We start from the raw sequence: 57,671 nt of genomic DNA on the forward strand, positions 1-57,671 counted from the left end.
CAGAAGGAGACCCGTGCTCTTTATTTGTGTATGAAAAACGTTAACTTTCGCTACTTCGACCGCCGTTTGGATTTCAACATGATTTTTGCGGCTTAAAATGGACTTTACCAACAGTCTGAAAAACTCCACTTATTTTCTTCTAAAATCACCGAATGTGGGGAAATGGAGAGAATTTACTTTACTTTTTCCATCTAATCACTAAAAAATCGGTGAAATTCGCAAATTAGGTTTCCTTTTTCCACTTCATTCAATTTCGCAGTTCATTTCGTAAGCGATTGCCCTGAAGGCGCTGGGCATTTTATAGTACTTGGAAGCGCTGCATGATATAATCATTCCGATTGCTCCACTAAATATGAAAAAGAAACCGTGAACCGGAGGATGTATATGCTTACTTTTGAACAGAAATTGGCGATTCTCGATTCTTACCCCCAGCTTGAACGGAAAAATGTATCGCTCGGACGGGTAAACTACCACTTTGAACAAAGCCGTCACGAGAAGAAAACCGTTGCTTTCCATCTGCATCCGAGCGGCAATGGTTTTGTATATGCAGGGCTACTGCGGGGCTATGAGACGGATGACAAGGGGATGGTGAACATCCGGGACTACGGGGAAGCTGAGCTGCGGAGCCTTCTGGACGCTTCCATCACCTCCCTGTCCATGTTTATCCCGGAGCCTCCAACTCCGAGCAAACGCAAGAAAAAAAAGGCGGCCGGAAAGGATACGCTGTGGACCAATGAAGAGGGGCATAGCTTAAGCCTGAAGCTGGAGGATGACCTGTGGTACCTCTATGCCGGACTTCATCTGGAGATGGCCTTCGAAACGCTTGAAGAAGCCCATGAGTATTTGGCGGAGGAGGGTTTTGCTCCCTCGCAGGACATTACCTGATTGCATAGCACCCGTTATTGCCGGAGCGGGCCACATCCCTATGAGTCGGCAGATAAGCTATCCGGCGCTCATCCTTCAGGGAAAGAAGCGTGAACCTGCATGAGTTTTGAAATCGTAGAGGCTACCATTTCCGAGATTCAGTCAGCAATGGAAACCGGCACAATGACGTCAAGACAATTAGTCCTCATGTATCTGGAACGCATCGCTGAGCATGACAAAAACGGGCTGACGATTAACTCCGTCCTGGAGATTAACCCGGATGCCCTGTTCATTGCCGAATCTCTCGATGTGGAGCACTCCCGGCAGGGTGCACGCGGGCCGCTGCACGGCATACCGGTCTTGCTGAAGGACAATATCAACACCGGGGATAAAATGCACACCAGTGCGGGATCACTGGCCTTGGCGAATTCTTTTGCCGGGGAGGATGCCTTCCTTGTCACCAAGCTGCGCGAAGCCGGGGCGGTCATTATGGGAAAAGCCAACATGACGGAATTCGCGAATTTCATGACGAACGGCATGCCGTCCGGCTACAGCTCGCGCGGGGGACAGGTGCTTAACCCCTACAACATCTCAACACCTACGGGCGGCTCCAGCGCCGGCTCCGCAGTAGCCGTAGCCTGCAGCTTCTGCACCGTGTCTGTCGGCACGGAAACCTCCGGCTCGATTCTCAATCCCGGCAACCTTGGCTCGGTTATCGGCATCAAGCCAACAGTCGGCATGATCAGCCGCTCCGGCATTCTGCCGCTCTCGAACACACAGGATACGGCCGGCCCTATGGCGCGGACTGTCCGCGATGCGGTGCTGCTGCTGAACGCGATGCTGGGCATGGATTATAGCGATGCCGCTATGGGGACAGGCGCAGGCAGGGTGCACAAGGACTACACTGTCTTCCTTGACCCGAACGGATTGCAGGGCGCACGGATCGGCATTCCCCGGGATTATTACTTTGAGGAGCTGACTGACGAGCAGCTTGCGCTTTTCAACGCCTCAGTGGAACGGATGCGCGAACTCGGGGCCGTCATTATTGATCCGGCAGACATCCGAACGGCGCGGGACATCAAGTATTCCTCCGTAGTGCTGAATGAATTCAAAACCTCACTGAACGCCTACCTCTCTCGACTTGGCCCGGGAGCGCCAATGCGCACGCTGAAGGATATTATCGACTTCAATCATGCCCATCCGATGGAGACGTTGAAATTCGGGCAGGCCACCCTGCTGGATGCTGAATATAGATCCTCCGGGACCCTCACCGAGCCGCAGTATTTACGCGACCGGGCAACAGATCTCAGGCTTTGCAAGGAGCTTGGCATTGACGCCACGATGAGGGAGCATCAGCTTGACGCGCTGCTATTCCCGGCCGATTTCGGTGCACGAATTACGTCAAGGGCAGGTTATCCGTCCATCGTCGTGCCCTCCGGCTACACCTCCGCCGGGGTTCCCTTCGGCGTAACCTTTGCGGCACAAGCGTACCAGGAGCCGGTACTGATCCGGCTGGCCTACGCCTACGAGCAGAATTACAAGGTTCGCAGAGCGCCTTCACTACAGAGCTTCATTAAGTAAACAAGAGGGCCGTCCTTCAACAAGGAACGGCCCTCTCTTATTCCGCCTTCGCGGATATGCCCATGTGCCGGTTGCCCGCATGCGACAGGCTCCAGGTGCGCAGCTCATAGCTGCGGATGCCCGATAGAATATATGGATCACGTTCAGCAATCTGCTGAGCCTCTTCACGGGATTCCGCACGAATGATCACCATGCCGCCCGGGCAGTCGTCGAAAGGACCGCACATCACAAGCTGGCCGCTGCGCTCCAGCTCCTGCAAATGCTTGACATGCGCCCGGATGATATCCATATCTCTGCGGTCCTGCGCTGTTGGACTCAGCAAAATAACATAACAAATATCCTCTTCTACACTATCGGAATTCATAGGTACAACCTCCTCATTCATAGCCGCGCTGGCTCTCTTCATCTGCAATATTCTGAATTTCCTCGGCATGTATCAGATGGAGGCTGTAATCACCCTCCGCATGCAGCTTCAGCGCCCGCTCCTTGAAGAACTTCGAGCTTCCCTCGGCAGCGTCCTCATCATAGAAGAGGAGAATGCCATCGCTTTTACGGAACAGCAGATCATCTCTGGCCCGGAACTGCCAGCTTCCGTCATACGGAGTATTGCTTACCGCCCCATAGTAATCCGCTCCGGCAACAATCCGCCGGTATTCGTTCTGCTTCTCTTCCTTCCACTTCTCCTCAGGAGCAGCATGCGCTGTAATAATGCCCAGCTTCAGACCGGGATACTGCTGTTTCAGCTCCAGCACGACCTCGCACGCCCATAGGTCCACGCCGTATTGTCCGGGTGTAATAATCCAATCTACCCCCTCCTCTACAAGTGGAATCAGCCTGTTCGTCAGCGCTTTTTTAATATAGGGAATCCCTTGATGCTTGCTGTCAAAAATGCCGAGCTCATGCGCACGGTACCCTGTTACCAATAAGGTTGTCATGTGCTGCCTCTTTCCTGTGCTGCTAATATACTTTGATCGTGATTGCGTAACTTATATATTCTGCATTATATAACATTTCCCTCCGCGATTCCTTCGGACAACCATTCAGCGCGAAAAGAAGTAAATTCGAACAATTTTGGTCTTTTCAAAAATTCTTGTATTCTGTGGTGGCGCCGATGACCACACTTGTGTCGTGCTACGATGTACTGCGCTGGATCGTTTCGTTACTGAGCCTTGTGTTTAGTGTACGGAAGCTCTATCGTTTACTGCGTAGGAAACTTCGGAACAAGAGAAAACCCACCGCGTAATAGGTTGGCGCCTTAACGGTGGGTTTCGCTTGAGCTAGCTATTTTGTTCATGCGCGCCGTGGTGATCCACAGCCTTACTGGTCCTAAAAGAGACTTTGCCGCTCCAACGGTGGAGTCTCTTTTTTAGTATACGGAAACGTTAATCATCTTTATTCCCGCTATTTTAGCACTTGTCCATTGGACACGCAACGAAAAGCATTGATATTGATTTAATGCGAGCTTGCGCCTCAGACCTATACACCTGCAAACAACTTCTAATGTTGAACACACACCAGCCAGTCGAACGCCCGCCAGCCAATTGTATTTCCTGCAATTAAAAAGATGCAAAATCCCATTTTTTTAGTGATAGCTGCATTCTGTACAGTTAAAAATCGCGGAAAGCCGCCTTTTACGGAATAGCTGTAAATATAAGTGTACAGAGTGCAATTAGAGCAGTTGCCACGCAAAAATAGCACTTTTTAGTTGCACCAAATACAGTTAGGGCTTAGGCGCGAAGAAGGACATGAACTCCATCGGGTATCTACCCTCGACGCCATAAAAAGAACAATACCCCAGGCACCGAAGCCCGGAGTATCGCCCTCTCATATCACTGGTTATTGCCTTTTTACCATTTCAAACTGCTCTTATTGCTTATCCGACAAAATCAGAACTCCCCGGCCCGGAACAACGGCAGTGCTGCTGAATTTCTTGCCGGTCAGCAGATCGGTGCGTTCAGTAGAGCCGATATCCGCGCTAAGTTCGCCTTCTTTGTGGTTCAGCAGAAACAGGTAGGATACACCGTCCTTGACGCGTTGTACGGATTCGATGCCTTCCGGTGCGCTTACCAGCGGAGAAATCTCCTGCTCTGCACACAGGTTCGACAGGAAGCCTTGCAGGAACGCCGCATCCGGGCTGGTAGCCACGTAATAGGCTTTACCTTCACCAAAGCTGTTCACCGTCAACGCCGGCATGCCTTTATAGAAATCGGATCCGTACCGCGCCAGCACTTCTGCACCTTCAGCATGAATCAGATCGCACAGCAGATCGCATGGGTACGTGCGGTTCAGCGATCCCCATTCTTTGTTCATTACAATTTCATTGCTCATTCCCGGCAGCAGCGCGTCGATTTCCTCGGCCCAGATGCCAAGCACCTTGCGCAGTTCTCCAGGGTAGCCGCCTACGGTAACCAGATCATTTTCATTTACGATTCCGCTAAAATAAGTGGTAACGAACGTGCCGCCCGCCTTCACGAAGGCTTCAACCTTCTCGGCAAAGCCCGGCTTAATCATGTACAGCACTGGTGCAATGACGATTTTGTATTTGGACAGATCCTCTTCGACACCGATCATATCGGCTTCGATGTTCTGCTGATACAGCGCGTCATAATATTTGTGCACTTCGTTCACGTAATCCAGCGCTACTGAAGGTCCGCTTGAAAGATCAAGCGCCCAGCGGTTTTCCCAATCGTAAATGATCCCGATCTCTGCCTGGCTGCGCGCATCCAGCAGTTCGCCGCCAAGCTGCTCCAGCTCTTTGCCGAGCTCGGCGCATTCCCGGAATACCCGCGTGTGCTCATGTCCCACATGCTCGATCACCGCACCGTGGTACTTCTCGCAAGCACCGATGGAACGGCGGAGCTGGAAGAACAGCACCGTATCCGCACCACGCGCTACCGCCTGATAGCTCCACAGACGCATTACGCCCGGACGCTTCAGCGAGTTGTACGGCTGCCAGTTCTGCTGGCTTGGCGTCTGCTCCATCAGCATGAACGGCTGTCCATTTTTGAGGCCGCGCATCAGATCATGGGTCATTGCCGTATGGCTAACTGGTGTATCCAGCGACGGGTAGTTATCCCAAGAAACCATGTCCATGTGCTTGGCCCACTCGAAATAGTTCAGCTCCGGATAAAAACCCATCAGGTTGGTCGTAATCGGAACATTCGTGCTGTGCTCCTTGATGGCGTTGTATTCGATTTTGTAGCATTCCAGCAGACTGTGGGACATGAACCGGCGAAAATCGAGGGAGATCCCCTGGAAGTTGGTCCGGTTGCCGTTCCACTCCTCACTCAGCTCGCTCGGCAGGACAATTTCCTCCCAGTCATAGAAGGTATGGCCCCAGAAACGGGTATTCCAGGCTTTGTTAAGGGCATCCAGCGAACCGTAACGGTCCTTCAGCCAGACGCGGAAAGCCGCTTCGGATTGCTCGGAGTAATCGTAGCCGCCATATTCATTAGAGATATGCCAGGCCACCAGCCCCGGATGGTCCTTGTAGCGCTCGGCGAGCTTGCCTGCAAGCTTGGCGGCGAACTTACGGTACACCGGACTGTTCGGATTGGAGTTGTGGCGTCCGCCGAATTTGCGTTTTCTTCCCTGCACATCCACCCTGGTAACTTCGGGATAGCGGTGTGCCATCCAGGCCGGATGAGCGCCGGTGCTTGTCGCCAGGCAGACGTAGGTACCATTTTTATATAGGCGGTCCATTAATTCATCAAGTCCTGAGAAATCATATGTGTCTTCAGACGGCTGAATGAGCGCCCATGAAAATACATTAATCGTCGCAACATCAATACCCGCCAGCTTGAACATCCGTTCATCCTCTGCCCATACCGGGGCGTCCCACTGCTCAGGATTGTAATCTCCACCGTACCAAATTTTCGGCAATTTATCGTTGATCACGTATCGCACATCCTTTATAGTATAAGTATATCCTTATTGTAAACGTTTGCCGTATCGCTTTAAATATAATAATACCGCCACACCATATAATAATATGGAACTCAACAGGAGATGAATGTCTTGCTTGTGACAGCTCCCCGCAGGATTGTGTTTGCCCAGGAAGGCGGACACCAGTTGCCGATTACTCTGGACAGTATGGGGTACAATCCCGATCAGGAAAAAGTATCCCGCCCGGACGGCTACCATGCCTACCACTGGCTCCAGACTTCACAGGGCGAAGGCGTGATCCATTGCGAGAACAAACAGCTTACGCTCGCCGAAGGCAGCGGTGTGCTTCTCTTTCCGGGTACTCCCCACCGTTATGAGGCTCTCTCCGCTGAGCCTTGGTGCACGTATTATCTGACCTTTGAAGGAAGCTCTGCCCGGCAGATTCTTGATTCACTCGGCATGAGCGCCAATTCGTTCTACCGCTGGGAGAGTGAAGCTCCGCTGCCTCTGATGCTCAAGGAAATGCTCGACCGCCATGATGCCGCTGAGGACATGTTCAGCCTCGGCGCTTCTACGGATGCTTACCGCTTCCTGATTACCCTGAGCAAGTACGGGCAGCTTCACAACAATACCCCCATTTCCCGCAATGTGGACAAGCTGCAGCCGCTGCTCAAATGGATGGACAGCCACTATGGCGATCCCGATATCGGACTGCATGATCTGGCGTCACAGCTGGATGTGTCCGGGCGTTATCTCAACAGCCTGTTCATGCAGACCTTCGGCCTCTCCCCTTATGCCTACTTCGTCCGCCTGCGTATCCGCAAGAGCAAGGAGCTGCTGGTCAGCCAGCCCGATCTCACGGTAAAAGCCATCTCGCAGCGGGTCGGCTTCCGCGATGTCAGCCACTTCGTGGCCACCTTCCGCAAGCAGTCGGCGATTACGCCGGAGCAGTTTAGGCGGCTGCACTAAAGGGCACGGAGGTGTTAGGGTTTTGAACATTTTGCGTGCTGCAGAGGGGAGGAGGAGAATTTCCGTCACTGCGGGAAATGTTTGGACTTTCGGCCGCTGTTGTTCTCGGATTCCCTGATTTGAACCGCTAGGCGGTTGGAATCCGAGAATAGCATATGCTTCCGATGCGAGCTTTCCTTCGGAAAGCTTTCAGGCGGACGCTACCGCTCCTACAGTTCCAAAATTTCTCTCCGTTCCTCCCCTCTCCTCCTGGGCTTGCACCCAAAACCATTCAAACCCTAAAGCTCCGCGGCTGATTAGAACACAGCGCGGAAAGCAGGTAAAGATGCGCGCGGCTGTTTAGCACAGCGCGCAACATAACAATCTAACCTCGGCTGCTATGGGCAGCGAGTAAATGACCCAGAGTGCAAGCTTGACGCGAATAAGCTCTCCGCAGCGCAAATTAATGCTCAACACTGAAGCCCCTCAGTTGCTTAGATCACATACCTTGGTTTATAGCCAACCGGAATCCCACTGGGAATTTATCAGTATTTACGCACTTATTTCACGAAAAATGGGTTTTATAGTTAAAAAAACCTATATATATTATTCTTTATTCACATATAAAATATTTTAGATAATGCTATAATTAATTTCATAATTTACTTTTTATTGAATTTATGGAGGTGTTATATTTCGATCAAAAAAAATAGGATTTATATTTTAATTGCATCTTTGATTCTAGCATTATTTTATTTGTTAAATGGAGATTTCTTTAATACTAATGATCCTATTAGTCAGTCAAAGATTAACTCAGTTAATTTCGATGCCGAACAGATCATTCCATGGGGCGTTTCTTATCAATCTCAAAATGTTAAAAAAAAAATCCACACCGTAAAAGTGGCTGTATTGGACAGTGGGGTTGATAAACTCCATAAGGACTTAAAAGGAAAAATTATGAAAGAATATAACACAATTAACCACAACCAACCTACTTTGGATGAATTCGGTCATGGAACTGCAATAGCTGGAATAATTGCATCAAACGATAATAATATAGGCATAGTTGGGGTGGCTCCATCGGTGGAATTATACTCAGTTAAAGTTCTTGGCAAGGATGGTAAGGGGGAAATTGATAATTTTATTGAAGGTATTGAGTGGTGTACCAGAAATAAAATAGATATTATCAACATTAGTGTTGGCATAAAAAAAGGAAATGAAAAATTAAAAGAAGTTATAACAGCGGCAATCGATCAAGGAATAATTATAGTTGCAGCTGCAGGAAATAATTATAGAAATGAAGTAGACTATCCGGCTGCTTATGAAGATGTCATTTCAGTTACTGCTATCGACCATTCTGAAAGAGTCTTTAATTTAGCCGCTACAGGGAAAATAGATTTTAGTGCTCCAGGTGTGCAAATATTAACTCTATCACCTAACAACGGATATAGTATATATGAAGGAACTTCTTTTGCCACACCTCATGTAACCGGAATTATTGCAAACATGCTGGCTTCTTCATTTTATCCATCAAATGTTTCAAGGATCAAGATCATTAAAGATAAACTTATAGGTATGTCTAAAGATTTAGGAAACAAAGGGTACGATGAAATATACGGTTATGGTTCATTGTCAAAATAAATATAAGAAAGCGAGATGAAATGTGAAAATGAAAATCCCTTCATTTATTAAGAAAGTTCTAGCTGTAGTTCTCTCCTTTGCTTTACTTTTTGGATTTTCTAAACTGAGCGTATTTGCTGATGAACAAAAACTTGAAACCTTCTCATCAAATTATAAGGTTCTAGAAAACAATGATGAAACACTAAGTATATCTACCAGATATGTACAAAGTTCTAATGTAATATTTAGATTAGCTAAAAATGATGATATAGAAGGAATTATGACTCTTGACAAAACAACACATGATATAACACTTAAAACAAATGAAAAATCAAAAATTTCTGATAAACAGGAACGAATTTATAACGTTGTAATTAATGATCTTACTGGTGAGAATGGTGATCTCATTAATGCAACATTTACTGATGTTGAGACTAATGAAACTTATCAAATCGATCAATCTAAGACAACAGCATCAATACCAGTTTTAATACCCTTAGGTGCTATTATTGGCGAATGGTTACTAGCACAATTAATTGCTGCTGGCACAGCAATAACAATTGGCGGGATAACATATGCAATATGGGACTCAGTTGCAACATCATTAAGAAATAAAAAGGAATATGCACATTATCAAGCAAAAATAATAACAGGACAAGTAGGAATCGGTAATCCAATATCACTAGTTCAAGCTAGTGCAAGATTACAAAGCAGTGACATTTATAATAATAATGTTTGGTCTATCAACGCTGCTAACGCCGCACTTGTTGCTCAAGTAGCAGGTGGAGGTTTATTACCTGAAGGACCTGAGTTAGAAGTTGATCCAAAAATTGGTTTTGTTTATCATACTCATTATCACATTTGGAATAGAACTGGCGGACACTCCTTCTTCTAAATCTATAGATTTCCGACACACAATTCATTCATTTTACTGTAGAAACTGATGCATCTAAAAAGACAACGTTCATTCTATGATTTACGAATGTAGCGTTGTCTTTTTAGATATTAATTTATTAATATGATCCCAACCACTAATTTTTTATAATACATTTGTTCAGGGTGTGTTGAGAAGTATTTCGTTAATTTTATCTATTAACTTGAATAACTCCTTTGTTCGATATGCATATATTACGTCTTCCGCTGATGAATACAGAATAGTATTGATCCCATCAGCACCCATCTCAACCACAATCAAACAGAATTCACCATTTATTTCTCCTTCGGGATACCATCCAACATCAATAATACGTTTACTGTACGGATTAGAAAGTAACAGAAGATTTTCTTTAAGAAATTTTACAGCACTAGTTGCGTTATTCAAATCTTCTAATAATTCATTGATATGAATCGTCCAGCCAGTAGGTACTTTCAAAGGTATCAAATTAGAAATTCCAATCCCCCCCAATTTAAATAGAATAGGATTCAACATCCCAAAATCATTATGAATTTATCCTTATATTATAAGAAATTACTTTTTAATCCGCAACATATCTATACTGAAATAGCACAGCGTTCACTAATCCACTGCCTTAATCTCGTCAAATCCAAGAATTGAGATCTTCTATTTTGACTCGCTTATTCAGTAGTAAAAATGCAAATCACCAATTTTTGTACCTCATTACGTTCAATTCCTTAACTATTAATTTTCTAGATCTTCAATGAAACGATTCGGTTAAACCTCCAGTTTGATAGTCCACAGAAACTCAGCGAAATTGATCCAATTCACATGCTACATGCTGAACGTGCTTTGCCTCTAGGTAATGCTTTCTTTACTCTTATTCAAAAAAAAGCTGTGGGGGTCCCGATAACGACCTGCAGGCCGTACTTATGGAACAGGTCGATCGCCTTGTCCAGCCAGCCGAACTGGAAATCTCCTTCCGAAGGCTCCAGGCCAGTTCTACCATTCGATTTTATCAAAAAAGACACCCCGCCTCACATCAATGATGAGAAGACGGGGCGTCCTTAGCAAATCCACTTTTTCCAAAAACAAGCTTGGTCCTTATTGGACCTCTCTGTATGTCTATATAAGTTGAACTTTAGTTGTTCATATTTGGGCTTAGTCGTTACTTCTTCAGCTTATCCCAAGCGGCCTGCATGTTCTTTTCCCAGCCGGCTTCATCCGATTTACCAGCGATCAGCTGCTGGATCACGCTGGCGAATTCTTGAGTAACGCCATCAGGGAATTTGGAGGATTGCAAACCGTATACTTTGTCTTGTTTTACATAGTTCCATACATCTGTACCCAGCCCACCAATAACATCAGGAGCGACTTCGAGGGTTTTCAGGGCAGGAATGAACTTCCATTTTTTGGTGATATATTCTTTACCCATGTCGGAAGTGACGAGCCAGTTCAGGAAGGTCTTAGCTTCTTCTTTGGATGCGGAATCTTTGTTGACTACCAGGTTGGCAGGGATACCTACAGTCATTTTGTCATTTTTAGCGGCATCATCACTGATCGGCATAGGGAACATACCAATGTTCATGCCAGGCTTAATGTTGTCTACCAACGTTTGTGCCCAGTTGCCTTCCTGCATCATGGCCGTTTCACCATTAGCGAACATAGCCAGGTGAGTGTTGGCGTCCGTAGTCAGAGGGTTTTTCTGGCCGTATTTCACAGTCAATTGAAGCAGGTTGCTCCAGTCCTTGAACACCGGATTGCCTATGATGGAAGCAGTGCCTCCGTTGAGGCCTTTGATGAATTCATCTACATTATCCTGTTGTGCAAAAGCTACGCTGATGCCCTGGTTGCCCAGCAGCCACCATTCCTGATAAGCGTTGCCGAAAGGAATTACATTGATGGCCTGCAGCTTTTTAGCAGCTTCCTCAAGCTCAGTGATTGTTTTTGGAGTTTCAGTAATACCGGCTTTGGCGAACAGGTCTTTGTTGTACACATAACCGATACCCTCAAGGTTCATTGGCATCCCGTAGGTTTTGCCGTCCTTGGTCATTGGCTCTGCGGCCATAGGAATCAGATCCTTAACCCAAGGCTGATCGGACAGGTCTTCCAGCTTGTCTTTCCACAGGTCCATTTCGGCGTATCCGCCATTGGAGAAAATATCAGGCGCATCGCCGGAAGCAAATTTCGTTTTCAGGGCTGCCGCATAGTCTGCGCCGCCGCCAACGGTTTGAATGTCCAGCTTGATGTTCGGATGTTCCTTTTCAAATTCAACCTTCAGCTCATTCAGGCCTTCAACAATTTCGGTTTTGAACTGAAAGATTTTAACTGTTTTCACTGCACCGGAAGTATTGCCAGCGCTTCCATTTGATGCATTAGAAGCAGCTTTATTATTGGAATTCCCGCCACATGCCGCAAGCACGACTGTCATAAGCATTACGGAAGACAGCATCAGTGCAGAACGTTTCTTCATCATTCTTGTTTCCCCCTTGAATAATTTAACTGCTTAATTTTATTTGGAACGGGGGCCCGGTATTAACCCTTTACCGAGCCGGCCGCTATTCCCTCAACAATGTAACGCTGCATGAACAGATAGAAAATGACGATAGGAGCAACCCCAAGTGTCAGCGCCGGAAGCGCCATATCCCATTGCTTCGTGTATTGCCCGAAGAACGAGAAGGTTGCCAGCGGAATCGTACGCAGCTCAGGCGCCTGAAGAATCAGAGACGGGAGCAGGTAGTCATTCCAAATCCCAAGAGCATTAAGCACGATAATGGTCATAAGCATCGGCTTCAGCAAAGGAAGCACAATCCGGAAGAACGCCGAGATCGGATTGCAGCCGTCAACGGTTGCCGCCTCTTCAATTTCAAGAGGCACCGACTTGATGAAGCCGTGGAACAGGAAGATCGCCATTGGAACGCTCAGTCCCAAGTTGGTGGTGATCAGACCCACAAAGGAGTTATTGATCCCCAATACATTAACGACCTTCAGGATAGGAATCATAATAGTCTGGAACGGAACCACCATCGCCGCTACGAACAACAGCAGCAGCATCCGATTGAACCGTGTGTCGGCGCGAACCATCCGGTAGGCAGCCATTGCGCTGAACAGCGAGATCAGAATGACAGAGATGATGGTGATAATCAGCGAATTGCGGAAAGCTTCAGAGAAGCGGGCCAATTTCCAGGCGTTAGAATAGTTCGACCACATGATTTCATGCGGCCAGCTTGCCGCATTGCTCAGAATCTCACCGAAGGATTTCACCGAGTTCGCGATCAGGAAATAGAACGGCGAGAGAAACAGCAGGGCTAGAAGGATCATTAGCACTTCAATGCCGATATTCCATCTGCCTTTTGACTTTGCATTCATTAAGCCTCTACCTCCTTGCTCTTCGTAACACGGACCTGAATCACGGTGATAATCGCTACAATCAGGAAGAACAGCAGCGCTTTAGCCGTACCCAGACCGTAACGGTTGTTCAGGAAGGCTTCATTGTAAATGTTCATGGCTACGGATTCCGTTGATTTGAACGGTCCGCCTTTCGTCAGGGAAAGGTTCAGGTCGAACATTTTGAAGGACCAGGAAATCGCCAGGAACAAACCAATCGTTACCGCAGGCATAATCAAAGGAACGATAATACTGCGAAGCACCTGCATCCGGGAAGCCCCGTCGATCTCAGCCGCTTCCAGCACCTCTTTGGACACATTGCTGAGCGAAGCGATGTAGATAACCATCAGATAACCGGAGGACTGCCAGACGAACACCATAACAATTGCCCAGAAGCCGGTAGTCGCATCGCCAAGCCAAGGAAGATTAAAGAAGGACCAGCCAGTGATATCGCCCATCGTGGCGAACCCTTTGATGAAGATGAACTGCCATATAAAACCAAGCAACAATCCCCCGATAACATTCGGCATGAAAAAAATGGTCCGGAGCATATTGCGTGTTTTTAAAGGTTTGGTTAGCAGATAGGCCAGGAAGAAGCCTACTATATTGGTCAAAACCACCCCTAGCAAAGTAAATCTGACAGTGAACCAGAAGGATGACCAGAAATCCGGATCGTTTGTAAATATCGCTTTAAAGTTATCAATGCCTACCCAGCTTACATTTCCCGATACCCCGTTCCAGTCCGTGAAGGAATAATACATTCCCATCACAAATGGAATAATCGTAATCAGGGTAAAAAACAATACTGCCGGGCCAACGAAAAAAGTCTGTTGACCAAATTGGGACAACTTCGAACCGCGCATTCACCCGTCCCCCCTTTCTTTTACTCACTTACTTGTTTATGATCTAAACATATTATCTGTTTTTTGAAGTACCGCTTACACCTACTCAAGTGATCTTTCAGGTGTAAAATATTGATCGGATGTGACATGAATCGATGAAATGGAACAGTATTCGCACCAAGCTGATCGTTTTTTTACTCCTGCCGACCTTAATCTGTATTATGGCTACGATGTATATCAGCTACTCTTACACGACGAAATCTCTTAGAACCCGGGCCGTGGATGAGAATACAAATCTGCTGTACCAGGGCTACAAAAATATCAACAGCCTCATTCAGGAGGTCAACCGGCTGTCCCTCGTTTTCTACTCCGATTCAGACTCTTATAGGCTGCTGGAGGCCGGATACGACGATATGTCAGCCAATATCCAGATTTACTCCTCACTGAATTATATATTGACCTCTATGACAGACATCTCACAGGTCTATTTGTACGGCGTCAAGGACAGCAAGGCTACGCTCTTATCGCATAGCACCATGCCATCGCGCTGGCAGGGAATTCCGCCCTACAGCGAATCCCGGATCACCGGGGAGAATCCTGTATCTGTTCAGAGCACCCACATCAGCAACAGCTATGGGCTGAATACACCCAATACGCCGATGACTCCGGAACCGGTATTTACGCTGCACAGGCGGATTGAGCAAATCCCGTCCACCACTGCGCTTGGTTATCTGTCGATTGATGTGAATCTGACCGCCTTAACTGATATCATGAATCAGCTCTACGAGCAGGGAAAAGAGAATATTTATCTGGTGGACGGCAAAGGTATGCTGGTGTACAGCCATGACGAGGCGGACCTGGGCAAACCGCTGAATGCCTCCTGGTATGACAAGCAAATTGCCGCTAGCGGACAGCCCCACGGTTATTTTGAAGAGGATGGAGCAGTGTTTATCTATCAGAAGATTGAAAGTCCGGGCCTGGACTGGACGCTGGTGAAGCAAATTCCGGTCTCCTATCTGTACCGTGAAGCGAAGGAAGCCGCCGGAATCAATATGCTGCTGCTGGTGCTGCTAATGATCATGATCATCGCGCTGACGATTCTGATCTCCTTCCGGATCACCGCCCCGATCAAGCAACTGGCAAGATACATGAATCAGGTCCAGACCGGTAATCTGGAAATTGATATCCGGCCTGCGGGCAAGGATGAAATCGGGCTGGTGACCGAGCGCTTCCGCAGCATGATGGATACGATCAACAACCTGATTTTGCGGGAATACCGGCTGGAGCTGTCGAATAAAACCAATGAGCTGCGGGCGCTGCAGGCACAGATCAATCCGCATTTTCTGAATAACACGCTGCAGATTATCGGCACGCTGGCCCTAGAGCTCAAGGTCCCGCAAATCTATGCCCTGCTCTCGGCACTCGCCAAGATGATGCGCTACAGCATGTACAATCATGAGAAGATTGTTACGATACAGGACGAGCTGGACCACGTGAAAGCTTATATCGAGCTGCAGAAGGAACGTTTTGAAAATAAGTTCACTTTCCGCTACGATATGGAAGAATCACTGCTGAACGCGCTCATGCCCAAGATGATCCTCCAGCCGATTGTGGAAAATTACTTCAAGCACGGCTTCAATCTGGCCCGCACGGACGGGCTGGTTGAAATTATGGCAGCCCGGCTGCCTTCCGGCCGAATGGAGATCATTATCCGCAATAACGGCAGCTCCATTCCCGCTTCCAGGCTGGAAGCCTTGCAGCAGGAGCTTCAGCACCCCGTCCGGGTGGATATCGACCCCTTAAAGGACATAGACAGCAAGCGCGACGCCCCGGGCGCACGGATCGGCCTGCCGAATGTGCTGGCCCGGCTGCGGCTCGTCTGCGGGGACAGCGCCACGCTGACTGTGGATAATCTGAAGGCAGGCGGCGTAATGGTCAGCCTGCAATTTGAAATTGTAGTGGAGAGTGAAGCTATATGAAGGCACTGATTGTAGATGACGAAGCCAGGGTCCGCAAGGCAGTCAGACTCCTCGTCGACTGGGACGCCCATCAAATCGGGGACATTCTGGAGGCCGGAAACGGCAATGAAGCCATCGAGCTGATCCGCAAGGAGAAACCCGCGCTGGTCATCATGGACATGATGATGGAATCGGGCAATGGAATAGAGCTGATGACCTGGGTCAATGAATTCGCCGGCAACACCAAGTTTATTGTGGTCAGCGGCCATAATGATTTTGATTTCGTCCGCCAGACAGTCCGTCATGGCGGGATTGACTATATTCTTAAGCCGATCGAGGCGGAAATGATCAATGGCGCCGTGTCCAAGGCCGTCGCTGCCTGGCGGTCCGAGGAAGAGGAGCGCAGCCACCGGCAGCGGCAAAGCATCCGGCTGAACGAAATTAAGCCGATCTATGGGGAGAAGCTGCTGTCGGCGCTGATCGACGACCCGATCAATGCCGAAGCTTCGCTGCGCAGGCTGCTCGATGAAGGAGTCATCCCGCAAAGCGCCGACAGCTCCAGGCTGATTCTGGTGCAGACTGACCCCGGCAATAATCCGCTGATCAAGCGGTTCGGCGGAGACAGCGAACTGCTGTATTACGCCATCGTCAATATCTGCAATGAGTTCCTGCAGCAGCAGCGCAAGGGTATTGCCTTCCGGTATTGGGGAGGACCGCCGGAAATCGCGATGATCCTGTGGGATGTTCAGGAATCTGTAGTTGAACTAATCAACCGGATCAATCAGGGGATATTTTTGACGCTGCAGTTCCGGATGCATTTTGGCATAAGCTCCATAGGAGCCTTGCCCGGAGGACTGCCGGCAGAACGTGCAGAAGCCGCCGAAGCGCTACTCCGGCGGAACCTGTTAAGACATGAGGACTATTGCCATTTCCACCCTCCTGCTGAACCCGTTAATACAGAGGCCGAACTGCCGATTCTATTTGCCGATGTGCAGGAGGAATGGCGGCTGGCCGTGATCAGCGGCAGTCCCGAGGTGCTGGCCGCGGCAGCGCAGCACTGGACCCAAGAGCTTGGACGGCGGGGCATCATCACACCGGAGATGCTGAATTCCTGGAAGGCAGATGCCCTGCTGTTCCGTTCCCGGCTGGTGCGGGAAGTCCTGGGTGCTCAAGCGGACAGCGCCCTGGCAGAGCTGGAGCGCACGGACCTGCTGAATCCGTCACCGCTTCCCGGCGGCTATTCCTTCTCATTGTTCGCCTGGCGTGACTGGTCCTTTGGACTGATGCAGCGCCTGTCACGGGAGCTTACGGACAGAGCGGCGAAGGAGCGGAACCCGATTACGGACATCGTTAAATATATCGAGCAGAATTACCAATCCGACCTGTCGCTGCAGGAGGTGGCCGGCAAATTCTACGTAAGCCGCGAGTACATTTCACGCAAATTCAAGCAGGAGTACGGCATCAATTTCTCCGATTACATCGGCAGCGTCCGCATCGACAAAGCCAAGCTGCTGCTGCAGAATCCTAACCTGAAGCTGTCGCAAATTTCGGAAATGGTCGGCTTCCACGATGTCAAATATTTCAGCAAGGTGTTCAAGAAGCAGGTTGGCAGCTCTCCTAAGGATTACCGCAGCCAGATTACCCCGTGATGAATCGGCCATTCAAAAATGTACATCTGGTCAATCGTCCATACACAAATTGGGGAAAGTGCATATCATGGGTTTGTAAGATGATACTGCGAAGGAGGTAAGGCAATGAGCGGTTATGGAAATGTTGGAGGTCTTTTTACTTCCACTACTACAATCCTGGTGCTGTACATTCTGTTGGTGATTATTCTTAAAACATTCTAACCTTGATAAGCCGAAAAAAATGAGAGTCTACAGTCATGTAGGCTCTCATTTTATTGTTAAGTGTACAACAGAGTTATGACAACAGAGTTATAACAAGCAATTCGAATAGCACAAGAGTTAAAATAGCTTCATCGCTGGTAAATCCGAAAAAAGCGCGTTGTTCTCCATGATGCTGTACTCCCAAATACATTAAGCCTCTATCGCAGCCCACAATTCTCCCGACAACCACTTGGCCGTCCAATGTCTTTACTTGAACAATCTGATTCATATGTTGTCTACAGATGCTGTGCAAGTGATTTCTGACGGATTTCATATTTTGAACATAATTCCCATCCGCTTGATACAGCACTCTATGCTGCGTTCCCATTTGGAGTCCCACGCTAGGCACACTACCTTCCTGTTTAAAGTACTACATAGTATGCCTAGTGTGCTGTAGGTGTTCTAACCATCCAATCAAACTTATCCGCTTAGCCTTACTTAACAGGCTGCTCTCTATACCATGCCAAAAAAGCATCCGCCACCGCTTTGCCGGCGGTACCGTTCGGATGCGGGTCCTCGCTGTTACTCATATACTCCGCACGAACTCTATGGTCCGCCGGAGCCGGCATGGACAATACGGCCGCGATGTCAAATACGCGGTTGACCCCGGCAGGCGGAGCGGTGAGAATCTGCTGATTTACGCTGCGCCAGGCGGCTTCCCGTTCGTCTTGGAAATTAAACGTCGGCACCGTGCCCAGGATGATATTTATATCCGGGTTGGCCTCTTTGATCAGGGAAACGATATGTGAAAGGTCTTCAAGAAGCTCTTCAGCTGAGCGCTTGCCGATATCCAGATCGTTCACGCCCAGCACAATCAGCACTTCATCGCCCTGCTTGGCCTTATTCAGCCAAGGGCCGTCAGCGGCGGCATCATAAGCCCGGCCCCAGCCGGAGCCGATATTCCACAGTCCATACGATGTTCCAAGCCCTTCGGCGATCCGTGCTGCCCAGTAGGAATATTCATCCTTCCCGGTCCGCACACCCTGGGTGATGGAGTCTCCGAGGAATACCAGCTTTTTGTCCACTTTTTTCTTATAGCCAATATAGCTTGGCAGCACCAGCAGCTTACCCGATACGCTGAAGGAATCTGCCGATTCCTGCCCTGCGAGATGGCCCGGGCCATCATAAGCGGATACCAGAACGTCCTCCACGTTATAAGGGATCGTTTTGCCGGATGCAGCCGTTCTAATCGTCCAGGTAAAAGCCAGATAGTGTCCCTCCGGCAGCGCAAGCGCTGCTTCATCACTCCAGAAGCCTTCTCCGGGAGCTACCTGCTTCGACACCTCTCCCGCGAAGGTCACAGGAATCTGTGTGCCTGGCGCTACTGTGCCATCTGGTGCCAGACCTCCATCGGCAATATAAGCCGACTCAATGCTCCACTCCCCGCCCGGCTCACTCCCGGCGGCTTCCGCTCCCAGATCCCAGGTCGAATCCACCGCATTGCTGTGCCAGAACTTCAGGGTCAGATTCCCGGTCTCCCGCAGCCGGATATACGCCCGGTACGTATGGGTGAACGGCTCCGGCGAATTCATAATATAATTGGCGGCCGTCGACAGCGCCGTAGCCGAAGAATACTCAGACTGGCTGAACACTCCGGCTTGGTCTTTTTGACTATGCATAGATCAGTGCTCCTTCATACGAATCAAATCTGTAAACAACCAAAGTATACGGACAATAACGGCATAAAACTAATACGAAACCGCCGACATATAACACAATTCTGATCTTGGACCGCCCGGGCAGCTCCTCCGTCAGCTAAATCTTACCACCATTTCAGCGAAAAAACCTCTCCGAAAGCAAGGAGCCTTCGCAGCTCTGCCGTTCAGAGAGGTTGTTCATTCGGGAAGTCAGCAGAATTCCCGTTATTATTTCAGCGTAATCGTGAACGCAACCGATTTGGCTCCGGCGTTCACTTTCACCGTAGTTTCATCTACCAGTTCAGCGCCTTCTACAGAAGCGATAGCGCCCAGATCCTTCACAACCAGGGTGAGGGCTTTGCCGCTGCCTTCTGCAGCAACAGTTACGGTATTGCCTTTGCGTTCAGCCTTCACGGTCAGCTCAGGCGTTCCCTTGATGTCGCGGACCGTTGCGGCTGTATTCGCTCCATCTTCAAGCGAATAGAGGCCGAACTTCACGCCGTCAGCAAAGTCATAGTCCGGACGGTTATCCACGCTGCCTGTGGCAAGCAAGGAGTTCTGGCGCACGAACAGCGGCAGGCTGAAGAAATTATGCGTTTCTTTGCGCCATGATCCGCCCTGAACGGTTTCACCGGTAAGCAGGTGGGTCCAGCGGCCAGCCGGCAGATAGTATTTCACTTCACCGTTTTCCTGGAAGATTGGGGCTACCAGCAGGGAATCACCCAGCATGTATTGGCGATCCAATACTTCGCAAGTAGGATCTTCCGGGAATTCCATCACCATTGCCCGCATCGAAGCCCAGCCCTGCTCATGCGCCTGTCCGGCCACATCATACAGGTAAGGCATCAGGCTGCATTTGAGCTTGGTGAAGAAACGGGTAACATCCACAGCTTCGTCGTCGTAAGCCCAAGGCACACGGTACGAAGTGCTGCCGTGCAGACGGCTGTGGCTGGAGAGCAGGCCGAAGGCCAGCCAGCGTTTGAAGACATGCGCCGGAGCTGTATTTTCAAAGCCGCCGATATCATGGCTCCAGAAGCCGAAGCCGGACAGACCGAGGGACAGGCCGCCGCGCAGGCTTTCCGCCATTGACTCATAATCCGCGTAGCAGTCGCCGCCCCAGTGAACCGGGAACTGCTGTCCGCCAGCCGTTGCCGAACGTGCGAATACCGCTGCTTCATTTTTGCCAAGCTTCTCTTCCAGCACTTCAAAGACAACCTTGTTGTACATCTGAGTGTAGTAGTTGTGCATTTTCTGCGGGTCAGAGCCGTCGAAGTACACCACATCGGTTGGAATGCGTTCGCCGAAGTCGGTCTTGAAGCTGTCTACGCCCATATCGACCAGCTTCCGCAGGTAGCCGGCATACCATTCACAAGCCGCAGGGTTCGTGAAGTCCACGATTCCCATGCCCGCTTGCCATAGATCTGTTTGGTAGACGTCGCCGTTTGCTTTTTTGATCAGATAGCCGTTCTTCTTGCCTTCTTCAAACAGCGGTGAACGCTGTCCGATATAGGAGTTGATCCATACGCAGATTTTGAGGCCCTTTTCCTTCAGGCGTTTCAGCATGCCAACCGGGTCCGGGAATACGCGCTCATCCCACTGGAAATCCGTCCATTGGTATTCACGCATCCAGAAGCAGTCGAAGTGGAACACATGCAGCGGCAGATCGCGCTCAGCCATGCCTTCTACGAAGGAATTCACCGTTGCTTCATCGTAGTCGGTAGTGAACGAAGTGGTCAGCCACAGACCGAAGGTCCATGCCGGTGGAAGCGCAGGCTTGCCGGTAAGCGATGTGTATTTGCTGATAACCTCTTTGATCGTAGGTCCTTCAATTACGAAATATTCCAGGCTCTCTCCAGCTACGCTGAATTGGGCTTTTTTCACTTTTTCCGAAGCGATTTCATACGAAACCAGCTCAGGATGGTTCACGAATACGCCGTAGCCTTTGCTGGTTACATAGAACGGAATGTTCTTGTATGCCTGCTCAGAGCTTGTACCGCCGTCCTTATTCCAGATATCTACAACCTGTCCATTCTTCACAAAAGCGGTGAAGCGCTCGCCCAGACCATAGACGAATTCGCCTACGCCGATATCCAGCTCTTCACGCATGAACGTGTTGCCGTCCTGGTCGGTGATGTAAGCCATTGATTTGAAACCGCTGCCGGTAATGCGCTCGTTGCCGCGGTAGAAATCTACAGACCACTGGGTTCCTTTGTTGATGACTACACGGAGTCCGCCGCTGATCAGCACGGTTTGTGTTTCGTTTTCTTCAATTTGTACATGATCGCCAGTTCCCTTGGTCAATTCAAAAGCCGGGCCGCGCTCCTGCAAGCCGTCATGATGAGTAATCTTGATGCCAACCACGCCCGGAAGCGGGGAATGGAATTTCACAGTCAGCAGTGTCGAGTTCAGCGTTGCTGCACGACCTGTAATTGGAGTAGTCTGGGTAACTGCTGTCAAACCTTCTGGAGTTTTTTCCACTACATAGTTTTGGACAGCGCCGTTAATGGTAATGCCGTCGCGAACCAGCCAAAGACCGTCAGTAAATTTCATGTTTGCACTTGCCACCCTTCAATTTGGTGTTTATAGTTGCATTATAACGATAACAAATAGACAAAACTAATATAATATAGCTTATTTATAACACTATTCTGATGTTTTGCCGAAAAGGAGGGCGAATATGGACCGCACATCACAGCGATTGCTCAAAGAAGATCGTGTACATGGCGATATTATGTTTCCACTGGCGGCCTACTGGGTCGAGCTCCCGGCAGGAACCCATGTCCTGGATACACACTGGCATGAGGAAGCCGAGTTCTTCCTGCTGCTGGAAGGCGAAATTCTATTTCAGGTGGACACCGATTATTTTCCGCTTCGGGCGGGGGAAGCTGTATTCATCGACTCCGGTGATATCCATGCCGCCTATGTACTGAAGGAAGGCCCGTGCCGGTTCTGCGCCCTGGTCTTTCACCCCGATCTCTTGGCCAGCGCCCAATATGACGCCATTCAGCAGATGGTGATTCTGCCGCTGCAGGAGAAGCGCCAGAGCTTCCCCAGACATCTGACGCCGGAAATTCCCTGGCAACTTGAGCTGCTGCATCATTTGGAGCGCTTGATGGAGGCATATGATCATAAGTTGCCCGGTTTCGAGGCCTTTATGAAAGGAACCTTGCTGATCATGCTCTCGCAAATCGCCATTGAAGGCCACGCGGTGAACCGCAGCCAGTCCGAGGGCGCCGATACCACCAAGATCAACCGGCTCAAAAAGGTCATTCTCTATATTCAGGATAACTATCAGGAGCCAATCCGCACCCGCGACCTGTCCGAGCTGATTCCGATGAGTGAAGGCCAGTTCTGCCGCTTCTTCAAGGCAATGACCCGCAAAACACCGGTCGATTACATCAACTCCTACCGCATCCGCCAGGCCGCTGACCTGCTGCAGCAGAGCGAACGCAAAATCTCGGACATCGCGCTGGAGGTCGGCTTCGACAACGTCAGCTATTTCATCAAGGTGTTCCGCAAGGCGATGAAATGCTCTCCCTCGGAGTTCCGCAAAGGGGCAGGATTAGGTGCTGGCCAGGCGCAGCTTTATCCATGAACGCCGAGCAGGGTTGGTCTGGCGCAGCTTTATCCATGAACGCCGAGCAGGGCGGTCAGGCGCAGCTTTATCCATGACGCCGAGCAGGGCGGTCAGGCGCAGCTTTATCCATGACGCCGAGCAGGGCAGGCCAGCCAGGCAGTTCACGTTGGCACACGGTGTCCGCAGCAGTCGCCGCGCCAGAATTAGGTGGAAAAAGGAAACCTAATTTCATCATATTCACCTTGTTAGGAGAAATAAGTGGAAAAAGGAAACCTAATTCTGCTCATAGGCCCGCTTCAGGGTAATATCAGCGGAAATAAGTGAACAAATTCCACCTAAAGCCTAATATGTTCACTTTGAAATATATTTTAAGTGTACAAATTCCACTAAATTATGTCCGCTGGACTTTGAGCATGTAGCAAACGGAGCGGCGGCCTAAAGTGGCAACCTGGAACAGCAACCTAGTGGTAACCTGAGACAGCAGTCTGAAGCAACAACCTTAGTGATAACCTGAGACAGCAGTCTGGAGCAACAACCTTAGCGGTAACCTGAGACAGCAGTCTGGAGCAACAACCTTAGTGGTAACCTGAGACAGCAGTCTGGAGCAGTAACCAGGAGCAGCGCTGCCTGCCTCCCCCGGCATCCTCGATGCCAGGGGCTTATCTGATTCAAGCCTATCTGCCAGACTCTCAGCTGGTCACGCTTCCTTGCGGATCACAATAAAACATGTGCTGTCCGGCAGCGGAACCTCCTGGCCTCTCTCGTCCATTATGACAACCCGGCCCTGCAGCGCCTCCGTATAGCCCTCCTGCAAATAGTGGCGCAAGACTTCAATCTTCGCCCGCTCGCCCAGGGTCTGCCGGATGAAATCTCCATACTGCGAGGGAGTGAAGTAACCAAACTGCTCCTGTACCTCATGAATATAGGCTTCTTCCCCCCATGTGTAGGTGTACAGAAACTCCATGGCATCGTTCACCGGCATGAGCACCTCCTGCTCAGCCACCCTCTCGTACTGAATTGCTCGCCCGGCAAAATCCTTGGCATAACGTTCCAGCGAAGCCATCCCTTCTGCCTCCAGAAAACGCACACGGCGCCGCTTTTCCAGCGGCTCGCTCATGATCCCGTCGCGGATAATAATAACCCCTCCGTCTGCCAGCACCTCAAAGCTGCTAACCAGCGCAGCAGCCACGGTCTCATAATTGAACTTCGCACCGTTCAGTGGCACATAGGAATACAGCTCGTGCAGAATGGAGGAGAAAATCACTGTATCCACCGTGCCCGCTTCAACAAAGTCCTTCAGGTTCAGCGCATCGCCCTGCAGCACCTCCCAGCGGCGGCCCTCCCGCTGCTTCTTCTGACGCAGCGCTTCCACAACATTGCTGGAAATATCAATGCCGACCGGAACCACTCCCGGCATGCGCTCTTCGATCAGATCCAGCAGCACGCCGCCGCCGGGGCCAATGTCCAGCACCTTCCGGCCAGTGACATACTCCAGAATGATCGATTTATAGTCTGCTGTCTCATTCATTTGGCTCAAATAGGTATCCTCATTATGGAACCGGTCAAAAGCATCCCGGCGCAGCTCGAACAAATCGAACAACAGCAGCACAGCCCGTTCATACAGCGCCGACTTTTCGGCCTCCATGCAGAACTCGATCAGCTTCTCAGCCGCCGGAGAGAATTCGAAATCCACAAACAACGTGTCAGGCAGATGCTCCTCCAACCGCAGCCGATGCATCAGATGCGGGTTACCGGAAGGCTCCACTCCGTTCAGGATATTTTCCCATGTCAGCCCGGACAAGTACTTTTCAATGATCCGTTTCTTGTACACATTGATCTTCTTCGCGCCTTTGTAGTCATAATAGATGCTGTTCATGACCGCCTCATAGCTGATGTGGTTCAGCGTAGACAGCTTGCCGCCGCAGGCCGCCAGAGTCATGATCTTAAGGAATTGCTCCAGCGAAAACGTCTGCAGTGCGGATTCCACATACCAGAAAGTAATATGCTGCATAGGCTCCAGTACAGCGGCGCTCCAGCCCGCCCGTTCCAGACTGTCCCACTCGGTATCGTAATCCTCGCCCCCGGCAATCGCTCCCGCACGCATTCTCCGCAGGCGCTCCTTCATCGGCACTCCAGCATGCTGCAGATCCCCGGAAGAGATTACGGCGATCAGCTTCATCACCTCGGTCCGTACCTCTTGCCACAGCTCAGGGGACACAGCAGAAATAATGCAGTGGTTCAGCGCGAACAGCAGCCGCTCCAGCTCATCGGCAGTCAGCAGCCCTTCCTCCACCATCGCTGACAGCGGACGATTAACGGATGGCGGCACCTCACCGCGAATTTGCTGTCCGATCAGGCCATGTGTTTCGATCAGCCGGTGCACAATCACTTTTCTCTCCGCTTCGGCTTCTCCCACTTCTATCACCCGGTCAGCCTGCAGCCGGTGTACCTCATCGCCAGTGAAGATCCCATCCGCGTGACGCCGATACAACTGGGCCGAACCAATATTATGGACAAAAATATTAATGCCCTCCGCCTCCCACAACCGCCGCTGGCGCCGTGTTCCGCCCTTTGCCGTTTCCGACCAGACCAGTGTCTCTTCAACCAGCTCTTTAATCCAATAGGACAGCGACAGACTGTCCAAGAGGCGCAGACTGCGCTCCACGTAATCCAGTACCGGATTTATGTACTCCAGCTCTTGGAGCGACTCTACGCGCTCAAGATTCACAATTGTTTCTTCGGCCTGAGCGATATATTGCAGCCAAAGACAGCTTTCTTCGTGTACGATTCCTGTTTTACGGTACGCTTCAATGGCTTGCAAGGATTTCAGCATGTCGTTTACCTCCTAAATTTTCCTGGTTCCATATCAGTTGAACTATAGATTTTCATATTGGGGTCTGGTCGTAACTGCGGGGAATGTTTGGACTTCCGGCCGCTGTTGTCTACAGATTTCTTGATTTATACCGCTCTTAGCGGTGGAAATCCGTAGACAAAGGCGGTCGCTACGCTCCTACAGTTCCAAACTTCCCCTCCGTCACTTCGCCCTTTTTATATTTTCATTAGTTCAACTGATATAGTGTAATATGCTTGTAAGTAATAAACGATTTAGAAAGAAAGAATATCTTCAACCAGTAATTATTGTCGAATATACTTTCTCTTGGATAATAACAATCTTTGCTGGAGGGTTAGCTCTGCCATGAGAAACGAAACATTGTTACTGAAAAACGGAACTTTGATTGATGGAACTGGACGACAGCCGATAACAAATGCAGCAATTGAAGTAATAAACGGCCGCTTCGGTACTATTACACAATATCGGGATAACCAAACAAAGAATGAAGAAGTACAGGAAATAGACCTGAACGGGCTTTTCATCCTGCCAGGATTTATTCATACGCATGCGCACACCAGCTTTAAATTTTTGCAGAATGAGCCTCTGCACGGGTACCATAAAGAGTATTTGGCTGCATGCCTTCGAGAGGGAATTACCACGATTCGCGACGAAGGAATGTCTACAAATGCAACAATTGACGATGTTATAGCACATACGAATGGACTGGATCGTTTGTCTTTTCCCAGAATGATCACGTCAGGTAAAGTATTTACGGCCCCCGGAGGATATGGAGGGCAAGAACCGATTGGTGTTGGAAGTGCGGAAGAAGCCAGGCTTAAGGTTCGTGAGGTATTAGAAAAAGGGGTTTACTTTATAAAGACAGCACTTGAAGACGGATATGACCCCAGCACCTACGGATTGCCTAAGCTTAATCAGGAGATTCTTGAAATCATTTGTCAGGAAGCCGGGAAAATGGGGACTTATGTGTCTGCCCATGTAACCAACGCCAAAAACCTTCAGATTCTTGTGAATTCGGGAATTAACGATGCTGCACATATGATCTATGACCGTTTGGACGATGACTTGATACAGCAGATGGTAGCTAAAAACGTTCGGATAGTACCAACACTCACGGTATTAAAGATGTTCCAAGACAAATTTGGAGCCCCGCTATTAGAACAAGGCCTGGATAATGTCCGGAGGTTTGTCCAGGCAGGCGGAGAAATCGGTTTGGGCGATGATTTTATTGAAGAAGAAAAACCGTGGTATAGGCTAGGAATGCCGTGGGAAGAAATTCACTTGTTAGGCGAAGCTGGGCTCACACCGATGCAAATTATCGTAGCGGCAACTTCCGTCGGGTCAAAGATATGTAATCTCTCTCACGAGATTGGAACGATCGAAACTGCCAAGAAGGCTGATCTGTTTGTCATTGAAGGAGACCCACTTGCCAATATAGACAATCTTCGGAGAGTTAAATTTGTCATGAAGGAAGGCCAGATTATATCCCGCTGACAGAATAATATAGTTCAACAAAACAGCGGCAATCCTGGACTATGCTCTCGTCCATGACTGCCGCTATTTCTAAATACCCTTATTACGTTCCAAACCGCTGTCTGTACCCGCATTTGCGGCACAGCTCCTCCACCGCTTCCTGGCTGCGCAGCGCGTGGCAGAAGCCTTTGCCGTCATCCTCCGGCTCGCTTAAGGACGGCCATCTGAACTCGTGGTCCTGGTTCAGATACACCCTTGGCACGATCTTCACCCCGCTGCCGGGTACAACCTTTCCTTCGATTTTAAAGTCCAAATTGTAGGCTTCCTCCAGCAGCACAGCCCGTTCATACAGTGCCGACTTTTCGGCCTCCATACAGAACTCGATCAACTTCTCTTCCGCTGGAGAGAATTCGAAATTGAAAAACAGCGTATCCGGCAAAATTTATACTATAAAAGTTTCATTGCATGAATAATCTCCCAGTGGTAGTGTAATATGGACAAAGGCCACCAGGGAGGATTTATGAAAAAACTATTGTGTATCATGTTAATCAGTATTTGCTGCTTGTCAATAACGGCAGGCGTATCAGCCAAGGAATACAAGGAATTCCCGGCACCGGTATGGACGACAGCTGCCCCTAATGGGGTGGATGACGTCCAGGTAATAAATAACCGGATTTATGCCTTGTCTTTTGACGACAATATTATATATAACGATACAACAGGTGAAAAAGCAGCAACCATAGCCTATCCATCTGCCTTGCATTCTTCTAGCTTTGAAGTACTACTTAGAGCGATAGACAAACAAGGTAATTTCTATTGGATTGTAACTACCATAGATAAAGCCACTCAGGAACATACTTTTTATTTAAAGGCCTATAGCGCTTCTGGTACCACACTTTGGACGAAGGCCTTCCCGGAAAAGGTACCCAGCCTGGATGTCCGTATCTTTACGCAAAGTGACGGAACCTTGCTCACTGTACTCAAAACAAACCATAACCAGTACATGACCTACAAGTTCAACCGGCAGGGCAAGCAGCTTCAGAAGAAGCAGATTAATGGTTATATCGACAGCTTCTACTTCAACACCTTGGCTACCCTCTCGCATCAGTCTTACACCGGAAAATTTCAAGCAACCCTGTCCATTTATGATGCGGCGCTTAACTTTAAATTCAAGCAGCAAATTACAGACGAGAAATTTTACTGCATGCTGCCGGATGGAACCCTAATCTTCATAAAAAATAACGATGATAACCCGGACAAAGTTACAGTAACCGCCCGGAATCAGAGCGGAAAAACGCTTTGGAGCAAATCGTTCGCCAGCGGTTTTATACGCTGGTTTAGTACCAGATCCTCACAGCCTTTCCCGTATGGCTTTCTCCTACAGACGAATCATGCACTATATCTGATGAACAGTAAAGGGCTCGTCAGCCAGAGGGCTATCAATCCAGGCAGCGATGTGCAAATCGGCAGCGACAGCAGCATCATGATTCAAGGGAAACGAAATCTGACCATCGTAAAAGGTTCAGACTTGAGCACCCTGCATACTGTCAGCAACCCGGATTCCGATTGGGGGTACAGGGAATTTTTGTATGGCGGGAAAGGAATTCTCTATCATTCCGCAGACAATCTGTTCTATAAGTACGATTTGAACTAACCGTATAGCGTCAAAACAGCAGGCCACCTAAAGGACACCTGCTGTTTCTTTTTGCTCAGCTGTTCTAAGAAATCTCAGAAAAACACTTCTTCAAGACACGAGAAATTCGTGCTCATAAATCGCTTTAATCCTTTCCAGCACATTCCGTGCTTGATCTTCAAATTTCAATTCCGCAACCTGACCCTTTATCAAAAACACGCCGTTCTCATTACGATGTTCCCCGAGAGCCCCCTCATACAGTTGGCTTGCGCCGTGGGTAGGGGGAGAGAAAAACAGCTTCATCAACGCATTAACCACTATGGGCAGACCGGATTTTTTTCCTTTTCTTAACGTATTGTTGCCACCCGGGTCCACACTGCGGACCTTGATGCCGTCGTTCGCAAGCTCCGGCGCGATGGCCTGAGTCCACAGCGAAAGCGCCAGCTTGGAGGTAGCATAAGGTCCAAGCAGCTTACGGAAGGTTTTGGGGCGCTCCAGGATTTCGATATTTAGCTCTTTAGTAAATTTAAGTGCAGAAGATGAGGTATTGATTACCGTTTTTAGACGGCTATTTTTTATGAGCTCCTTCAATTCCATAAGCATGATGTACGGCACGACCGTCATCAGCTCATAATGCTTCTCGCGCCCCTGCTTCGAATAGCTCAGCTCGTGAAAGCTCCCGCCGGCGTTATTGAACAAAATATCAATCCGCCGCTCCTTGTCCTTGATCGCTTCCAAAGTCTCTCTCAGGCTGGCATAATCGGCGAGATCCGCTATTTTATAAGTGCGAAGCCATCCGTTCTTAACGGCCTCCTGAATTGTCACATCGTCCTCCGGAAAGCCGGAACGGTTCACAGCAATCACCTGCCATCCCTCCGACAGCAATTTCCGGGTTAATTCCAGCCCGATTCCGGCGCTCGCCCCCGTAATAAGTGCGATATTTTCGCGTTGCTTCGTGTCCATCGTATCGTCTCCTCCAGATAATGTTTCTTTGATGCGCACATCTTATAACTTGGAGTCGGCTCCAAGTCAAGACGCGAAAACAAAACTATTTCTCATGGATAAGAGACTTGACTTGGAGCCAGCTCTAAGATATAAAATATGCAAAAAGCAATCCCGGGAGGGAATCGCATGAAGGCAGAGCAAACCTTTACGATAAAGCAAACCGCCGAGCAAACTGGAATTTCCCAGGACACGATCCGTTATTACGAAAAAATCTCGCTGCTGCAACGGGCGGACCGAAGAGATAACGGGCACCGCGTCTACCGGCAGGAGGACGTCGATAGAATCCAACTGATATCCTGTCTGAAAAAAACGGGGATGCCGCTGGAGGAAATGCGGCCATTTTTAGCTGTCTCCGCTGACACCGATCCTGCGGAATATCCCGAGCTGGTGGAGCTCTTAAGGAGCCACCGGGAAAATATCCTCAGCCAGATCGCCTCGCTGCAGCAGGTCGTCGATTTCATCGACATGAAGCTGGATGAGGGGAATTACCGCGGAGACTGCTCAAATGAACGCCAGGACAGCGTGTCAGATCAGACGATGGGAGAACCGAAACCAAAACCCATGTCATCTGTTGAGATGAGTTATTTTTCCGTATCTGCCAAAGCCGGCAAGTCACTGGCTCCCGAGAAACTATAGCTCAGGCAAAACAGCGGCAATCCTGGACTTAATGTTCTAGTCCATGACTGCCGCTGTTTCTATATACCCTTATTACGTTCCAAACCGCTGTCTGTACCCACATTTGCGGCACAGCTCCTCCACCGCTTCCCGGCGGGAGAAGCCGTAGAACAGATTGTTCGCGCGTTCGCCCTCGACAATCTCGGAGAACGGCTTCTCATGGATATTTCCGAGGTTAATTACGCCCTCGCCATCCAGACAGCACGGCACGACCGTGCCGTCCACCAGCACCGCCGCCTGGCTGCGCAGCGCGTGACAGAAGCCTTTGCCGTCATCCTCCGGCTCGCTTAAGGCCGGCCATCTGAACTCGTGATCCTGGTTCAGATACACCCTTGGTGCGATCTTCACCCCGCTGCCGGGCACGACCTTTTCTTCAATTTTGAAGTCCAAATTGAAGGCTTCCTCCAGCAGCGCCAGCGTCTCGCGGTTGCGCTGCTTCTCCAGATTCGTCCGGTTGTCCTCGGTCAGATTCCACAGCCGGAAGGAGATAATAACCCCCTGTGCAGAAGCCTCCCGCACAAAAGAAATAATCTCCGATACATAGCCCTCGCGGTTCTCCGAGCCGGCATGGCCGTCGAAGCTGTGCAGCGAGAAGTTCATCTGGCGCAGCGCCGGCTTGCCCAGCAGCTTCGGCCCAGCCTTGTGAATCAGCGTTCCGTTGGTCGTGATGTTGACCTTGAACCCTTTGGCGTGGGCGGCATCCAGCAGCTCCCCAAGCTTCGGATGCAGCAGCGGCTCGCCTTTGACATGCAAATAGATATGATTGCTGTGTGGCTTAATCTCGTCAAGAATCTTATTAAAGGTATCCAGCTTTATGAAGTTTTTCTGCCGTTCAGTTGGCGGACAGAAGCTGCAGGCCAGGTTGCAGACGCTTGTAATCTCGATGTACACCTTTTTAAAAGTTTTCAAGTTCCGCTCCCCATTTCAAATATTCATCAGAGAGGCTTCCGCTACAGATCCGAGGCATAGCGGAGGCCGATCTGTGCTCTGGCATCCTCCATCAGCTCGGCGACGGCCAGAGAATTGGCGTGGCTGTTAATACTGCTCTCGCGAAGTCCGCTTTGGATCAGGCTGATAAATTCCTCGACCTCATAATACATCGCCTCGAACACCTGCGGCACAGTAAGCTCTTCAACCGTACCGTCGCGGTACTGGATTTTGATCTGGTAAGGCTGGTTGATCTTGTCGATGACCATCGTGCCGTTCTCTCCCTGGATCTCGGCAGGCAGATAGGAATCGGAAATCTTGGAATGCATCACAACAGCATCCATATCCGCATAACGCATCATCATGCTGCCTTCGCCGTCCACCCCGGAAGCCAGCATCAATCCCACCGCCTGCACGGATTCCGGTTTGCCGAACAGCGCCACCATCGGGTACAGACAATAAATGCCGAGATCCATCAAGGAGCCGTTAGAGTAAATCGGATTGAAGGCGTTCAGCACCGTTCCCTGTCTGTAAGCATCGTATCTGGAAGAATATTGACAATAGCTGGCGAAATAGCGGCGCACCTGACCCAGCTTGTACAGATTATCCTTGACCACACCGAAATTGGGCATAAAGGTCGATTTCATCGCTTCCATAAAAACCACGTCATTCTTCCGGGCCGCTTCGATCATCGTCCGCAGTTCCGCGCTGTTGGAGGCCGCAGGCTTTTCACAGATGACATGCTTCCCGTGATTCATACAGACCAGTGCCTGCTCAGCATGCATGGAATTGGGGCTGGCAATATATACAGCATCGACCTCACCGCTGGAAACCATCTCCTCCAGGTCGGTATATATAGAAGCACCTGCGTATTTTGCGGCAAAATCGCGCCCTTTCTCCTCTGTGCGGGAGTATACGGCAGTAAGGATAAATTCCTCATTCTCAAGACCCGCCTGAATGAAGCGGTCTGTAATCCAGTTGGTGCCTACGACTCCGAAACGAATGGTCATCAAGATCCCGTCCTTTTTCTAATATCACACTGCCATGTTAATCTCTATCTGCTATTCTCTCATTCCGGGATAGGGATGTCCACTTTTCCGCCGTAAATTCCGACAAATTCCGCTACATTATATATGTGAAAAAAAGCACCTGCGAATCCATGCAAAAAAGCCGCTAAATTTAGCGGCTTTCAATGGGAATACTATTGGATTTGCTTCATGTATTCTTTGAATTCCTCGGCGATTTCTTTGAATTTCGTATGATGCAGGTAATGTGAGCCTTCCATCGGGATCATTTTGCCCTGTGCCGATTGTTTGACCTGCTCCTCATGCAGAGGAATCCACTGCTTGATGTCCTCGTTATTCGCTTGAACGAAGAGAAGCACCGGCAAATCATGAGGGTAGGTGAGCTGTTCAGCATTTTTGAAATTGGAACCAAGGTGCCGGAGCTCATTCATCATCGTTCTATTACTCGAGACCTGATTCGAAATCAAATTCATCTGTTCTTTGGTATGCTCATCGAATGCAAGCGACTTATATGGATCTCCGCTCACTTTTTTGAGCAATCTCATCAGACCTGATTCTTGAAGAAACTGCATGGATTTCAAAGGCAATTTGACATCCATGCCGGGTTGATTAGGAACGCTGCTATCAATGCCGACAAAAGCAAGAACTTCATCCGGGTAGGTGTTCACATAGGACACTCCGTAAAGTCCCGCGATGGAATGTCCCATCAGAACGTAACGGTCAATACCCAGTTGCTGCACAGCTTCGTGAACTTCGCTGACGATATTCTCTGTTGTTCTTTCTTTCCCGGTTTCGTCGCTGAGCCCATAACCGAAAGGCTCGATCGCTACGACTTTGTAATTCGGAGACAATTCATCAATCAACAATTTGAAATCAAGCGCAGGCGACGGGGTGCCTTGTCCCGGAAGGAGGACGATAGTCTGTTCGCCACTGCCCTGAATAAGCACATTCATTTTTTTTCCATCCACATTAACATACTGGCCATACGATTCGATTTTCTTTTTCTCAACCCCGTTACTGATTACATTGACGACAAATGTGATGCCCATGAATAGCACAAGCGCCCCGAAAATACCTCCAATTATTTTTAACCATAAGTGCCGTTTCTTGCGGTTTTTGGTCCCGGCTTTTTCTATTTCCACCGTTTTTGTCACGTTCATCTTCTCCTGTCCTTGTATCTGTAGAGCCGCCTTGGCGACATATGTAAAGTGTAATCAACCAAGATGTCCCCTTCGTGACGGCAATATGAACGGAATATGAACAAGCACAAAAACCCCGTCCTAGATCAGGACAGGGCCTTGCGCAGAAGGTTGTATTAAGGTGCCGGCAGGGGATGCCTGCAAGCGCTGCTTTGTAATGTTTTATCCGTAGAAGTCCTGCAACTGGCGTACGATCTCCGCCTTGTCATGCTCCACTACGGTCATAAATTGCGGCATGGAGAACAGGGCTGCTATCGGTGCCGGGAACTCCTGCTTGATGCCGGTCAGGGCAATCGCCTCGTCGAATTTTGCCGGATGGGCTGTCGCGAAGGTGATGGCCGTTTCATCCGGGCCGCTGAACGCTTCGTACGCTGCGATGCCGCAAGCTGTATGCGGGTCCAGCAGATAGCCGTATTCCCGCTCGTATTTGCTGATGGTATCAAGGCACATCTGATTCTTAACCCCCAGCGCGGCGAAATCCTGCTGTACCTGGGCAAAAGCTTCCCCGGCCACCGAAATTTTGCCCTCTGTCTGCAGCTCAGCCATATACGCGGACAGCTTCACCGCATCCTCGTCTACGAGGTAATAGAGATAACGCTCGAAGTTGCTCGCCACCTGGATATCCATCGACGGGCTGTAGGTTCCGGTGAAGCTGCCTGGCTTATATTCGCCGGTCAGCACGAACCGTTCGAGAATGTTATTTTCGTTGGTGGCAATGATCAGCTTGTTAATCGGCAGGCCCATCTTTTTAGCCAGATAACCCGAGAAAATATTGCCAAAGTTGCCCGAAGGCACACTGATGTTAATCTTCTTCTCCGCACTGTCTTTAATCTGCAGATAGGCATAGAAATAATAGACCGTCTGCGCCAAAATGCGCACGAAGTTGATCGAGTTGATCGCCCGCAGATGATACCGTCCCTTGAAGTCCAGATCGGCGAACAGCTCCTTAATTACCTTCTGACAATCGTCAAAGTTGCCCTCCACGGACAGGTTCAGCACATTGCTGTCGTCCACCGTTGTCATTTGCAGCTCCTGTACCTTGCTGACCTTGCCGTGCGGGTGAAGGATACAGATTTTGATGCCTTCCTTGCCGCGCACGCCCTGAATCGCCGCCGCTCCGGTATCGCCTGAGGTCGCTCCGAGGATATGGATAATTTCGCCCCGCACCTTGGCAATATAGGAATACAGCTCGCCCATGAACTGCAGCGCCACATCCTTGAAAGCGAACGTAGGCCCGTGGAACAGCTCCAGCACATATAAGGAGTCATTGACTTTGTGCAGAGGCGTCACTTCCGGTGTGCGGAAATTGCCGTAGCTGGTGGCGGCCATTTTTTTGAGATCATCATAGGGAATTTCGTCGTTAGTATAGTATGAGAAAATTTCAAGAAACAGCTCCTGGTAGCTAAGGCTCCGCCATTCCTCCAGCTTCTCGGGGGAGATTACCGGAATCTGAGCCGGCACCATCAGCCCGCCGTCATCCGCCAGCCCCATCAGAACCGTATCAATAAAGCCTTTAGCTTTTACCTTGCCTCTTGTGCTTATATACTCCATACCTCTCTCATCCTCCTGAACCCCTCTTTATTTAACCTGCTGGTACACGATGCTTAAGCTTAATCTACATAGTAACACGTTTAAGCGTTAAAGTCCGTTACTTCTGTGTCAACTTTTGCGGGAAAATATACGGCGCGTCTTTTTACGGGTAGAAGCCATCCATCCTCCAGCCGGGCGTACACTGACTTCAGACACCGCCGCGCATACTCGCTATTTGTTCTGCAGATCTTTCCAGACGGTTTTGTTGCTATATTTCTTCTCTACGCTGATATCCTTGCCGAACCATTCAGGGGCCGCGAAGCGCTCAGCTTCCTCCATAGAATCGAACTCAACCTCAAGCACCGTAAGCTCAAGCTGGGTATAGAGGTCAATCTCAATAGTAGTTCCGTTCCATAGGCCTGTAATGCGCGTCTTCACCAGCGGCACCGCCTTTACCGCCTCAATCATCTGATTGTACAAGCCCTCCGAGATGAAATATTCGATCTCCTTGCGGCTGATGCCTTTGCCATCCTTGAAGGTATGGGTATATGTAATCTCGCCCGAATCCAGATCGGTGATCTTGCGTACTCTCAGCTCCTGCCCGTCCTCAATCGCAAGATAGGTCTGGTCAATGCTGTGCCGGGTAAGCACCTTCACCTGACCTTCCGCAATCAGCCCCTCCGGGTATTCCGGCAGCAGGAATTTGCGTTCAATCTCCATGCCCATGCTGTGTCTCTCCTCTGTGTTTCAGTGATATAAGCCGAACTTAAGATTTTCATATTGGGGCTGGTCGTAATTACGGGGAATGTTTGGACTTCTCCCCTCCATTACTTCGCCCTTTTATTGATTTCATTTTAAAGTTCAGCTTATATAGTCTTTATATTATTTATCATCATAGGGGCGGGTCATACGCAAGTCAATCGGTAACCCGAAATCTTATGGGAACAGGCTCTCGATAGACTGCATGTCATAATGATTGATTATTTTAAAAAACCCGCTGCTGTATTTATCCTTTCTGTCATGGTCAAAGATGGAGATGTACTTTTGATCATCCAGTTCAATGCTGAATCTTAAGTATTTGTTTACATCAATTTGAATCAAGTATCTATTGGTATAATTGCGGGAAGGATCGGAGCTTCTTAATTTGACATCGGCAAAAGCGTCCATGATCTCTGCGATTTTCGCTTTATCGGTTACAGTGACTTTGACCCCATCCGCCGCTCCCTTCGCGGTTCGGGTAACTGCAATAGAGGTAATATCCTGCAACTGGATGCGCCCGGATACCCGGTCCTCAAAGGAGCTGAACATCTGCACGAGCGTCCCCACCCAGTACACAGCCATTCCAAGCAGAAAAATCGTCAGGAATATCTGCGTCAGCGTCGGCTTCCTCCACATTGCCGGATTACTCCACGACCCAAACCTCTTCCGTTCACCCGGATTTCCCTGACCACCCGGATTTTCACGACTTTCCGACTTCTCCGGCTTCTCAGTCTTCCCCGCCTGCTCTGCTTCGTTCCCCTGATCTAACATAGCCGCTCCGCCTCTCCTCCGAAATCAAGCAACACTTCCATTATATACAATTGGGCACAACATGGAATGTACAAAAAAACGCTTTGCCTGATCGGGAAAACCAAAGCATAAGCAGCATTCTCAGCTTCACCCCGTCATTGCGGCTGCTCCCTTTAGGATGATGTTCTTATTTCAGATGGCGGCGCATCCTATTGCATTTTCTACAACAGACTCCTCCTATATTCACCGAAAAACAGAATCTATTGCATTCTCCAGAATTCAGTGGAACGGGTGCTTTTGCTCCAAAATCCAGAAATCTATTGCACTCTATGCAGCAAAATGCGGTTTATCCGGGAACAATGGGCTTTCTATTGCAGAAAGTGCAATCAGGCTAGTTTGTATAGCAATCTAGATTCAGAAAACGGGATACCCCATGCTGGGATACCCCGTCTCCGGCCATACTCTGTTACACTATCTCATACTCCAAATGGGCTGCTATTCCCCAAGCGGAAATAGCAGCGGCACCACACGGCCCGCCCCGACATCAATCAGGCCGTGGTCTGTGATTTTGAGCGCCGGGCTGACCGGAAGGGAATGCGTGCTGATCGACATAATCGGGTTGTAATGATTGTAGCCCAGCGCTTCCATCGCTGTCCGCAGCGCGAGTACGCGCTCCGCCGTCTCTCCAAGCGGCGCTTCGGTCAGAATGCCGCCGACCGGCAGCGCCAGCGAAGCGATAATCTCGCCATCCAGCACGACGCAGAAGCCGCCTTGCTCGGCAATCACTGTATTAGCCGCCAGGACCATGTCCTCAGGGTTATGGCCCACAACCAGCAGATTGTGGTTGTCGTGCGAATACGTGGTCGCAATCGCGCCGCGCTTGATCGTGTCGCCGCCGATCAGGCCGTAGGCACGGTTGCCGTTCTTGCCATAACGCTCGAAGGTGGCGATCAGGCCGAAGCCGCTCTCCTGCCACTGCAGCAGGCCGTCTTTAACCCCGGCCTCCCCATGCTTCTCCTCGGTGAATGTGGAGACGTTGCCCACCATCATCACACGGCAGCCATAGCGGCCGTCCGGCAGCTCCGATGGCACCGCGAAGTCGGCAGCGGCCAAGGGAGCCAGCTTAACGCTCTTATAGAAATGGGCCGGGAACCGCGGTCCCCGCTCCGCCTGCGGCAGCGGCTGCTTGCGGTTATAGACCTGCGCGCCCCGCTTGTATACCGCTTCGATGACGAAGCTGTCCAGAGCGGACAGCAGCAGATAATCGGCGGTTTTGTTCGGCGCGATCACGCCGCGGTCATCCATCTTCATCCGGCGGGCCGGGGTGAACGTAGCAGCATAGACCGCATCCTCCGGGGCCATGCCCATAGTGATGGCCTTGCGCACCAGATTGTCGAGATGCCCTGACTGTACCAGCGAATCGGTCATCACATCATCGGTCACGAAGCAGAAATGCTCGCTGACCGCATGGCGGACCAGGTAGTCCACGACTTCCGGGGTCATTGATTTTTCCTGAATCTCGATGAACATCCCCGCCGCGATCCGCGCCTTGAGGCCTTCAATGCTCTGGTGCGTATGGTCCGAATCAATGCCGGCATAAATCAGGCGGTGCAGATCAAGGTCCAGCAGCTTAGGCGTATGGCCCTCAATCACAAGACCCGGATAACGGCTGCGGACATGCTGCAGGATGCGGTTGCTTTTCCCCTGGGGATCACGAATGACATCAACATAATTCATGACTTCGCCCAGACAGATCATTCGCTCCGTCTCCATCAGCTCGTCGATATCCGCAATTTCAATGGAACCCCCCGTTGTCTCCAGCGTAGTTGCCGGTACCGAGCTCGGTATCGAATAGAACATGTCCACCGCGCATTCACTGCTCGCCCGGATCATCTCATGTACACCCTCGACGCCGAACACATTGGCCATTTCATGCGGCTCAGGGACAATCGTCGTTACCCCATGCTGCAGAATACCGTAGGAAAAGGTTTCCGGTGTAATCATCGTACTCTCGATGTGCAGATGAATATCAATCAGGCCGGGCACCATATATTGCCCCTCTGCCTGAATGATTTCCTTCGCCTCAAACGTCTCCGCACCGAGCGGCCCGATATAGAGAAAACGTCCGTCCTGCACGGCGACATTCGCCAGCTCGAACCGTTTATAGTAACTGTTGTATACTTTCGCGTTCAGTATAAGTTGATCTGTAATCATCGTGTATGCTCCTTATAAAGCGCTACTGCACCAGCACCAGCTTCTCTTTTGGAAAATAAACCGTGACCTGCTCCCCTTGCACGAAAGGGTGCTCCATCTCCTGATTGACCGTAAAGACTCCCAGTTCCGTCTCCACCTGGTATTGGTAGCTGCGGCCGAGATATGTGCTGACCTGCACCTTACCGGTCAAGGTGTTGCCGGCCATGCCGGAATCCGGCGTGCTGCCATAGAGCTGCAGATCGTCTGGGCGGATCGCCCCGAGCAGGCCGGTATTGCCTTCGCCGCCCGGGCGTTTGGCCGCCAGAAACCTCAGCGTTCCCCGGCTCAGCTCAATATCTGCTCCCTCATCGCTTCTGTCCTCAAACGAGATAAAGTTCCCAAACCCGATGAACCGGGCCACGAATTCACTCGCAGGATATTTAAAGATCGCTGACGGCTGATCGAGCTGCTCGATCTTGCCGTTATTCATGACGGCCACCTGATCGGAGATGGAGAAGCATTCCTCCTGATCATGGGAGACATAGACCGTCGTAATGCCCAGCTCCTGCTGAATGCGGCGGATTTCCACACGCATATTCACCCGCAGATTCGCATCGAGATTACTAAGCGGCTCGTCGAACAGAAGCAGGTCCGGCTCGATGACCAGCGCCCGGGCAATCGCTACCCGCTGGCGCTGTCCGCCGGACAGGGCAGCTGGCAGCCTTTTCTCAAAACCGCCCAGACTAACAATCTCCAGTATCCGTGTAACGCGCTTCTTGACCTCCGCTTCCTTCAGCTTACGAAGACGCAGGCCGAACGCCACATTGTCATAAACCGACAGGTGCGGGAACAGCGCATAGCTCTGAAACACAAAGCCGAAATTCCGCTTTTCCACCGGAACCTTAGTGTAGTCCTTCCCGGAGAACATGAAATTGCCCGCTTCCGCATTCAGGAATCCGGCGATCAGCCGCAGCGTGGTTGTTTTGCCGCAGCCGCTGGGTCCGAGCAGTGAGAGAAGCTGCCCTTTTTCCAGCGACAGATTGAAATCTTCCAGGATCAGACGGTTGTCATAAGCAACCGATACATGTTCCAGACTTAAGAGCGCCATTGCATTATGCCTCCGTATCTTTTGGTTAAATAGTCTATCGTTTGGTGAAATAGGCGAATCCCATCAGCCGCTCGATGATGAACATCAGCGCCGCCGTCAGCACCATTAGAAGGAGCGAAATAGCGGCAATCGTAGGATCGAAATAATTTTGCACATAAGTCAGCATTTGAATCGGCAGCGTGCTGATCCCCGGACCAGTCATGAACACGGAAATGTCCACGTTGTTGAAAGATTCCAGGAAGGCAATCAGAATGGCCGCCAGAATGCCGGAACGGATATTGGGCAGGACTACCTTGAAGAACGTATACAGCCTGCTGGCCCCCAGACTCTGCGCCGCTTCTTCCACAGCAAAGTCGAAATTCTCCAGACTCGAAGCGATGACCCGGATAATAAAAGGCAGCATAATCACCGTATGCCCGATCAAGAGTCCGGCGACAATCGGCAGCCCGTACACCACAATCAGGTAGCGCAGCAGCGTGAAGCCCAGCACAATCCCGGGAATCAGCACCGGAGACAGAAAAATCGCATTCAGCGTGTCCCGTCCGCGGAACCGGTAACGGCTCAGCGCGTAGGCTGCAGGCACACCCAGAAGGAGCGCCAGCAGATTGCCGAGAAGCGAGATCACAATCGAGGTCTTGAACGTTTCCATGAATGCACTGACCTCGAAGATGTTCTTGTACCACCGCAATGAAAAGCCCTCAGGGGGGAATTTCAGGACTGTGCCCGGCTCAAAGGAAGTCACGGAAATAATAACGAGCGGGCCCAGCAAAAAAATAAAGACCAGCAGCGTGTACAAGGACAACGCGCGGTTGCCTTCCTTCATGTTCTCACCCCTTCGGATTTAATCGGTTGGCCCAGGCGTTCATCAGCCCCACGACCACGAATGTAATGACGATCATAATTACGGCGATGACCGAAGCCGCCTGCCAGTCGTTCAACGTCATCGCGTTCTGATATAAAAAGGTGGAGACCACCCGTTCCTTGCCGCCAAGCAGCGCTGGTGTCGTATACGCCGTCAGACTGCCGACAAAGACCAGAATGCCGCCGATGATCAGACCCGGCACAGTCAGCGGAAAAGTGATTTTACGGAAAGCCGTGAATGGAGAAGCGCCCAGGCTGCGCGCCGCCCGCACCAGCTCATGATCCAGATTCTCCATCACTCCAAGCAGTGTGATGATAATCAGCGGCAGGAACAAATGCACCAGCCCGATCATCATTGCCGTAGGTGTGTAGAGAATATCCAGCGGTTTATCGATCAGATGGATGTTGACGAGTAAGGAGTTGATCAGCCCTTTTTTGCCGAGAATAATCATCCAGCTAAAGGAGCGGACAACCGGACTTGTCAGCAGCGGAAAAATCGACAGCGCGAGCAGAATACTCTTCTTGCGGGCGCTGGTCCGCGAAATATAGTAAGCCACCGGATACCCCAGCACCATGCAGATCAGTGTGGTCAGGGCACTCACCCGGAGCGTAGTCAGCAGGATGCGGTTAAAGTACCCGTCGCGGAAAAAATGCAAATACCCTTCCAGCGTCAGCTTTCCGTCCTGCACAAACGTGGAGGCAATGGTCAGCGTAATAGGTATCAGCATGAAGGCTGCCAGGAACAGCAGTCCCGGCAGCAGGAGAACCATCGCTTTTTTATTCATTCTAACGACTCCCGTCCTTCTTCGGCTCTTGGTTCAAGCTGTCAATGAAGCATTCCAGAAAAGCGGACGCGTCCACCTCCAGGCAAACACTGGTGTTCGGCGGCCGGTTCAGCCGGTTCTGGAAATCGCAGACCGTCTGACCGTCGCACAGCTCACTGCGGGTCTCCACGTCCACATAATAATCGTATTTCGTGACAAAATCCTTGTTCAGCGCCACACCCACCGCCAGCGGATCATGCAGGGCACAGGCCTGCACACCGTTGCGCTCATAGTATCGCTCCCGGTATCCGGCTGTGCTCCGCTCCACATAATCGCGTATAGCAGGAATGCGCAGCTTCTTGATATCCTCTGCGCCAAGCAGCGCCCGGCGGGTAACATCCAGACCGACCAGCGTCAGCCGGGGGAATCCTGCGGCAAGCACCTGCTTCGCAGCTTCAGGATCGACGTACATGTTGTATTCCGCCGTCGGTGTAATATTGCCGTAGCCCTGCACCACGCCGCCCATCACAATCACCTCGGCAGCATGCTGCACAAGCTCCGGGCACTTCTGCAGTGCCCGGGCCAGATTGGTCAGCGGCGCGGTCATAATCAGCGTGATCTCTCCGGGCTGCGCCAGCAGCTGGCGGATGATGAAGTCTTCCGCCGCCTCCGCTTCCGCCTGCTTCATAACCGGCATATCGCCCAGTGCGCCGCCGATGCCGTCCGCACCGTGTACACGGTGCTCGAAGAGCTGCTCGCGCACTAGCGGCTTATCAGCTCCGCGATATACCGGAATCTGCCCGGATACCCCGAGCAGCTCCAGAATCTTGCAGGTGTTCAGAGTTGCCTGATCCAGCGAGACATTGCCGCTGACTGTGGTGATGCCCAGAATATCGAGCTGCCCGCTCGTGACCGCCAGCATGATCGCCAGCGCGTCATCCACCCCTGTATCCACGTCCAGAATGACTTTTTTGCGCCCCGTCATTCTTAGCCGCCAATCTCACGGTTGAAGCGGTCCGTCCACTCTGTAATATGCTGATTGACGAAGGACATATCCAGCTTGCGCAACTGTCCGATAACATCCGGTCCGTAAGTTACACCCACTGCCTCTTCAGGAGTCAGCGTTACGTTGATATTGACAGGGGAATCGACCTTGGCTTTGGCGGATTTCTCCTGCACCTCCTGGCTCAACTGCCAGTTGATGAACTCTTCGGCAAGCTCTTTATTGTTGCTGCCTTTGACGACGTTGACCGTATTCATTACAGCATAAGCACCTTCGGACGGCGCTACGAACTTGGCATCCGGCACAGCAGCCTGCAAGTCCTTGAAGTACATTTCCATGATCGGACCGCCGGCAATTTCCTCCTGGCCGAACATGTTCACATATTCCGAAGTCTGGCTGTAGTACTTAACTACGTTGCTATCCAGCTCCTTCAGCTTCGTGAACGCCTGGTCTGCATTGAATTCGGTGTTGCCCGCCGCCAAGGACGCCGCATCCACAATCATCGGACCCGCTGTAGCTGTAATTGCCGGCATTGCAAGATTCTTGTCAAACTGTGTCCACAAATCGCTCCAGGATTTCACTTCACCCTTAACCAGCGCAGGGTTGTAGGCAACTCCCAGACGTCCTATCGTATAAGCGGGACCATATTCTTCGCCCAGTGGTGCTTTGGCGATGTCATAAATCTGTTCGAGATTCGGGATTTTGCTGCGGTCAATCGTTTCGAACAGCCCTTCGTTAATCGCCTGCTGCGCATAATAGTCTGACAGATAGACCACATCCACATCGGAGCTTCCTTGGCGGATTTTGTTCAATCGCTCGGCATTGTTACCAATTTCAACGACGATCTTCACATTATGCTCTTTCTCAAACGGCGCATAGACCGACTCCTTGAAGAAGTCCTCCGAGAAGCCCCATGTCGAGATAACCAGTTCCGTAGGAGTACCCGATTGGGTCACTTCCGGTGCGGCTGCATTAGTAGCCGCGGCGCTATTCGACGCAGCGTTGTTGTTACCGCCGGATGTGCCGCAAGCGGCAAGCAAAGAAGTCAGTGCAAGAGCAAGGCTAGTAGTCCAAATCTTTTTCATTAGTAAATAACCTCCCAAATGTAATTTGCGGTACAATTCCAGCAGTTACCCGTATGATTCCAGGCATAATCGATTAGCCACTTTCCAAGCTGTCTAAATAGCGGAGTCCGGTTGCGCAGCACCTCCCATTGGTAATAAAATCTTGATTCCCCTTATTTTTTCATAAAAAAAAGAAAAGCATTCTTGTAGGAACAAGAACACTTTCCTTTGTGTAAACAAAGTAAAAGAGCTACCCGTTATAGAAGGACGGTCTTCGCTTAAGATAGATCAAAAACGAAAATCCGCAGGTTGGTATATAAATTGTCATTCTCCGGCCAATATCATGTTCGTAAAGGCCCACCCGGTCGGTGCATCGTAATCCCTGAGCAGAACCTCAATCTGAAGCCCCATCTCTTCCCCCAGCCGCTCTCTGAATCTCTTCTTGAACAGCAGCGACATGCGAAAATCAACTTCCTGCTTAAGCTCTGGTGCTTCGCCTTCAAGTGCGGAAGACCGGGGAGACCGGCGGTGCTTTGCGTGAAAGGTAATGACCCGCTGATCGACAGTAACGCGGAGCAGGGTCGTACCGAAACCAAACAATTCCTTGGAGATCTCATTATAGATCTGGCACATCTTCTTCTTCTGCTCGCTGTTTTCCAGTTCTGCCATGAAACCACCTTTGAAAACAGAATATCGTACAATCACATCGATAGCAATTGTTATTATACATAATTATTGCATTTCAGGCAAGAAAAAAGCCATACTTAACATGAAAGTGACGCCAAACACGAACAATAGCACTTTTTCTCTGGAGGATCAATCGGAATCCTCTTCCCAAAAAATAGGGGCAAGTCAAAGCATCGCATGCCCTGACCTGCCCCAAATGTACAAATTTTCTTTGCTAAGCTTGCGCCGCCAGCCGATAACATCCGCTCACAAAATCCTGCTGGATGTCCGGCAGCGTCAGCCCCGCCTGCATCAGGCGGTCGCCGCCGTAGACTTCACCGCTGTCCGCGAGGCGGTAGTCGAAATCCGGGTTCAGCCCGCTGAGCAGCAGCGTGCGGCGCGCCGGGTGCGGCGTCGCCATCACCCGGAAATAGTAGACCAGCGCCTCACGCTGATCATCCGAAACGAACATCCAGGCCGTCTCATTGCCTTCGAACGGACTTTGCAGACGGTACAGATTACCCTGCTGCACCAGGCTGCGGATCTCCTTATAGTTCGCCACCTGCGCCTTGACCAACTCTTTCTCTTCCGGGGTGAATTTGGTCAGATCCAGCTCGTAGCCGAAATTGCCGGACATAGCGACATCGCCGCGGAAGGACAATGGCGTAATCCGCCCGACCTGATGATTCGGCACAGCGGAGACATGCGCACCTATCGCGCTGACCGGATAAACAAGGCTTGTGCCATACTGAATCTTGAGCCGCTCTACCGCATCGGTATCATCGCTGGTCCAGGTCTGCGGCATATAGTAGAGCATGCCGGGATCAAAACGTCCGCCGCCGCTGCAGCAGCTCTCGAACAGAATATGAGGGAATGTAGAAGTTAGCCGTTCCAGCAGCTCATACAGCCCCAGCACATAACGGTGCGCCGTTTCACTCTGGCGTTCTGCCGGAAGCTGCGCCGAGCCGATCTCCGTCAGGCAGCGGTTCATATCCCATTTGATATAGGCCACCGGAACGGTGGAGAAGATGCGGCTGAGTGATTCAAAAATATACTGCCGCACCTCTTCTCTGGTGTAGTCCAGCACCAGTTGCCAGCGGAACTCACTGCGGCGGCGGCCCGGAACATGCAGACACCAGTCCGGGTGGCTGCGGTACAGGTCACTGTCCGGCGAGATCATCTCCGGCTCAACCCACAGGCCGAACTTCAGGCCATGGCCGTTCACCCGCTGCGCCAGATCAGAGAGTCCGCCGGGCAGCTTGCGCAGATCCTCGGTCCAGTCACCAAGCGAGGAGTTGTCTGAATCCCGTTTGCCGAACCAGCCATCGTCCAGCACGAACAGCTCGATACCAAGCTTTGCGCCTTCGGCGGCAATCGCCTCAAGCTTCTCGGTATTGAAATTGAAATAGGTCGCTTCCCAGTTGTTCACCAAGATGGGCCGCTCCTTGTCCCTGTACTGTCCTCTGCTCAGCCGCGTCCGGTACAGGCGGTGATAAGTTCTCGACATTCCCCCGATTCCCTGACCCGAGTAGACCATGACTGCTTCCGGGGTCTGGAACCGCTCGCCCGGCTCCAGCTTCCAGGAGAAGTCGAACGAATTCAGCCCGATGGCCATGCGGGTCATTCCGAAGGAATCGACCTCCGCTTCGGCTTCGAAGCCGCCGCTGTACACCAGGGAGAAGCCGTATACTTCCCCCCGGTTCTCATCCGCACCGGGCTTAGCCAGCGCGGCAAAAGGGTTGTGCTGGTGGCTGCTCATCCCGCGTCGGCTCTGGATTCCAGTGCTGCCCTGCTCAAGACGTCTGCGGGTGATATTGCCTTCCCGCGACCAGGCGCCGGAGAGATAGATCATCTCCATCCCCGCTGCCTGAAAATCAATAGAAGCGCTCAAGGCCCGCTGCAATTGCAGCGGAGCCGGGCCGTCATTTACAAATTCCACGGAACGTGCAATCACATCCAGTTCCTTGTAGACGGTATAGCGCAGGATCACGTTCAGCTTGGCATAGTCATCGCGCAGCGTAAGCTCCAGCGTGTCCGCTTCCTCCGCCGACTCCACATAGACCGAAGGCAGCCCGGCGAGCGCCGGTTTCCCTTCCATTACGCGGTATCCCTGGTAGCGCAGCTCAGTGATCCGTGTCCCATCCTCAAGCTTCGCCTGGTATGCAGGCACACGGAAATCCCCCGTGCCGTACTGCGGGTATTCCTGCGGCAGGCGGTCAAGCGAGCCGCCTGTCACCAATGGGTGCAAGCCTTCCAGATTGCTGCCGTAGCGCAGCTTTTTCCCCCAATAGACATGCGCCGGATAGTCATTAACCAGCTCGATGATGTAGCTCATGCCCTTGCTTTGCAAATGGAATATCCCTTTGTTATCCTGTATCCAAATTGCCATAGCCTTAGTTCCTTCTCTCCTGGAAGTTATATCCGTTGAACTATAGATTTTCATATTTGGGTCTGGTCGTAACTGCGGGGAATGTTTGGACTTCCGGCCGCTGTTGTTCACAGATTTCCTGATTTGGGGCCGCTGCTCGCGGTTGAAATCTGTGAACAAAGGCGGACGCTATCGCTCCTACAGTTCCAAACCTCCCCTCCGTCACTTCGGCCCTTTTTATTTTTTCTTTAGTTCAACAGAATCAACAACAGCACATTTCAATTAAGCCTGTTTCAGAAAAATTCGCCCAACGCTCGGCTTCAGGAAGCCTCCACCTGATTTACACCTGGCCGCCGTTTACATAATCCGCCATCGAATGAATCTCCAGACCCTTCGGCGCAGCCGGAATGAAGTCCTCGGTCGCGTTGCCGCGCAGGAAGAATTCCACGGTCTTCGTCTCGCCCGGAAGCAGGTCAAAGAAGTTGTCCGAGAAGATTCCCTCTTCTTCCGCTGTCAGATACACCCCTCTCGCCAGCACATCGCTGGTTACCGTGAAGCGCAGTCCGCCGCTGCCCGGAACCTCTTCCACCGCTAGGGCAGGCCGGGTCATTGCAATCTCCTTGGCTGATGCGAAGTAGTGCCGCGAATGCGCGGACAGTCCGCTGTCTGCCAGGAGAGACGCAGTCAACAGCACCCGGCCGGGATCGCGGTCCGCAAGCAGATCGGCCAGCTTCGCTGTAAATACGATCCCCGCCGAATCCGCTGCCAGCGTCACCGGCTCGGACCATTCCTGCAGCAGAGCGCCGCTGAAGTCCTGCAGCCGGATCTGCAGCACGCCGCCAGTCGCTTCCTGCCGGTCGGACACGGCATGCACCTGAAGGTTCTCCCCGTCAGGGCTGACGATGGAGAGCATTAGCTCCTGGAAGCTTTTGCGGACCGTGTATTGCAGCGCCTTCCAGCGGCCGTAATAATCCATGCCCGCCCAGGAGGCAACCGGCCAGCAATCGTTCATTTGCCAATACAACGTGCCCATGCAGTAAGGCTTGTTTCTTCTGTGGCTTTCAATAGCAATCCGCATCGCCTCTGCCTGAAGAATCTGGCTCATGTAGAGGAACCCTCTGAAATCCTTCGGCTCCGGCAGATAGATATCCATATACTCCTTAATCAGCAGGTTGCCGCGTCCGTTCTTCTGATGAGCCAGCATAACCTCCGATTCCAGCGCCATATCGCTCTCTTCCGCATAGCTAAGCACCGACTTTAGTTCAGGAAAGGACTGGAAGCCGTATTCACTCATAAAGCGGCCTACCTTGACATTGTAGTTCTCAAACGGCTCGCTCGCATGCCACACGCCCCAATAATGGATATCGCCCTCACCGGCAATCCTTGTCGCGTGCTGATTGGCATCCCCGGTAAGGTCCCGCAGCGGAGAAGATGCCCAGTAATCCACATCCGGGTGACCGGCAGCTACAGCTTCCGGCAGAATATGGTGGAACACGGCTTCATAAGCCTTCCATAATGTCTCACGGATATCCTGGCTAAGCTTCTCCTTCCAGCCCCAGCCTATGTTGTCCTCATAATGCGCCCAGGCCGAATCCATCTCATTATTGCCGCACCACAGGGCGATGCACGGATGATTGCGCAGTCTCCGCACGTTATACTCGGCTTCCTCCCGCACACTCTTCAGGAAATGCTCATCCCCGGGATACATGCTGCAGGCGAACATGAAATCCTGCCACACCAGCAGACCATATTCATCGCACAGCCGGTAAAAAACATCCTCTTCATAAATACCGCCACCCCACACCCGCAGCATGTTCATATTGGATGCAACCGCCGAGGCGATCTCATGACGGTAACGCTCCTCAGTGACCTCTGTGGCAAAACTGTCGTTCGGAATATGATTAGAGCCTTTGGCAAAGACCCGAACACCGTTCAGCTCAAAATAAAACGACGCCCCCCGCTCATCCGGCTGCCGGATCAGCTTGATCTCCCGCAGTCCGGTAGTTACCTCCGCCTGCGCTATGGCTTTGCCGCCTTGCAGCAGCTCTGCGCGGAACGCGGTCAGATTAGGCTCACCCAGTCCGTTGCACCACCAGAGACGGGGCTGATCAACTACAGCCTCCAGCTCCAGAATCTGCTTACCCGGCTGTACCGAAACAGACTTCATCCATTCCTGTCCGCCAGAGCAGATCCGCAGCAGCCCGTCCCAGCCTGCCGGCGAATCCACCTCTACCACCGCCGTCAGCCTGGCTTCGGCGGCTGTGACCGCATTTTGGCGGATATATAAGTCAGTCACCTTCACACTGTCCCAGCCTTCCAGCACCGCCTCGCGCCAGATGCCGCTGGTCACGAATCTCGGGCCCCAGTCCCAGCCATAATGATAAGGCGCTTTGCGGGCGAAGACGCTGATCTGCTGCTCCCCAAGCCCGCCCAGCTCCGATTGGTCATTGGGCGCCGGAAGCGCATAGCCGAGCCGCTCCAGCTTAGGCAGATCCTCCTGCACCACTGAACGGAATCTGATCCGAATTTCATTTTCACCCGTCCGCAGCAGCTCCTTCACATCCACGGTCCAGGACCGGAACATATTGTCCGCAGAGAGCACATGGACATCATTTACGAAAACATCGGCATACGTGTCCAGACCGGCGAAGACCAGTTCGGTCACTCCGAGACGCTCCCATTCCTCATCTAGCTGCAGGACCGTCCGGTATTCCCAGTCCTTTTTGTCGATCCATTGCAGCTCGTGCTCGTTCTTTCCATAAAAAGGCTGCGGAATAAGTCCATTGCGAAGCAGATCAGTATGCACCGTTCCCGGTACGGCTGCCGGCAGCCACGCGTCATCACCGCAGGCTCTAAATTCCCAGTTGTTCAATTGAAGTTGCAGTTGTTTCATAGTACCTCCTAAATACGAATATAAATCGTTTTCATATTCATTCTATTTTGTTATCTTATTGTTAGCAATACACTAATTATATTCTTTCAAACAGAATAAATGAAGACAATAAATAATAAATCACTCCATTTCTCAACGGTAAATTCATCGCTATAATAAATGATGTAAACGCTAACAATAACACGAAAAGGGGACAACGCAATGAGAAATAAGTTATTTTCGTTATGTTTTGTTATCATCATGGTTTTCTCTCTATCCTTGACAGGCTGCGGCTCCAGCAACAATAACAACGCAGCTACAGCCACCGACAAGCCCGCAGAGACTACAGCGCCAGAGAACACTGGCGGAGATGCGGCAGCGACCACTGAACCGGCAGCAGCCAGCGGCTCCGATATCAGCGGCAAAATCACCTTTCTCACCAACAGAACCGACATGATCGGCAAAGAGTATGACGAATATGTAAAGCGCTTCAATGAGAAATATCCGAACATCAAGGTTGAATTCGAAGCCTCACAAACCGACTACAACCAGCAAGCAAAGGTCAGAATGGCCAGCGGAGAGCTGCCTGACGTTATGTTTGTCCCTACCATCCCGAACTCCGACCTGCCGAAATATTTTGCCTCACTGGACGATCTCGGCCTGAACGATAAGATTACCTTCAAAGATTTCAAATCCTACGAAGGCAAGCTCTACGGAATTACAACCGGTAACTCCACATCCGGTATCGTATACAACAAGAAAGCCTTCGCCGATGCCGGCATCACCGAAATCCCCAAGACCTGGGATGAATTCCTCGCCGCCTGCGAGAAGCTGAAAGCCAAAGGTGTCATTCCGCTTGCTTCCAACTTCAAGGACAAGTGGCCGCTGAACGACTGGGTATATGCAGTACCGCGCATCATTGAAGGTAAACCGGACTTCCCTAATGAGAAGCTGAACACCGACACTCCGTTCACAATGGACAATGGATACGGCAAATCGCTTAGCCTGTTAAGAGAGCTTAACGAAAAGGGCTACTTAGAAAAAGACATCAACTCCACCAACTGGGAACAGTCCAAGAAAGACATCGCATCCGGCAAGTTCGCCATGTACTTCCTAGGCAACTGGGTCATCAACCAAGTCATCGGCGCAGGTGCAACATCCGACAACGTAGGCTTCTTCCCGCTGCCATATGACAACTCGGGTAAACTGACCGCACCGCTCAGTCCTGACTTCTTCTATTGTGTTGCCAAGGACAGCAAAAATGTAGACGCTGCCAAAGCCTTTGTCAAATGGATGATTGAGGATTCCGGTTATGAAGATTTCGCCGGATTTATCTCCCCGCTGAAGGGCAAAGAATCCAAGCTGACCCAACTGAAGGAATTCCAGGCTTCTGGCGTAACACTGCAGGAAGGTACTGTGGATAATGCAAAAGTAATCGAAATAACCAACAAGGCACAGCTCGATCTGCCGGCAATGGCTCAAGAGTTCGTACTTGCCAAAGATCCGCAGACCGTCTTCGACAAATGGAACAAAGCTTGGGCCAAAGCTAAAAAAGACCTCGGCTATTGATCTTAGGATCACACTTCAAAGATAAGCTATAGCCTATAACTTCGGCGCAAAATGGATTATCGCCTTTATGATAATCCATTTTGCCTTAAATATAAAAGCGCTTTCACGAAAGAAGGTCAAGCGATGTTCGGAACATTATCCTACAACAAACAGAAGACGATCATTATCATATCCTTTCTGCTCATTCCGCTAATCCTGCTGGCTACATTCACCTATTATCCGGCGATTACACTGATCTACTATAGCTTCACGAACTGGGATGGCTATAGCCCCGAGAAGCCTTGGGTCGGTCTGGACAATTACCGCGAGGTCTTCAGCAATCCCGATATATTCAAAGTGTTCACCCATAACTTTGCCTACTTCGTTATGGGGATCGTCCAGAATATTGTTGCGATTTATTTCGCCGTTGTGCTGAACAGCAGGCTGCGGGGACGCAACGGCTTCCGGATTATGCTCTTCCTGCCTTACATTATGAACGGAGTCGCCGTTGCCTTTATGTTTGGCTATGTATTTGATACCACCAACGGCTCGCTGAATCTGTTCCTGAACAGCATCGGGCTGCATCATCTGGCCCAGACCAGCTGGCTCGGGACTGAAGGCCTCGTTAACTATTCCCTCGCGTCCACTGGCTTCTGGCGCTTCATGGGCTACAATATGGTTATCTACATCGCCTCCCTGCAGGCCATTCCGCGCGATATTTATGAAGCGGCCAAGATCGACGGCGCCGGCTCTTTTCAGACCCTGTGGAGAGTGACCCTTCCGAATATGAAGCCCGTTATTCAATTGAATCTGTTCCTGACCGTTACGGGTGCGCTGGAAGTATTTGACCTTCCGTTCGTTCTCACCAAAGGCGGCCCAGCGGGGGCCAGCCAAACTTATGTGCAGCGTGTGGTCGAGACGGCATTCGGTTATAACAATTACGGACTGGCTTCGGCAATGAGCATCATTCTGCTATTCTTTGTCGTCATCGTGCTGCTGGTTCAACAGCTGGTTCTGAGCCGGGGAGGAGACAAGTAAACATGGCACACACCAAATTTCGTTTTGTTGATATTATCAAATACGTCTCGCTCCTGATCGGAGTCTTTGTCGTCATCTTTCCTCCATACGTAGTCATTGTCAATGCTTTTAAATCGACTGATGAGTTCAACTCCAGCAGCTCCATGGCGCTGCCTAAGAGCTTTTTCAATTTTGACAACTTTATTACAGTATTTCAACGTGGAGATCTCCTCAGCGGCTTTGGCAATGTCCTTGTGATCATTATAATCACATTGACCCTGAACATTCTGTTTGGGACAATGGTAGCATACGTACTTGGCCGGTTTTCTTTTAAGCTGAAGCCGGTTGTGTTCGGTGCTTATCTGGTAGCCACCATTATTCCCAGCATCACCACTCAGGTTGCCACCTTCGGCATCATTAAAAATATGGGTCTCTACAACACCCTCGGTGCCCCAATTGTCCTGTACATCGGCGCAGACGTGGTCCAGATCATTCTGTATCTGCAGTTCATCCGCAACATTCCGGTTGATCTTGATGAGAGTGCCATGGTGGAGGGTGCTTCCCTGTTCAAAATCTACCGTTCGATCATCTTCCCACTACTGACCCCGGCGACAGCTACGCTAGTGATACTGAAGACGATCAGCATTTACAACGACATGTACATCCCTTTCCTATATATGCCCAAACAGAGCCTTGGTGTCGTGACGACCGTCCTAATACGTTTCCAAGGGGTGAACTCGGGCGAATGGAATCTGATCTGTGCAGCAATTCTGCTCATTCTGCTGCCAACGGTCATTTTGTACTTCTTCCTGCAGCGTTATATTTTTGAAGGCGTGACCAGCGGGGCGGTCAAATAAGGGGGATGTACGGAAAGGAACAACAATCGTGGTTTCATACGTCCGGAGAATCTCACGTCAATTATGGCTGTTTCTGGCCAATCTGCCCATGGAGCGGAAGCTCATTGTCGTGTTCGTCTTTCTGATCTCTATGCCTATCACTTATGTCAGCTATCTTTCTTCCCGCTCTACCTTCAATTCTGTTCTGCTGAATGCTACTTCAAGCGCCAGCCAGATGGTTGACAGCGCCTCAGATACCATTGATCGGTATGTGGCCGATCTTAAGCGTAATACAGCGCTGCCGCTGTATAACACCGATGTTCAATTCTACCTGGAAGAGAAGGGCACAAATTGGAATAAGAATTCGAGCATGTCAATGTTCCTAAGCTATTTGAACCATACGAAGGAAGAAATTATTGCCGTATACTTAGTGGACAAATATGGACTAGTCTTTTATGACACCGGTCTTAACATCCATGAGCTCTTCCCGGCGGAATGGCTGCCCGAATGGCAACGTCTCAGTGAAGCGGCAGGAGTTGCTCCCATAGTCCAAGGCCGGCATACGGTGCGGGTGGGCGCCAGCGATCACCGTGAGGTTTTCAGCGTCCTGCGTACGGTCACTTCCGTCAGTACTCTGAAAAGAATCGGCATCATCGTCTTTGATATCGACATCAACCTGTTCAAGGGCATTGTGGAGCCGGTAAATGCCGTTACCCAGGGCAGCACAATGGTCGTGGATGATCAAGGGAAGCTAATCTATACCGGTGCAGGTACAGAGGGCGGGGACAAGGAGGAGCAGGCTCACACCAGACAACTGCTGCTGGATCAGGTCAAGCTGGCCCAGGGGCATTTTCAGATTAAGCTGGATGGGCAGTCCTATCTGGCTGTATATACCGTATCGAAGCAAACAGGCTGGACCACAATGGTCACCATTCCCCTCTCCCGCATCCTTTCGCCAGTGGAGACAAACCGCAATACGCTCATTCTGACAACACTGGCGATTATCGCATTCGCCCTGTTCGTGGCAACCATAATTTCATACGCGCTGACGAAGCCCCTGAAATCAATGGTCCGGCTGATGAAGCAGGTGCAGCACGGCAACCTGGAGGTATGGCTGCATCCTAAATACAACGACGAGATCGGCATGCTCGGCAGCCATTTCAACCGGATGATTGTGCGGGTCAAGGATTTGCTTCAGGAGGTCTCCATTACGGAGAAGAGAAAACAGAAGGCCGATATGCGGGCGCTGCAGAACCAGATCAACCCGCATTTCATATACAACACGCTGGAATCCATCCGCATGCTGGCCGAGGGCAGTGATGATCCGCGCGTGGCGGAGCTGACCTATCTGCTGGGACTGCAGATGCGCTATGGGCTGGTCCGCAGTGAAGAGATGGTCACGATCCGCCATGAGCTGGACCATGTGCGGAATTATCTGGACCTCTTGCAAATCCGCTTCCCGGACAAATTCAGGCTGCATATTGATGTGCCGGAGCCCCTGCTCCCCCTCCCCATCATTAAGCTGGTGCTCCAGCCCATTGCCGAGAACGCTGTCTTCCACGGCCTGGAGCCGAAGGAAGGGCCGGGTACACTTAGCATCAGCGGCCGGGAGGAGAACGGCAAAGCGGTATTTTGCGTCGAGGATGATGGCGTAGGCATGGATGAGGATACGCTTCGTGCTCTGAACAACAGCTTGAGCAGCGGGGCCGACGGTGAAATGTTCGGCATTGGGCTGCGGAATGTGAACGAGCGCTTGCGCCTGTATTATGGCCCTTCGTTTGGCCTCAGTGTGGAGAGCGTGCCCGGCAGAGGCACCCGTGTCACCCTGCGGATTGATGGCCTCTCCACCCGTCTTCGTGAGGGATAATCCAAGTAGTCAGAAGGAGGCGAGCCGGATTGCTGCGTATTGCAATTGTAGATGATGAGATTCTGATCCGTGAGGGGCTGGCCCGGATGGTCAGCAAGGAGAGCAGCGGGTTCCTGGTCACCGGAACCTATGCTGACGGCAAACAGCTGCTTGACGCCCTCCCCGGCCTTCAGGTTGATGTAGTCATTACAGATATTCGAATGCCGCAAGTCGACGGGCTGGAGCTGATCAAGCGCCTCAAAGCCTCACATCCGCACATTCGCACCCTGCTGATGAGCGGCTTTGTTGAATTCAATTATGCCCGTGAGGCGATCCGCAGCTCGGCTGTAGACTATTTGCTGAAGCCGATCAACAAAGAGCAGCTCTTTGAGGTACTCTACCATCTGGACGAGGAGCGGAAGCAGCAGCGCGAGAAGGAGGAACGCCAGCGCTCCGGGCTGCTGCTCTCCCTGCTGCATGTTGAGCAGCCGTCTGCGGTTCTGCTGAGCGGCCTCTCCTTGCCCCTGCCTTACTTCACCGTGCTTGTGCTCAAAGGGAGCTCCCGCGAAGCCATCTGCGCCTATTCAAACCGTCTGCGGCAAGAGAAAGGGCTATTGCTTGACGCTCTTGAGGTTCAGAAAGGACACTATGCATGGATCTGGTATTCCGCAGAACCTCTTACCGCTGCCGAACTCGCGATGCTCGGCGAGCCTCTCCGCGCCGCAAGCGGCGGACAGCCGCTGCATGCCGGAGCCAGCCGCTCCTACAGCGATCCCGCCATGCTGAGAGCGGCTTACGCGGAAGCCAAGCGGGCCTGTGATGCGGGGATTTACAATCCGCAGCAACTGCATTATATTACTGTTCAAGAGCTTGCCTCTGTGGACAAAAGTCTCAGCGACCCCTTCACGTCCTTGCGCGGGCCGCTGATCCATGATTTGCAGATTCTGAATGTGCCCGGGGTGCTGGAACGGATTCATGCCGTGTTCTCCGTGCTGGAGTCTCAGATGGCCTCTCCTGATCAGATTCTGCGGGCCTGCCGTGAGGTTGAGGATACTGCCCGCAAGGAGCTTCAGGAATTCGAAGCGATGTACCGCAGCAGCAGCGGGTTTGCCCTGGAGGAGCAAATTGAGACCTGCATGAGCTTTGGCGAGATCAGGCGTCTATTCACCTCCGCCATCTCGGAAGCGCTGAGCGCCATCCGCGCCCACCGTCTGGAGCTCTCCGGCACAGCCGTTGAGAGCGTGAAGCGCTGGGTAGCAGCCAACTACAGCCAACACGCCGATCTGAACATGCTGGCAGGCATGGTATTTTTGACGCCAAGCTATTTGAGCAAGCTGTTCAAGCAGGAGACCGGGCTGACATTGACCGATTATGTAATTGAAATCCGCATCCGCCAGGCCAAGCAACTGCTGAAGCATGCCCCGGACCTGAAGGTTCATGAGATCGGAGCCGAGGTCGGCTATCCCGATCCTGCCTATTTCAACAAGCTGTTCAAAAAAATTGTCGGCATCACACCGAACGAATATAAACGCATTTCACTTGTGTAAGGAGATTGATCCCTTTGCAGCCATGGTTAAGATCAGCCGGTGACGGGCAGGAAATCCAGGTGTACGATACGACAGAATTATATGGCGAGAAAGGCCGGTTCCGCGTGCTGCAGTTTTCGGGGGATGCCATTCAAGGCGCACTCGATCTGAACAACCCCCGGCGCGTGGTCTTTGAATATCCGCGGGCGATGATCCATCTCATGGAGGCGGGCGAGCCTTTTTTCGAGGATGTGTTCGTCATTGGACACGGCATCGGAACGATCGCCAGATACTTCGCAGAGAAGTCGTTTAAGATTGCCGAGGTGAGCGCGGAGGTCGTGGAGCTGAGCAGGCAGCATTTTGGCTACAGCCAGGATAATGTTGTCGTCGGTGACGGACGCCACCTTCTGGAAGGCGAGCCGGACCGCCGCTATGACTTCATCCTGCTGGACGCCTTCACCAAAGACGGCACTCCGCAGCATCTGGTCTCCAGCGAATTCTTTGCCCTGGCCCGCTCCAAGCTGAACAGCCGCGGCTCGATCATCATGAACCTGATGGGCCGCAGCGAAAAAGACCGCCTGATAAGCGCCATCCACACGACGCTAAGCGAACAATTCCCCTATACCAAGGCCTTCGCCCTCCCCTCGGAAGGCGCAGCCGACATCCGCAACATCCTCATTCAAGTGGACCTACAGAGGCAAGCCGCTTGGTGCTTAACTGTTGGAATTATTACGTTTAGCTGTACTAGGAGAAAGTCAATAATTTAACTTATATAGAAGTGGCGAACGAAACCAAACAGCAAATCTTTACCGAAGTGACGCTCACAGCTTTGAAAAAAAGACTCTTGAACGGGGACATAACTCATTTGCTCTTAGAAGATGAGTCTATCATTCGCGATTACCAATCGCTGCAGCAAATCATCTAGGGAATATTTGTTCTAAAAGTAGCAAAAAAATCATATGCGCTGGATAGAAAGAATATTGAATAAAACGATTAATTTTAAAATCATACTTTTGTAAAAATATCACTAAGAATAGCGACAATATTGAGTACACTTGAATGGATTTGTAATTGTAAATATAAATACTA

The 57,671-nt window shown here is 50.9% G+C and carries 46 protein-coding genes and 1 pseudogene (1 of these 47 running past the window's edge); 18 read left to right on the forward strand and 29 right to left on the reverse strand.

The window, feature by feature from the left end:
• The first annotated feature begins 384 nt into the window (after positions 1-384).
• On the forward strand, positions 385-885 hold the full coding sequence (locus ACX1DY_RS27245) for a hypothetical protein (protein WP_458967309.1): 501 nt from the start codon (positions 385-387) through the stop codon (positions 883-885).
• Between the two features lie 99 nt (positions 886-984).
• Complete coding sequence (locus ACX1DY_RS27250) at positions 985-2,445, forward strand: amidase family protein (RefSeq protein WP_458967310.1); 1,461 nt, start codon at positions 985-987, stop codon at positions 2,443-2,445.
• 37 nt (positions 2,446-2,482) lie between these two features.
• On the opposite strand, the gene ACX1DY_RS27255 is transcribed toward ACX1DY_RS27250, so the two are convergent.
• From ACX1DY_RS27255 to ACX1DY_RS27265, 3 genes are all read right to left on the reverse strand, one after another.
• Positions 2,483-2,809 (reverse strand): YciI family protein, encoded by a 327-nt coding sequence (locus ACX1DY_RS27255; RefSeq protein ID WP_458967311.1) that lies wholly within the window; start codon positions 2,807-2,809, stop codon positions 2,483-2,485.
• Positions 2,810-2,822: 13 nt separating this feature from the next.
• Positions 2,823-3,380, reverse strand: coding sequence for an SLOG family protein (locus tag ACX1DY_RS27260; protein ID WP_458967312.1), 558 nt, complete (start codon positions 3,378-3,380; stop codon positions 2,823-2,825).
• 931 nt (positions 3,381-4,311) lie between these two features.
• Entirely contained in the window at positions 4,312-6,342 is a 2,031-nt protein-coding gene (locus ACX1DY_RS27265; RefSeq protein ID WP_458967313.1) for a beta-galactosidase, read from the reverse strand.
• 111 nt (positions 6,343-6,453) lie between these two features.
• On the opposite strand from ACX1DY_RS27265, the gene ACX1DY_RS27270 reads away from it, so the two are divergent.
• From ACX1DY_RS27270 to ACX1DY_RS27280, 3 genes are all read left to right on the forward strand, one after another.
• Entirely contained in the window at positions 6,454-7,299 is an 846-nt protein-coding gene (locus ACX1DY_RS27270) for an AraC family transcriptional regulator (RefSeq protein WP_458967314.1), read from the forward strand.
• A gap of 735 nt (positions 7,300-8,034) precedes the next feature.
• Positions 8,035-8,919 carry a S8 family peptidase gene (locus ACX1DY_RS27275; protein WP_458967315.1) on the forward strand — a complete coding sequence of 295 codons (885 nt, stop codon included), beginning with the start codon at positions 8,035-8,037 and terminating at the stop codon, positions 8,917-8,919.
• A gap of 22 nt (positions 8,920-8,941) precedes the next feature.
• Complete coding sequence (locus ACX1DY_RS27280) at positions 8,942-9,793, forward strand: hypothetical protein (RefSeq protein WP_458967316.1); 852 nt, start codon at positions 8,942-8,944, stop codon at positions 9,791-9,793.
• Positions 9,794-9,952: 159 nt separating this feature from the next.
• Here the strand turns inward: ACX1DY_RS27280 and ACX1DY_RS27285 are convergent, their stop codons facing one another.
• From ACX1DY_RS27285 to ACX1DY_RS27305, 5 genes are all read right to left on the reverse strand, one after another.
• Complete coding sequence (locus ACX1DY_RS27285; protein ID WP_458967317.1) at positions 9,953-10,327, reverse strand: hypothetical protein; 375 nt, start codon at positions 10,325-10,327, stop codon at positions 9,953-9,955.
• 350 nt (positions 10,328-10,677) lie between these two features.
• Positions 10,678-10,815 (reverse strand): beta-galactosidase, encoded by a 138-nt coding sequence (locus tag ACX1DY_RS27290; protein WP_458967318.1) that lies wholly within the window; start codon positions 10,813-10,815, stop codon positions 10,678-10,680.
• A gap of 146 nt (positions 10,816-10,961) precedes the next feature.
• Positions 10,962-12,269 carry an ABC transporter substrate-binding protein gene (locus ACX1DY_RS27295; protein ID WP_458967319.1) on the reverse strand — a complete coding sequence of 436 codons (1,308 nt, stop codon included), beginning with the start codon at positions 12,267-12,269 and terminating at the stop codon, positions 10,962-10,964.
• A gap of 59 nt (positions 12,270-12,328) precedes the next feature.
• Positions 12,329-13,162 (reverse strand): carbohydrate ABC transporter permease, encoded by an 834-nt coding sequence (locus ACX1DY_RS27300; protein ID WP_458967320.1) that lies wholly within the window; start codon positions 13,160-13,162, stop codon positions 12,329-12,331.
• Positions 13,162-14,043 (reverse strand): carbohydrate ABC transporter permease, encoded by an 882-nt coding sequence (locus ACX1DY_RS27305; protein WP_458967321.1) that lies wholly within the window; start codon positions 14,041-14,043, stop codon positions 13,162-13,164. Before ACX1DY_RS27305 ends, ACX1DY_RS27300 begins: the two co-directional genes overlap by 1 nt.
• 134 nt (positions 14,044-14,177) lie before the next feature.
• Here ACX1DY_RS27305 and ACX1DY_RS27310 point away from each other — a divergent pair, with 134 nt between their 5' ends.
• The 3 genes from ACX1DY_RS27310 to ACX1DY_RS27320 all read left to right on the forward strand — a co-directional run bounded on the left by ACX1DY_RS27310 (position 14,178) and on the right by ACX1DY_RS27320 (position 17,830).
• The gene (locus tag ACX1DY_RS27310; RefSeq protein ID WP_458967322.1) at positions 14,178-16,001 is read left to right on the forward strand and encodes a cache domain-containing sensor histidine kinase; all 1,824 of its coding nucleotides are present in this window, start codon (positions 14,178-14,180) and stop codon (positions 15,999-16,001) included.
• Positions 15,998-17,629 carry a helix-turn-helix domain-containing protein gene (locus ACX1DY_RS27315; protein WP_458967323.1) on the forward strand — a complete coding sequence of 544 codons (1,632 nt, stop codon included), beginning with the start codon at positions 15,998-16,000 and terminating at the stop codon, positions 17,627-17,629. The genes ACX1DY_RS27310 and ACX1DY_RS27315 overlap by 4 nt, the downstream gene beginning before the upstream one ends.
• Positions 17,630-17,734: 105 nt before the next feature.
• Positions 17,735-17,830: a YjcZ family sporulation protein gene (locus ACX1DY_RS27320; protein WP_458967324.1), complete on the forward strand. Its 96-nt coding sequence runs from the start codon at positions 17,735-17,737 to the stop codon at positions 17,828-17,830.
• 473 nt (positions 17,831-18,303) lie between these two features.
• On the opposite strand, the gene ACX1DY_RS27325 is transcribed toward ACX1DY_RS27320, so the two are convergent.
• Positions 18,304-19,488, reverse strand: a complete 1,185-nt coding sequence (locus ACX1DY_RS27325) for an SGNH/GDSL hydrolase family protein (RefSeq protein WP_458967325.1) — start codon at positions 19,486-19,488, stop codon at positions 18,304-18,306.
• Between the two features lie 246 nt (positions 19,489-19,734).
• Positions 19,735-22,056, reverse strand: coding sequence for an alpha-xylosidase (yicI, locus tag ACX1DY_RS27330; RefSeq protein ID WP_458967326.1), 2,322 nt, complete (start codon positions 22,054-22,056; stop codon positions 19,735-19,737).
• Positions 22,057-22,183: 127 nt separating this feature from the next.
• Between yicI and ACX1DY_RS27335 the strand changes: the two genes are divergently transcribed.
• Positions 22,184-23,101, forward strand: a complete 918-nt coding sequence (locus ACX1DY_RS27335) for an AraC family transcriptional regulator (protein WP_458967327.1) — start codon at positions 22,184-22,186, stop codon at positions 23,099-23,101.
• A gap of 679 nt (positions 23,102-23,780) precedes the next feature.
• Here the strand turns inward: ACX1DY_RS27335 and ACX1DY_RS27340 are convergent.
• Entirely contained in the window at positions 23,781-25,916 is a 2,136-nt protein-coding gene (locus ACX1DY_RS27340; protein ID WP_458967328.1) for a class I SAM-dependent methyltransferase, read from the reverse strand.
• A 363-nt stretch (positions 25,917-26,279) separates the two neighbouring features.
• Here ACX1DY_RS27340 and ACX1DY_RS27345 point away from each other — a divergent pair, with 363 nt between their 5' ends.
• Positions 26,280-27,428, forward strand: a complete 1,149-nt coding sequence (locus tag ACX1DY_RS27345; RefSeq protein WP_458967329.1) for an amidohydrolase family protein — start codon at positions 26,280-26,282, stop codon at positions 27,426-27,428.
• An 82-nt stretch (positions 27,429-27,510) separates the two neighbouring features.
• Here the strand turns inward: ACX1DY_RS27345 and ACX1DY_RS27350 are convergent.
• Positions 27,511-27,753 (reverse strand): annotated as a pseudogene (locus ACX1DY_RS27350) (radical SAM protein); the annotation flags it as partial.
• A gap of 174 nt (positions 27,754-27,927) precedes the next feature.
• Between ACX1DY_RS27350 and ACX1DY_RS27355 the strand changes: the two are divergent.
• Positions 27,928-29,061: a hypothetical protein gene (locus ACX1DY_RS27355; protein ID WP_458967330.1), complete on the forward strand. Its 1,134-nt coding sequence runs from the start codon at positions 27,928-27,930 to the stop codon at positions 29,059-29,061.
• A gap of 90 nt (positions 29,062-29,151) precedes the next feature.
• Here the strand turns inward: ACX1DY_RS27355 and ACX1DY_RS27360 are convergent, their stop codons facing one another.
• Positions 29,152-30,003: an SDR family NAD(P)-dependent oxidoreductase gene (locus ACX1DY_RS27360; protein WP_458967331.1), complete on the reverse strand. Its 852-nt coding sequence runs from the start codon at positions 30,001-30,003 to the stop codon at positions 29,152-29,154.
• Positions 30,004-30,171: 168 nt separating this feature from the next.
• Between ACX1DY_RS27360 and ACX1DY_RS27365 the strand changes: the two genes are divergently transcribed.
• Positions 30,172-30,681, forward strand: coding sequence for a MerR family transcriptional regulator (locus ACX1DY_RS27365; protein ID WP_458967332.1), 510 nt, complete (start codon positions 30,172-30,174; stop codon positions 30,679-30,681).
• Between the two features lie 72 nt (positions 30,682-30,753).
• On the opposite strand, the gene ACX1DY_RS27370 is transcribed toward ACX1DY_RS27365, so the two are convergent.
• From ACX1DY_RS27370 to ACX1DY_RS27440, 15 genes are all read right to left on the reverse strand, one after another.
• The gene (locus ACX1DY_RS27370) at positions 30,754-31,629 is read right to left on the reverse strand and encodes a radical SAM/SPASM domain-containing protein (protein WP_458967333.1); all 876 of its coding nucleotides are present in this window, start codon (positions 31,627-31,629) and stop codon (positions 30,754-30,756) included.
• Between the two features lie 41 nt (positions 31,630-31,670).
• Positions 31,671-32,657, reverse strand: coding sequence for a Gfo/Idh/MocA family protein (locus ACX1DY_RS27375; protein ID WP_458967334.1), 987 nt, complete (start codon positions 32,655-32,657; stop codon positions 31,671-31,673).
• A 191-nt stretch (positions 32,658-32,848) separates the two neighbouring features.
• On the reverse strand, positions 32,849-33,832 hold the full coding sequence (locus tag ACX1DY_RS27380) for an alpha/beta hydrolase (RefSeq protein ID WP_458967335.1): 984 nt from the start codon (positions 33,830-33,832) through the stop codon (positions 32,849-32,851).
• Between the two features lie 201 nt (positions 33,833-34,033).
• The gene (gene thrC / locus ACX1DY_RS27385; protein ID WP_458967336.1) at positions 34,034-35,422 is read right to left on the reverse strand and encodes a threonine synthase; all 1,389 of its coding nucleotides are present in this window, start codon (positions 35,420-35,422) and stop codon (positions 34,034-34,036) included.
• A gap of 210 nt (positions 35,423-35,632) precedes the next feature.
• The gene (locus ACX1DY_RS27390) at positions 35,633-36,127 is read right to left on the reverse strand and encodes a CYTH domain-containing protein (RefSeq protein ID WP_458967337.1); all 495 of its coding nucleotides are present in this window, start codon (positions 36,125-36,127) and stop codon (positions 35,633-35,635) included.
• Positions 36,128-36,337: 210 nt separating this feature from the next.
• Complete coding sequence (locus tag ACX1DY_RS27395; protein WP_458967338.1) at positions 36,338-36,931, reverse strand: hypothetical protein; 594 nt, start codon at positions 36,929-36,931, stop codon at positions 36,338-36,340.
• 474 nt (positions 36,932-37,405) lie between these two features.
• Entirely contained in the window at positions 37,406-39,124 is a 1,719-nt protein-coding gene (locus ACX1DY_RS27400; RefSeq protein ID WP_458967339.1) for an adenine deaminase C-terminal domain-containing protein, read from the reverse strand.
• Positions 39,125-39,146: 22 nt separating this feature from the next.
• Positions 39,147-40,211 (reverse strand): ABC transporter ATP-binding protein, encoded by a 1,065-nt coding sequence (locus ACX1DY_RS27405; RefSeq protein ID WP_458967340.1) that lies wholly within the window; start codon positions 40,209-40,211, stop codon positions 39,147-39,149.
• A gap of 34 nt (positions 40,212-40,245) precedes the next feature.
• Positions 40,246-41,034, reverse strand: a complete 789-nt coding sequence (locus ACX1DY_RS27410) for an ABC transporter permease (RefSeq protein ID WP_458967341.1) — start codon at positions 41,032-41,034, stop codon at positions 40,246-40,248.
• A gap of 4 nt (positions 41,035-41,038) precedes the next feature.
• Positions 41,039-41,857 carry an ABC transporter permease gene (locus ACX1DY_RS27415; RefSeq protein ID WP_458967342.1) on the reverse strand — a complete coding sequence of 273 codons (819 nt, stop codon included), beginning with the start codon at positions 41,855-41,857 and terminating at the stop codon, positions 41,039-41,041.
• Between the two features lies 1 nt (position 41,858).
• Positions 41,859-42,821 carry a nucleoside hydrolase gene (locus ACX1DY_RS27420; RefSeq protein WP_458967343.1) on the reverse strand — a complete coding sequence of 321 codons (963 nt, stop codon included), beginning with the start codon at positions 42,819-42,821 and terminating at the stop codon, positions 41,859-41,861.
• Positions 42,822-42,823: 2 nt separating this feature from the next.
• Complete coding sequence (locus ACX1DY_RS27425; protein WP_458967344.1) at positions 42,824-43,924, reverse strand: ABC transporter substrate-binding protein; 1,101 nt, start codon at positions 43,922-43,924, stop codon at positions 42,824-42,826.
• 303 nt (positions 43,925-44,227) lie between these two features.
• Positions 44,228-44,572: a DUF2294 domain-containing protein gene (locus tag ACX1DY_RS27430; RefSeq protein WP_458967345.1), complete on the reverse strand. Its 345-nt coding sequence runs from the start codon at positions 44,570-44,572 to the stop codon at positions 44,228-44,230.
• A gap of 232 nt (positions 44,573-44,804) precedes the next feature.
• Positions 44,805-46,958, reverse strand: coding sequence for an alpha-galactosidase (locus tag ACX1DY_RS27435; RefSeq protein ID WP_458967346.1), 2,154 nt, complete (start codon positions 46,956-46,958; stop codon positions 44,805-44,807).
• 319 nt (positions 46,959-47,277) lie between these two features.
• Complete coding sequence (locus ACX1DY_RS27440; RefSeq protein WP_458967347.1) at positions 47,278-49,830, reverse strand: beta-mannosidase; 2,553 nt, start codon at positions 49,828-49,830, stop codon at positions 47,278-47,280.
• A 201-nt stretch (positions 49,831-50,031) separates the two neighbouring features.
• On the opposite strand from ACX1DY_RS27440, the gene ACX1DY_RS27445 reads away from it, so the two are divergent.
• The 6 genes from ACX1DY_RS27445 to ACX1DY_RS27470 all read left to right on the forward strand — a co-directional run bounded on the left by ACX1DY_RS27445 (position 50,032) and on the right by ACX1DY_RS27470 (position 57,349).
• Positions 50,032-51,378, forward strand: a complete 1,347-nt coding sequence (locus tag ACX1DY_RS27445; RefSeq protein ID WP_458967348.1) for an ABC transporter substrate-binding protein — start codon at positions 50,032-50,034, stop codon at positions 51,376-51,378.
• Between the two features lie 123 nt (positions 51,379-51,501).
• A complete protein-coding gene (locus ACX1DY_RS27450; protein WP_458967349.1) occupies positions 51,502-52,395 on the forward strand; it encodes a carbohydrate ABC transporter permease in 894 nt (297 codons plus the stop codon).
• A 2-nt stretch (positions 52,396-52,397) separates the two neighbouring features.
• Positions 52,398-53,231: a carbohydrate ABC transporter permease gene (locus ACX1DY_RS27455; protein WP_458967350.1), complete on the forward strand. Its 834-nt coding sequence runs from the start codon at positions 52,398-52,400 to the stop codon at positions 53,229-53,231.
• A 28-nt stretch (positions 53,232-53,259) separates the two neighbouring features.
• Positions 53,260-55,077 (forward strand): cache domain-containing sensor histidine kinase, encoded by a 1,818-nt coding sequence (locus ACX1DY_RS27460; RefSeq protein WP_458967351.1) that lies wholly within the window; start codon positions 53,260-53,262, stop codon positions 55,075-55,077.
• 29 nt (positions 55,078-55,106) lie between these two features.
• Entirely contained in the window at positions 55,107-56,603 is a 1,497-nt protein-coding gene (locus tag ACX1DY_RS27465; RefSeq protein ID WP_458967352.1) for a response regulator, read from the forward strand.
• Positions 56,604-56,617: 14 nt separating this feature from the next.
• Positions 56,618-57,349, forward strand: a complete 732-nt coding sequence (locus ACX1DY_RS27470; protein ID WP_458967353.1) for a spermidine synthase — start codon at positions 56,618-56,620, stop codon at positions 57,347-57,349.
• Between the two features lie 150 nt (positions 57,350-57,499).
• On the opposite strand, the gene ACX1DY_RS27475 is transcribed toward ACX1DY_RS27470, so the two are convergent.
• Positions 57,500-57,671: the final stretch of a TraX family protein gene (locus ACX1DY_RS27475; protein ID WP_458967354.1), read on the reverse strand. The gene runs 449 nt beyond the window's last position; only the last 172 of its 621 coding nucleotides appear in the window; its start codon lies off the right edge, out of view — the gene reads right to left on this strand; it ends in the stop codon at positions 57,500-57,502.

This window comes from Paenibacillus sp. BAC0078 (assembly GCF_054483875.1).

Excerpts from the sequence above, each read along its gene's own strand:
- ACX1DY_RS27245 (WP_458967309.1), top strand. The coding sequence starts at position 385 with ATGCTTACTTTTGAACAGAAATTGGCGATTCTCGATTCTTACCCCCAG.
- ACX1DY_RS27250 (WP_458967310.1), top strand. The coding sequence starts at position 985 with ATGAGTTTTGAAATCGTAGAGGCTACCATTTCCGAGATTCAGTCAGCA.
- ACX1DY_RS27255 (WP_458967311.1), bottom strand. The coding sequence starts at position 2,809 with ATGAATTCCGATAGTGTAGAAGAGGATATTTGTTATGTTATTTTGCTG.
- ACX1DY_RS27260 (WP_458967312.1), bottom strand. The coding sequence starts at position 3,380 with ATGACAACCTTATTGGTAACAGGGTACCGTGCGCATGAGCTCGGCATT.
- ACX1DY_RS27270 (WP_458967314.1), top strand. The coding sequence starts at position 6,454 with ATGAATGTCTTGCTTGTGACAGCTCCCCGCAGGATTGTGTTTGCCCAG.
- ACX1DY_RS27285 (WP_458967317.1), bottom strand. The coding sequence starts at position 10,327 with ATGTTGAATCCTATTCTATTTAAATTGGGGGGGATTGGAATTTCTAAT.
- ACX1DY_RS27295 (WP_458967319.1), bottom strand. The coding sequence starts at position 12,269 with ATGATGAAGAAACGTTCTGCACTGATGCTGTCTTCCGTAATGCTTATG.
- ACX1DY_RS27300 (WP_458967320.1), bottom strand. The coding sequence starts at position 13,162 with ATGAATGCAAAGTCAAAAGGCAGATGGAATATCGGCATTGAAGTGCTA.
- ACX1DY_RS27305 (WP_458967321.1), bottom strand. The coding sequence starts at position 14,043 with ATGCGCGGTTCGAAGTTGTCCCAATTTGGTCAACAGACTTTTTTCGTT.
- ACX1DY_RS27310 (WP_458967322.1), top strand. The coding sequence starts at position 14,178 with ATGAAATGGAACAGTATTCGCACCAAGCTGATCGTTTTTTTACTCCTG.
- ACX1DY_RS27315 (WP_458967323.1), top strand. The coding sequence starts at position 15,998 with ATGAAGGCACTGATTGTAGATGACGAAGCCAGGGTCCGCAAGGCAGTC.
- ACX1DY_RS27320 (WP_458967324.1), top strand. The coding sequence starts at position 17,735 with ATGAGCGGTTATGGAAATGTTGGAGGTCTTTTTACTTCCACTACTACA.
- ACX1DY_RS27325 (WP_458967325.1), bottom strand. The coding sequence starts at position 19,488 with ATGCATAGTCAAAAAGACCAAGCCGGAGTGTTCAGCCAGTCTGAGTAT.
- yicI (WP_458967326.1), bottom strand. The coding sequence starts at position 22,056 with ATGAAATTTACTGACGGTCTTTGGCTGGTTCGCGACGGCATTACCATT.
- ACX1DY_RS27335 (WP_458967327.1), top strand. The coding sequence starts at position 22,184 with ATGGACCGCACATCACAGCGATTGCTCAAAGAAGATCGTGTACATGGC.
- ACX1DY_RS27340 (WP_458967328.1), bottom strand. The coding sequence starts at position 25,916 with ATGCTGAAATCCTTGCAAGCCATTGAAGCGTACCGTAAAACAGGAATC.
- ACX1DY_RS27345 (WP_458967329.1), top strand. The coding sequence starts at position 26,280 with ATGAGAAACGAAACATTGTTACTGAAAAACGGAACTTTGATTGATGGA.
- ACX1DY_RS27355 (WP_458967330.1), top strand. The coding sequence starts at position 27,928 with ATGAAAAAACTATTGTGTATCATGTTAATCAGTATTTGCTGCTTGTCA.
- ACX1DY_RS27360 (WP_458967331.1), bottom strand. The coding sequence starts at position 30,003 with ATGGACACGAAGCAACGCGAAAATATCGCACTTATTACGGGGGCGAGC.
- ACX1DY_RS27365 (WP_458967332.1), top strand. The coding sequence starts at position 30,172 with ATGAAGGCAGAGCAAACCTTTACGATAAAGCAAACCGCCGAGCAAACT.
- ACX1DY_RS27375 (WP_458967334.1), bottom strand. The coding sequence starts at position 32,657 with ATGACCATTCGTTTCGGAGTCGTAGGCACCAACTGGATTACAGACCGC.
- ACX1DY_RS27380 (WP_458967335.1), bottom strand. The coding sequence starts at position 33,832 with ATGAACGTGACAAAAACGGTGGAAATAGAAAAAGCCGGGACCAAAAAC.
- thrC (WP_458967336.1), bottom strand. The coding sequence starts at position 35,422 with ATGGAGTATATAAGCACAAGAGGCAAGGTAAAAGCTAAAGGCTTTATT.
- ACX1DY_RS27390 (WP_458967337.1), bottom strand. The coding sequence starts at position 36,127 with ATGGGCATGGAGATTGAACGCAAATTCCTGCTGCCGGAATACCCGGAG.
- ACX1DY_RS27395 (WP_458967338.1), bottom strand. The coding sequence starts at position 36,931 with ATGTTAGATCAGGGGAACGAAGCAGAGCAGGCGGGGAAGACTGAGAAG.
- ACX1DY_RS27400 (WP_458967339.1), bottom strand. The coding sequence starts at position 39,124 with ATGATTACAGATCAACTTATACTGAACGCGAAAGTATACAACAGTTAC.
- ACX1DY_RS27405 (WP_458967340.1), bottom strand. The coding sequence starts at position 40,211 with ATGGCGCTCTTAAGTCTGGAACATGTATCGGTTGCTTATGACAACCGT.
- ACX1DY_RS27410 (WP_458967341.1), bottom strand. The coding sequence starts at position 41,034 with ATGAAGGAAGGCAACCGCGCGTTGTCCTTGTACACGCTGCTGGTCTTT.
- ACX1DY_RS27415 (WP_458967342.1), bottom strand. The coding sequence starts at position 41,857 with ATGAATAAAAAAGCGATGGTTCTCCTGCTGCCGGGACTGCTGTTCCTG.
- ACX1DY_RS27420 (WP_458967343.1), bottom strand. The coding sequence starts at position 42,821 with ATGACGGGGCGCAAAAAAGTCATTCTGGACGTGGATACAGGGGTGGAT.
- ACX1DY_RS27425 (WP_458967344.1), bottom strand. The coding sequence starts at position 43,924 with ATGAAAAAGATTTGGACTACTAGCCTTGCTCTTGCACTGACTTCTTTG.
- ACX1DY_RS27430 (WP_458967345.1), bottom strand. The coding sequence starts at position 44,572 with ATGGCAGAACTGGAAAACAGCGAGCAGAAGAAGAAGATGTGCCAGATC.
- ACX1DY_RS27435 (WP_458967346.1), bottom strand. The coding sequence starts at position 46,958 with ATGGCAATTTGGATACAGGATAACAAAGGGATATTCCATTTGCAAAGC.
- ACX1DY_RS27440 (WP_458967347.1), bottom strand. The coding sequence starts at position 49,830 with ATGAAACAACTGCAACTTCAATTGAACAACTGGGAATTTAGAGCCTGC.
- ACX1DY_RS27445 (WP_458967348.1), top strand. The coding sequence starts at position 50,032 with ATGAGAAATAAGTTATTTTCGTTATGTTTTGTTATCATCATGGTTTTC.
- ACX1DY_RS27450 (WP_458967349.1), top strand. The coding sequence starts at position 51,502 with ATGTTCGGAACATTATCCTACAACAAACAGAAGACGATCATTATCATA.
- ACX1DY_RS27455 (WP_458967350.1), top strand. The coding sequence starts at position 52,398 with ATGGCACACACCAAATTTCGTTTTGTTGATATTATCAAATACGTCTCG.